This is a genomic window from Nocardiopsis salina YIM 90010, from assembly GCF_000341025.1.
GTDB lineage: Bacteria > Actinomycetota > Actinomycetes > Streptosporangiales > Streptosporangiaceae > Nocardiopsis > Nocardiopsis salina.
This window is the reverse complement of record NZ_ANBF01000146.1, coordinates 1-50,589: the sequence shown is the minus strand read 5'-3', so window position 1 is coordinate 50,589 and position 50,589 is coordinate 1. Positions and strand designations below refer to the sequence as shown.

Annotated in this window: 38 protein-coding genes, 1 tRNA gene and 4 pseudogenes; 21 read left to right on the top strand and 22 right to left on the bottom strand. The window is 70.7% G+C overall.

Annotated features, from left to right (window positions below; all coding sequences use genetic code 11):
* Both D474_RS0116265 and D474_RS0116260 read right to left on the bottom strand, forming a co-directional pair.
* Nucleotides 1-356, bottom strand: a 356-nt coding sequence (locus D474_RS0116265) for a DUF5691 domain-containing protein (RefSeq protein ID WP_026118544.1), incomplete at its 3' end; no start/stop codon positions are given.
* Entirely contained in the window at nt 353-1,660 is a 1,308-nt protein-coding gene (locus D474_RS0116260) for an SWIM zinc finger family protein (RefSeq protein ID WP_017614606.1), read from the bottom strand. The genes D474_RS0116265 and D474_RS0116260, both read right to left, overlap by 4 nt.
* A gap of 367 nt (nt 1,661-2,027) precedes the next feature.
* Here D474_RS0116260 and D474_RS0116250 point away from each other — a divergent pair, with 367 nt between their 5' ends.
* Nucleotides 2,028-3,398, top strand: a complete 1,371-nt coding sequence (locus D474_RS0116250) for a cytochrome P450 family protein (RefSeq protein WP_017614604.1) — start codon at nt 2,028-2,030, stop codon at nt 3,396-3,398.
* A gap of 14 nt (nt 3,399-3,412) precedes the next feature.
* On the opposite strand, the gene D474_RS0116245 is transcribed toward D474_RS0116250, so the two are convergent.
* Nucleotides 3,413-4,375, bottom strand: a complete 963-nt coding sequence (locus D474_RS0116245; protein ID WP_017614603.1) for a TIGR03557 family F420-dependent LLM class oxidoreductase — start codon at nt 4,373-4,375, stop codon at nt 3,413-3,415.
* A 13-nt stretch (nt 4,376-4,388) separates the two neighbouring features.
* Nucleotides 4,389-6,479 (bottom strand): catalase, encoded by a 2,091-nt coding sequence (locus D474_RS0116240; RefSeq protein WP_017614602.1) that lies wholly within the window; start codon nt 6,477-6,479, stop codon nt 4,389-4,391.
* A gap of 225 nt (nt 6,480-6,704) precedes the next feature.
* Between D474_RS0116240 and D474_RS0116235 the strand changes: the two genes are divergently transcribed.
* Nucleotides 6,705-7,538 (top strand): SDR family oxidoreductase, encoded by an 834-nt coding sequence (locus D474_RS0116235; protein WP_026118543.1) that lies wholly within the window; start codon nt 6,705-6,707, stop codon nt 7,536-7,538.
* 62 nt (nt 7,539-7,600) lie between these two features.
* On the opposite strand, the gene D474_RS0116230 is transcribed toward D474_RS0116235, so the two are convergent.
* On the bottom strand, nt 7,601-9,412 hold the full coding sequence (locus D474_RS0116230; RefSeq protein ID WP_017614600.1) for a thiamine pyrophosphate-requiring protein: 1,812 nt from the start codon (nt 9,410-9,412) through the stop codon (nt 7,601-7,603).
* Nucleotides 9,413-9,460: 48 nt separating this feature from the next.
* Nucleotides 9,461-9,883 (bottom strand): ChaB family protein, encoded by a 423-nt coding sequence (locus D474_RS0116225; RefSeq protein ID WP_017614599.1) that lies wholly within the window; start codon nt 9,881-9,883, stop codon nt 9,461-9,463.
* Between the two features lie 341 nt (nt 9,884-10,224).
* On the opposite strand from D474_RS0116225, the gene D474_RS0116220 reads away from it, so the two are divergent.
* A complete protein-coding gene (locus D474_RS0116220; protein ID WP_017614598.1) occupies nt 10,225-11,070 on the top strand; it encodes an alpha/beta hydrolase family protein in 846 nt (281 codons plus the stop codon).
* A 122-nt stretch (nt 11,071-11,192) separates the two neighbouring features.
* Entirely contained in the window at nt 11,193-11,399 is a 207-nt protein-coding gene (locus D474_RS31810) for a hypothetical protein (protein WP_152476872.1), read from the top strand.
* A 233-nt stretch (nt 11,400-11,632) separates the two neighbouring features.
* On the opposite strand, the gene D474_RS0116210 is transcribed toward D474_RS31810, so the two are convergent.
* Nucleotides 11,633-13,603, bottom strand: coding sequence for a M3 family metallopeptidase (locus tag D474_RS0116210; RefSeq protein WP_017614596.1), 1,971 nt, complete (start codon nt 13,601-13,603; stop codon nt 11,633-11,635).
* A 538-nt stretch (nt 13,604-14,141) separates the two neighbouring features.
* On the opposite strand from D474_RS0116210, the gene D474_RS0116205 reads away from it, so the two are divergent.
* Together D474_RS0116205 and D474_RS0116200 are read left to right on the top strand one after the other, a co-directional pair.
* On the top strand, nt 14,142-15,647 hold the full coding sequence (locus D474_RS0116205; RefSeq protein WP_083931848.1) for an AbgT family transporter: 1,506 nt from the start codon (nt 14,142-14,144) through the stop codon (nt 15,645-15,647).
* Nucleotides 15,648-15,749: 102 nt separating this feature from the next.
* Nucleotides 15,750-16,370: a hypothetical protein gene (locus D474_RS0116200; RefSeq protein WP_017614594.1), complete on the top strand. Its 621-nt coding sequence runs from the start codon at nt 15,750-15,752 to the stop codon at nt 16,368-16,370.
* Between the two features lie 43 nt (nt 16,371-16,413).
* On the opposite strand, the gene D474_RS0116195 is transcribed toward D474_RS0116200, so the two are convergent.
* From D474_RS0116195 to D474_RS0116180, 4 genes are all read right to left on the bottom strand, one after another.
* A complete protein-coding gene (locus tag D474_RS0116195) occupies nt 16,414-17,532 on the bottom strand; it encodes a cytochrome P450 family protein (protein ID WP_017614593.1) in 1,119 nt (372 codons plus the stop codon).
* Nucleotides 17,502-18,920 (bottom strand): cytochrome P450 family protein, encoded by a 1,419-nt coding sequence (locus tag D474_RS0116190; RefSeq protein WP_017614592.1) that lies wholly within the window; start codon nt 18,918-18,920, stop codon nt 17,502-17,504. Before D474_RS0116190 ends, D474_RS0116195 begins: the two co-directional genes overlap by 31 nt.
* Before the next feature lie 189 nt (nt 18,921-19,109).
* The gene (locus tag D474_RS0116185) at nt 19,110-20,633 is read right to left on the bottom strand and encodes an ABC transporter substrate-binding protein (protein WP_239647090.1); all 1,524 of its coding nucleotides are present in this window, start codon (nt 20,631-20,633) and stop codon (nt 19,110-19,112) included.
* A 31-nt stretch (nt 20,634-20,664) separates the two neighbouring features.
* The gene (locus D474_RS0116180) at nt 20,665-22,590 is read right to left on the bottom strand and encodes a hypothetical protein (protein WP_017614590.1); all 1,926 of its coding nucleotides are present in this window, start codon (nt 22,588-22,590) and stop codon (nt 20,665-20,667) included.
* 205 nt (nt 22,591-22,795) lie between these two features.
* On the opposite strand from D474_RS0116180, the pseudogene D474_RS31100 reads away from it, so the two are divergent.
* Nucleotides 22,796-23,035, top strand: a pseudogene (locus D474_RS31100) (ABC transporter ATP-binding protein); the annotation flags it as partial.
* A 13-nt stretch (nt 23,036-23,048) separates the two neighbouring features.
* Here D474_RS31100 and D474_RS33405 read toward each other — a convergent pair.
* A complete protein-coding gene (locus tag D474_RS33405) occupies nt 23,049-23,309 on the bottom strand; it encodes an ABC transporter permease (RefSeq protein WP_017614588.1) in 261 nt (86 codons plus the stop codon).
* A gap of 263 nt (nt 23,310-23,572) precedes the next feature.
* On the opposite strand from D474_RS33405, the gene D474_RS33400 reads away from it, so the two are divergent.
* Nucleotides 23,573-23,770 carry a hypothetical protein gene (locus D474_RS33400; protein ID WP_017614587.1) on the top strand — a complete coding sequence of 66 codons (198 nt, stop codon included), beginning with the start codon at nt 23,573-23,575 and terminating at the stop codon, nt 23,768-23,770.
* An 89-nt stretch (nt 23,771-23,859) separates the two neighbouring features.
* On the opposite strand, the gene D474_RS32325 is transcribed toward D474_RS33400, so the two are convergent.
* From D474_RS32325 to zwf, 4 genes and pseudogenes are all read right to left on the bottom strand, one after another.
* On the bottom strand, nt 23,860-24,015 hold the full coding sequence (locus D474_RS32325; protein ID WP_017614586.1) for a hypothetical protein: 156 nt from the start codon (nt 24,013-24,015) through the stop codon (nt 23,860-23,862).
* Nucleotides 24,016-24,780: 765 nt separating this feature from the next.
* A pseudogene (gene eda / locus D474_RS28955) lies at nt 24,781-25,421 on the bottom strand (bifunctional 4-hydroxy-2-oxoglutarate aldolase/2-dehydro-3-deoxy-phosphogluconate aldolase).
* A gap of 52 nt (nt 25,422-25,473) precedes the next feature.
* Nucleotides 25,474-27,288: a phosphogluconate dehydratase gene (gene edd, locus D474_RS0116150; protein ID WP_017614584.1), complete on the bottom strand. Its 1,815-nt coding sequence runs from the start codon at nt 27,286-27,288 to the stop codon at nt 25,474-25,476.
* Nucleotides 27,285-28,760, bottom strand: a complete 1,476-nt coding sequence (gene zwf / locus D474_RS0116145; protein WP_017614583.1) for a glucose-6-phosphate dehydrogenase — start codon at nt 28,758-28,760, stop codon at nt 27,285-27,287. Before zwf ends, edd begins: the two co-directional genes overlap by 4 nt.
* A gap of 193 nt (nt 28,761-28,953) precedes the next feature.
* Between zwf and D474_RS0116140 the strand changes: the two genes are divergently transcribed.
* From D474_RS0116140 to D474_RS0116130, 3 genes are all read left to right on the top strand, one after another.
* The gene (locus D474_RS0116140) at nt 28,954-30,111 is read left to right on the top strand and encodes an ROK family transcriptional regulator (protein WP_017614582.1); all 1,158 of its coding nucleotides are present in this window, start codon (nt 28,954-28,956) and stop codon (nt 30,109-30,111) included.
* A gap of 109 nt (nt 30,112-30,220) precedes the next feature.
* Complete coding sequence (locus D474_RS0116135) at nt 30,221-30,934, top strand: hypothetical protein (protein WP_017614581.1); 714 nt, start codon at nt 30,221-30,223, stop codon at nt 30,932-30,934.
* 518 nt (nt 30,935-31,452) lie between these two features.
* Nucleotides 31,453-32,856, top strand: coding sequence for an LCP family glycopolymer transferase (locus D474_RS0116130; protein WP_017614580.1), 1,404 nt, complete (start codon nt 31,453-31,455; stop codon nt 32,854-32,856).
* A gap of 199 nt (nt 32,857-33,055) precedes the next feature.
* On the opposite strand, the gene D474_RS28950 is transcribed toward D474_RS0116130, so the two are convergent.
* Nucleotides 33,056-33,928 carry a hypothetical protein gene (locus tag D474_RS28950; RefSeq protein ID WP_017614579.1) on the bottom strand — a complete coding sequence of 291 codons (873 nt, stop codon included), beginning with the start codon at nt 33,926-33,928 and terminating at the stop codon, nt 33,056-33,058.
* Nucleotides 33,929-34,142: 214 nt separating this feature from the next.
* Nucleotides 34,143-34,961, bottom strand: coding sequence for a hypothetical protein (locus D474_RS0116120; RefSeq protein WP_017614578.1), 819 nt, complete (start codon nt 34,959-34,961; stop codon nt 34,143-34,145).
* Between the two features lie 254 nt (nt 34,962-35,215).
* Between D474_RS0116120 and D474_RS0116115 the strand changes: the two genes are divergently transcribed.
* On the top strand, nt 35,216-36,979 hold the full coding sequence (locus D474_RS0116115) for a sensor histidine kinase (RefSeq protein WP_026118539.1): 1,764 nt from the start codon (nt 35,216-35,218) through the stop codon (nt 36,977-36,979).
* Between the two features lie 21 nt (nt 36,980-37,000).
* On the opposite strand, the gene D474_RS32765 is transcribed toward D474_RS0116115, so the two are convergent.
* From D474_RS32765 to D474_RS0116105, 3 genes and pseudogenes are all read right to left on the bottom strand, one after another.
* Nucleotides 37,001-37,672, bottom strand: coding sequence for a response regulator (locus tag D474_RS32765; RefSeq protein ID WP_193374019.1), 672 nt, complete (start codon nt 37,670-37,672; stop codon nt 37,001-37,003).
* Nucleotides 37,673-37,918: 246 nt separating this feature from the next.
* Nucleotides 37,919-39,349, bottom strand: a pseudogene (locus tag D474_RS32760) (amidase); the annotation flags it as partial.
* Between the two features lie 97 nt (nt 39,350-39,446).
* Entirely contained in the window at nt 39,447-40,472 is a 1,026-nt protein-coding gene (locus D474_RS0116105; protein WP_017614575.1) for a D-2-hydroxyacid dehydrogenase, read from the bottom strand.
* 402 nt (nt 40,473-40,874) lie between these two features.
* On the opposite strand from D474_RS0116105, the gene D474_RS0116100 reads away from it, so the two are divergent.
* The 6 genes from D474_RS0116100 (at nt 40,875) to D474_RS0116075 (ending at nt 46,451) form a co-directional block, all read left to right on the top strand.
* Nucleotides 40,875-41,357, top strand: a complete 483-nt coding sequence (locus D474_RS0116100; protein ID WP_017614574.1) for a DUF3830 family protein — start codon at nt 40,875-40,877, stop codon at nt 41,355-41,357.
* Nucleotides 41,358-41,438: 81 nt separating this feature from the next.
* A complete protein-coding gene (locus D474_RS0116095) occupies nt 41,439-42,236 on the top strand; it encodes a maleate cis-trans isomerase family protein (protein WP_017614573.1) in 798 nt (265 codons plus the stop codon).
* A gap of 27 nt (nt 42,237-42,263) precedes the next feature.
* Nucleotides 42,264-43,013: a maleate cis-trans isomerase family protein gene (locus D474_RS0116090; protein WP_017614572.1), complete on the top strand. Its 750-nt coding sequence runs from the start codon at nt 42,264-42,266 to the stop codon at nt 43,011-43,013.
* 163 nt (nt 43,014-43,176) lie between these two features.
* Nucleotides 43,177-43,851, top strand: a complete 675-nt coding sequence (locus tag D474_RS0116085) for a GntR family transcriptional regulator (protein ID WP_026118538.1) — start codon at nt 43,177-43,179, stop codon at nt 43,849-43,851.
* Between the two features lie 355 nt (nt 43,852-44,206).
* The gene (locus D474_RS0116080) at nt 44,207-45,112 is read left to right on the top strand and encodes a prolipoprotein diacylglyceryl transferase (RefSeq protein WP_017614570.1); all 906 of its coding nucleotides are present in this window, start codon (nt 44,207-44,209) and stop codon (nt 45,110-45,112) included.
* Nucleotides 45,113-45,425: 313 nt separating this feature from the next.
* Nucleotides 45,426-46,451, top strand: coding sequence for a hypothetical protein (locus D474_RS0116075; RefSeq protein WP_017614569.1), 1,026 nt, complete (start codon nt 45,426-45,428; stop codon nt 46,449-46,451).
* Nucleotides 46,452-46,692: 241 nt separating this feature from the next.
* On the opposite strand, the gene D474_RS0116070 is transcribed toward D474_RS0116075, so the two are convergent.
* Complete coding sequence (locus tag D474_RS0116070; RefSeq protein WP_026118537.1) at nt 46,693-48,156, bottom strand: NAD-dependent succinate-semialdehyde dehydrogenase; 1,464 nt, start codon at nt 48,154-48,156, stop codon at nt 46,693-46,695.
* Nucleotides 48,157-48,314: 158 nt separating this feature from the next.
* Between D474_RS0116070 and D474_RS28940 the strand changes: the two are divergent.
* From D474_RS28940 to D474_RS30500, 3 genes and pseudogenes are all read left to right on the top strand, one after another.
* Nucleotides 48,315-49,577, top strand: a pseudogene (locus tag D474_RS28940) (aspartate aminotransferase family protein).
* Nucleotides 49,578-49,806: 229 nt separating this feature from the next.
* A tRNA-Arg gene (locus tag D474_RS0116055) sits at nt 49,807-49,882 on the top strand.
* Nucleotides 49,883-50,111: 229 nt separating this feature from the next.
* Nucleotides 50,112-50,589, top strand: a 478-nt coding sequence (locus D474_RS30500) for a MerR family transcriptional regulator (protein WP_152476870.1), incomplete at its 3' end; no start/stop codon positions are given.

The following is a 50,589-nucleotide window of genomic DNA, read 5'->3' as shown; positions in this document are numbered from 1 at the left end:
GCCCCCAGCCACTCGGGCAGGAGTGCGGAGCGTGCGGTGAGGATCTCTGCGAGGTGCCCGGAGGCGGTGGTGGAGACCTCGGGGGCGTCCTCGTACGGGGCGGGTTCGACGGGGTCGGCGGTGTGCGGGGTAAGTCCGGCGGCCCGGCGCACGGCGGCGAGGGCGGCGCGGTCGAGCAGGGCGGTGGCGGCGTCGGGGGCGTCGGGCGCGGGAAGCCCCGGGGTGTCGGGGACCGAGCGACGAGCGGTGCCCACGAGAGCGGCGGGGAGCAGGCTCTCCCACGGGTCGGCCTCGGACGCGGTCATGATCAGGTCCTCCTCGTTGTCGTCGGCGGCGGTCCGCGGTGGCGGGGTCACAGGGCGATTGCCGGAGCTCCGTCGGCCCATACGGTCAGAGGCCTGAACCCGTCGGCCGGCGACCACTCCCCCACGACCGTGGCAGGGTGCGCGCCGGTCGCCGCCAGCAGCAGCCACGGTTCGGGGTCGGTCAGCGGCAGGGCACCTCCGTCCCGGTCGGCCAGGTACCAGCACCCCTCGCGTCGGGCGGGAGCGACCGCGGCGAGCACCACGAGGGAGGCGGCCGACCACGGGTCCTGCGCGAGCCCGGCGGCGTGGGTGTCGAGGGCACCGGCGACGGTGGAACCCACGGGCGCGGGTGCGGGTGCGGGAGGCCCGGTGTGCACCTCGGTGGCGCGGCGGTGGTCGGGGTAGAGCGCCAGCTCGGCCTCGGCCCTGGTCCCCGGTTCCGGTCCACCGTCGAGCGCTCCGGGGTCGCGGCCGTGGGCGAGGGTGAAGACTGTGCGGCCGTGCGTGCGCCCGCGAAGCCAGACACGGCGGCTCCACACACCGGACGCGGCGTCGTGGGGCCGGCTGCGGGCGAGCACGGTCCAGGTGTCGGTGACACGTTCCCCGTGGGCGAGCACCTCGTCGGCGCGGGTGGTCACACCGAGCCGGGTACGTACGGCGGTCCTCAGCGCGCCGGCCACGTGCTCGCGCGCCCGATGGGCCTCGGCGAGCAGGTGCAGGAGCGCGAACCGTTCGAGCACGCGCTCGGGCCAGTCGCGGTGGCGCGCCAGGGCGGGCAGTTCGGAGACGAGCGCTGCTGCGCCGGGGGCCTTGGCGTCGACGAGGCGCTCGGCCATGCGGTCCCAGTGCTCGTATCCTCGGGCGGGTACCTCGGAGAGGCCGGACCCGACCTGGTCACACAGCCACAGGGACAGTGCAGCGAGCCCTTCGGCGACGGCTTCCTCCCGTTCGAGGCGGGCGTTCTCGGCGCGGGCGGGATCGGGGGCGGCCGGGCGGGAGCGCCGTGCGGTGGGGCGGGAGACCCACCGACCGACCCACTCGGGGGAGGTGTCCGCTTCCGCCAGTTCACCCCGGGCCCACCGGACGAGCAGGCCGAGCGCATGCTTGCAGGGACTCTTGCGGCTGGGACAGGAACACGTGCAGGCGGGCCCCGGGACGGTGTCCACGTGCACGGCCACGCGGTAACTGCGGCTGGCGCTGCCCCGGCACTCGCCCCACACCGCGAAGGCGTCGCCGGACAGGAGACCGGCGTCATCCCAGGCGCCGGGGCGGGAGGTCGTCGTTCGGGCGGCCTTCCACGACGGGGCGTCGGGGGCCAGGGCCCCGACGTCGTCGACATTCCATCGATCGCTCACGGGAAAAGACTAGGGACGGGCACCGACAGAATCGGGGGCACTTTCGTCCCGGACGATATTTTTCCAGAATGTCGCACCCATGTGCGACACTGCGCCCCCAACCACGACACCGAGCGTCAGCGCACGTGAAACCGGACCCCGAACGAATTCGGAACACCCGTCAACAAATACAGCCGAACACGACCACCATTGATGCGACCGCATTGAAAACAGGACCATTTCCCTCTTAGAATTCCACGACCGGCATGGTACTGGCCCACACGTACCCGGCCGGCGCGGCGGTCCCCGCTCCCCCTTCCATCACCGCAGCGATGCCCATTTCCCCGAAGGGAGGGAAGCGGCCCACACCCCGGGGTTCGCACACCCGATGACGACCACCCGATCCGGCGGCGAGCACACCACCGCCCACAGCTGCCCCGCACAGTACGCCCGGCTGCACGAACCCGTCCCCGCGTCAGGGCGTGACGCACTCTGGGACCGGTTGCGTGAGGAGCACGGCCCCGTCGCCCCGGTCGAAATCGAACCGGACGTACGCGTGTGGCTGCTCCTGGGCTACCAGGAGAACCTCTCCGTCCTGCAGAACCCGCACCTGTTCACCCGCGACACCCGGCGCTGGCGCGAGGTCGTCGAGGGCCGCATGGACCTCACACGGCCCACCTTCTCCTGGCGCCCCAACGCCCTCTACGCCGACGGCGCCGAACACACCCGGCTGCGCTCGCCCATCGTCGATGCCCTCGGCAAGGTCGACATGGCCGCCACCGACCGCACGGTGCGCCGCATCGCAGAGGAGCTCGTCGACTCCTTCATCGCCGACGGCCGGGCCGACCTCGTCTCCGAGTACGCAGTGCACCTGCCGGTCCTGGTGGTCAACAGCCTCTACGGGCTCCCCGACAGCTACGGGCACATGCTCGGCGACATCACCCGCATCGTCTTCGACCAGGACGCCGAGCGTGGTGAGGAGGGGGTGGCGCGCATGCACCAGTACTTCTCCGGCCTGGTCAACCGCAAGCGCAACCGCCCGGGCCCGGACCTCGTCTCGTGGATGCTGCAGCACCCGATCGGGCTCAGCGACAACGAGGTCGCCCACCAGGCGGCGCTCATCAACAACGCGAGCCACATGCCCACCACACACCTCATCGGGAACACGGTGTGGACCCTGCTGACCGACCCGCGTATCCGCACCGCGCACACCGACTCACGGCTACCGGTGCAGTCGCTGCTCGACCACGTCATGTGGAGCAACACGCCGTTCCAGACGCTGCTGGGCCGCATCGCGCTCCAGGACATGCGGCTCGGCGGCGCGCAGATCCGGTCGGGCGACGCCGTCCTGCTCGGGTTCGCGCCCGCCCACCGTGACCCGTCGGTGCGGCGTGAGGAGGACAACGGCACCGGGATGGCCGGCGGCAGCCGCGCCCACCTCATGTTCGGGGCCGGGCCGCACGCATGCCCGGCCCGCGAGCTGGCGCGCATGATCGCTGCGACCGGGGTGACGGTGTTGCACGAGCGGCTGGCCGGCCTGCAACTGGCCGTACCGCACGAGCAGCTGCGCTGGCACCAGTCCCCGTTCGTGCGGGGCCTGCGCGAGCTGCCCGTGCGGTTCGTGCCGTCCGCGCCCAGGGGCCCGAGGGCCGCAGCCGCAGCGGAACCGCGCACTCGTGAGGTCGCGATTCCGGCCCCGGACGAGCCCGAGGACCTGCTGAGCAAGCTCATGGGCTGGTGGCGCGGGCTGCGCGGCTGATCCGCCCCCAGGCCTCAGTCCCCGAGGGCGCGCACGGGCCCGGAGAGTTCCTCCTCGTAGAAGCGGAAGAAGCCCTCCGGGTCCGGACCGGCGTTGATGAGGCACAGGTGGTCGAACCCGGCGTCGGCGAACCCGCGCACCGCCGCGAGGTGCCGTTCCGGGTCTGGCCCGTACCCGAACGCCTCGGCCATGTCGTCCTCGCGCACGGTCTCGGTGGCGGCCTCGAAGTTGATCGGGTTCGGCAGCTCGGCCTGCACCTTCCACCCGGTCACCCCGAACCGGAACATCTCCCGTGCCGAGCGAAGCGCCGAAGCGTCGTCCTCCGCCCACGCGAGAGGGACCTCGCCGTAGAGCGGTCCGCGCCCGCCCGCCTCACGGTAGGTCCCGACCAGGCCGGGATCGGGTTCGGTCGCGAACAGGCCGTCGCCCAGATCCGCTGCCAGGGACGCCGCGCGCTCTCCCCCGGCCGCCACGACGATGTCGGGTGAGCGTTCGGGCAGGTCGAAGACGCGCGCGTCCTCCAGGTCGAGGTGCTTGCCCTCGTAGGAGTGGTAACCCCCGTTCCACAGCAGCCGGATGATGTCGATGGCCTCGCGGAGCATCTCGTGGCGCACCGTGGCGTTCGGCCACCCCATGCCGACGACGTGTTCGTTGAGTCGTTCGCCCGACCCGAGGCCGAGGGTGAACCGCCCGTCGGACAGCAGCGCGGTGGTCGCCGCGGCCTGCGCGACGATCGCCGGGTGCTGCCGGATGATCGGGCAGGTCACCCCGGTGGCCAGACCGATGTCCTCGGTGCGTTCGGCCATCGCCGCGAGCATCGACCACACGTACCCGGAGTGCCCGTGGCTGAACAGCCAAGGATGGTAGTGGTCGCTGACCTCGACGAAGTCGAAGCCGGCGCGTTCGGCCCGCACGGCCTGTTCGACGATCTCGCGCGGACCGAACCCCTCGGCGAACAGCTTGAATCCGACCTTCATGTCGCTCCCTCGGTCAGGCGGGGATCCAGGTGGTCTCCCGTTCCCAGTGCCGGTGCAGACCGACCAGGCGCAGGAAGGCCATGAGACTCTCCTCGTCCAGCGCAGGCGCCACGGTCACACCCTCGGGTGTGGTGGTGCTGCCGAAGGAGGCGGGGAGCCGTTCGGCCAACGGGGTCCCGTCGACGATGCTCCGGCCGTCGGCGGCCAGGAGGATCGGCTTGTGGTGCTTGTAGGCCTCCAGAACGAAGTGCCGGGCGGTGCCGTCCTCCGCGAGCGCCTGCGCCGAGTCGGGACCGCCCACAACGGCGACGGCGTCGTACAGCACCGACGAGACGGTGGTGTAGGCGCGGTCGGCGTTGAGCACGCCCTCCTCCCGGGTGTGCAGGGCACCGTCGCGCGGTGCCAGGAACTCCACGTGCGCGCCCTGGTCGGAGAAGGCCCGGCGGACCGCGTCGGCCGCGGGCGCGTCGACGCCGTCGGCGACCAGCAGCGCGATCTGGCGGCCGGTGAGGTCGCCGAAGGCCGTGTTGGCCTGACTGAGCGCGGGTGAGGAGCGCCCGTGGTTCGGGGTCTCCTCGGTTGGCGGCGCCTCGACCCCCACTCCCTCGGCCACGCTGACGGCGAGCCCGTGGTCGACGTGGTTGAGGTTGGCGACGGCCTGCTGGCGCACCCCGAGCTCCTCGCACTTGCCGAGCTCGAACCGGAACGCCGCCACGACGTGATCGCGCTCCCAGTCGGCCAGGCTGTTCCAGAACAGGGTGGCCTGGGAGTAATGGTCCTGGAAGCTCTCGCTGCGCACCCGGATCTTGTCGCCGTCCACCCGCTCGGTGTAGTGGCGGTAGACACCTTCGTCGGCCAGCGCCGGACAACCCCCGCCCAGGGTGTTCGGGAAGTACGAAGTCTGCCCGCGGTGGACCCTGTGCTGCGCGAACCCGTCGCGCTGGTTGTTGGAGACCGGGGCCACAGGCCGGTTCACCGGGATCTGCTGGAAGTTGGACCCGCCCAGGCGCAGCAGCTGCGTGTCCAGGTACGAGAAGTTGCGGGCCTGCAGCAGCGGGTCGTTGGTGAAGTCGATGCCGGGCACCACGTTCGCCGTGTGGAAGGCGATCTGCTCGGTCTCGGCGAAGAAGTTGTCCGGGTTGCGGTCCAGGACGAGCTTGCCGATGGGCCGCACCGGGACCTGCTCCTCCGGGATGATCTTCGTGGCGTCGAGCAGGTCGAAGTCGAAGCTGTGCTCGTCCTCCTCGTCCACCAGCTGCACACCGAGCTCCCACTCGGGGAAGTCGCCGCGCTCGATCGACTCGTACAGGTCGCGGCGGTTGAAATCGGGGTCCTTGCCCTGGACACGCTGTGCCTCGTCCCAGACCAGGGAGTGCGTGCCCAGCTTCGGTGTCCAGTGGAACTTGACGAACGTGCCCTTGCCGTCGGCGTTGACGAACCGGAAGGTGTGCACCCCGAAGCCCTGCATCATGCGGTAGCTCCGCGGGATCGCGCGGTCCGACATCAGCCACATCATCATGTGCGTGGTCTCGGGCTGCTGACCCACGAAGTCCCACAGGGTGTCGTGCGCCGACTGCGCCTGCGGGATCTCGTTGTGCGGCTCGGGTTTGACCGCATGCACGAAGTCGGGGAACTTGATGCCGTCCTGGATGAAGAAGACCGGCATGTTGTTGCCGACCAGGTCGTAGTTGCCCTGCTCGGTGTAGAACTTCACCGCGAACCCGCGCACGTCGCGCGGGGTGTCTGCCGAACCCCGGGAACCCGCCACGGTCGAGAACCGCACGAAGACCGGCGTGGTGACGTCGGGGCTGCTCAGGAAATGCGCGGCGGTCAGGTCGCTCAACCCTTCGTAGGGCGTGAAGCGGCCGTACGCGCCGGCGCCTCGAGCGTGCACCACCCGCTCGGGGATGCGTTCGTGGTCGAAATGGGTGATCTTCTCCCGCGCGTGGAAGTCCTCGAGCAGCGTGGGCCCGCGGGACCCTGCGCGCAGTGAGTTGTCCGTGTCCTCGACCCGGACCCCGGTATCGGTCGTCAGGGGCTCGGTCGAGTCCGTGCGGTCGTGTTCGAGCTGCCGGTCCTTGGCGTCGTGCTCGTGATGGCCCATGGGTCTCCTCCACCGGTGGTGGTTAGTGGGGGCACACGTACCTGCTTCTCCCTGACCGCCTTGACCGCGCACACGCAGCGCCAAACACACCCGCGCTCGAGTTTGTACAGGCTTTCCCCAGCGGGGCCCATCCCGCCTTCGCCACGCTCCGACCTGTGCTTCCGTCGCGCGCGAGCTGGGTAGGGCCGACATCCCCGAGGCAGGCACACAGGATGAGGAGGACCCATGTCCGAGACACCACCTCCGCCACNGCGGGAGCCGATGGAGCCGCAGCCCCGCGACGAGATGCGCGGGTACGAGGGCCGTGGTCTGTTGGAGAACAAGCGCGCCCTCATCACCGGGGGCGACTCGGGGATCGGCCGCGCGGTCGCGGTCGCCTACGCCAAGGAGGGCGCCGACGTCGTCTTCAACTACCTGAGCGAGGACGCCGAGGCCGAACACACCGTGACCCTCGTCCAGCAGCAGGGCCGCAACGCCGTCGGTGTGCGCGGCGACCTCGCCGACGAGGACTTCTGCGGCCACCTCGTTCGCAGGGCCGTCGAAGAGCTCGGCGGCATCGACGTCCTGGTCGAGCACGCTGCGACCCAGGCGCCGGTGGAGGACTTCACCGAGCTGAGCACCGAGCAGCTGCGCCGCACGTTCGACGTCAACGTCATGGGGGTGTTCTGGACGATCAGGGAAGCGCTCGAGCACATCCCCGACGGCGGTTCGATCATCATCACCGGGTCGATCAACGGGCTGCGCGGCAACAACTCGCTGATCGACTACGCAGCCAGCAAGTCCGCGGTCATGAACCTGACGCTCTCGCTGTCGCAGGTCCTCAGGGAACGCGGCATCCGCGTGAACTGCGTGGCCCCGGGCCCGGTGTGGACCCCGCTGATCCCTTCCACGCTCGGCGAGAAGGGCGCGGAGGGCTTCGGGAAGCAGTCACCGATGGGCCGGGCCGCCGACCCTGACGAGATCGCGCCCTCGTACGTGTTCTTCGCCAGCGACCGGCTGTCGTCGTTCTACTCGGGCGAGGTACTCACACCCACGGGCGGTGAGATCCAGGGGAGCTGACACCACAGGAACGGGGCGCGGACGGGCCACCTCGTCCGCGCCCCGAGCTGTGTGGAGGGGGCTCATCCTCCCCGCTGCGGCAGGAACTCCCGAAGTTTGAGCGCCAGGCCGCGCGCGGCCACGCCCCGGGTGTCGGGGTCGCCGGACAGCAGCGACCTCGCGGTGTCCACGGCCTGGTCGAACTCGACCTGCGGCGGGATCGGCGGCACGTCGCCGTCGCAGTGCACGTCGAGCACGACCGGTCCTTCCTCGGCCAGGGCGGTTCGCCAGGCCGGGGCCACCATGTCGGGGTCGTCGACGACGATCCCCTTCATCCCGGCCGACTCGGCGAACCCGGCGTAGGACAGGTCAGGAAGATCCTGCGAGAACGTGGTCTTGGGCGAGCCGACCATGGCGCGCAGTTCCCAGGTGACCTGGTTGAGATCGTTGTTGTGCAGGACGCACACGACGAAGCGCGGATCCTCCCACAGGTCGCTGTAGCTCTGGGCGGTGAGGAGCTCGGTGAGCCCGTTCATCTGCATCGCGCCGTCGCCCACCAGCGCGATCACTGGGCGGTCGGGGTGGGCGAACTTGGCGCCGATCGCGTACGGGACCGCGCATCCCATGGTCGCGAGCGTGCCCGACAGGGAACCCCGCATGCCCGGCCGCAGGTCGACCAGACGGGCGTACCAGTCCGTGGCCGAGCCGGAATCAGCGGTGACGACGGCGTTCTGCGGCAGCAGCGGTGAGAGCTCGTGGAAGACCTTCATCGGGTTGATCGGGTCGCCGGGCACCTGCGCCTGGGCATCCTGGACCTTGCGCCAGCGTTCCACGTTGGATTCGACGGTCGCGCGCCAGTCCTGCCGGTCACCGCTCGCCCCGTCGCGGGTGAGCCGGTCGGTGAGGGCGCGCAGGGTGGCCGCGGCGTCGCCCACCAGGTTCACCTCGGTGGGGTACCGCAGGCCGATACGCCCCGGGTCGAGGTCGACCTGCACCGCCTTGCGGCCGAAGGGCGGCAGGAACTGGGTGTAGGGCATGTTCGACCCGACGATGACCAGGGTGTCGCAGTCGCGCATGAGCTCCCACGAGGGCCGTGTGCCGAGGAGCCCGATCCCGCCGGTGACGTAGGGCAGGGTGTCGTCGAGCACGTCCTTGCCCAGGAGCGCCTTGGCAACGCCGGCACCGGTGGCGTCGGCAAAAGCCCGGACCTCCTCCTCGGCCCCGCGTGCGCCCTGTCCGACGAGCAGCGCGACCTTGTCACCCGCGTCGACGACCTCGGCGGCGCGGTCGAGCTCTCCTTGGGGAGGAATGACGGTACTCGGCTCGGTCGGTCCGGCGGCCGGCTTGCTGGAGGGGACCTGCAGGAAGTCGTGCGTGGGCGGGGAGTAGTCGGCCTCCTGGACGTCGGCGGGCACGATGACGGCTGTGGGGGCACGCTCGGACAGCGCGGTGCGCACGGCGCGGTCCAGGACGTTGGGCAGCTGCTCGGGCACGGACACCGTGGCGAGATAGGAGCCGGCGACGTCCTTGAACAGGCTGTGCAGGTCGATCTCCTGCATGTAACTGCCGCCGACCGCGCTCCGGGTGGCCTGACCCAGGATCGCGACGACGGGTACGTGGTCGAGCTTGGCGTCGTAGAGCCCGTTGAGCAGGTGGATCGCGCCGGGACCCCCGGTGGCCATGCACACGCCGACACCGCCGCCGAACTTGGCCTGACCGACCGCGGCGAATGCCGACATCTCCTCGTGGCGACTCTGGACGAACCTCGGCCCACCCTTCATCCTGCCCAGTTCGGCGACGAGCCCGTTGACGCTGTCGCCCGGATAACCGTGGACCTCGGTGACGCCCCAGTCGGCCAGACGGCGCAGCAGGTGGTTGGCGACGGACTGCGACATGCCTCCTCCTAAGGCCCCGGTGCGCCGGGACCGGTTCGGGTTCGGGGCTCAGGAACGGCGCCGGCGACCGGAACCGGAGGTCTGCCGATCGCTCTCCTTGCGCAGGGCCTCGACGAGCTCGTCCTTACGCATCCTGGAGCGGCCCTCGATGCCGAGCTCGCGCGCCCGCTCGTAGAGGTGCCCCTTGGTGGCGTTGGCGTCGACGCCGCCTGCGGTCGAGTAGTCGGGACCACGGCGCTTGCCGGCACGCGGGTTCTCGGCCTGCTCGTCCGAGGGGCCCTTGCGCTGCTTGGGCACCCAGCGGTCGCCCTGTTTCTCGAACTTTCGCTTGACCGCGGCGAAGGCGACACGGTGGGCGCGTTCGCCCTCCCCGTACTCCTCGACGGCGCTGTCGTGCGCCTCGATCCAGGTGCGCTGAGCCTTGGCCGGCGAGCGTTTCAGCGTCGCGGGCAGTTCCTGTGCTCCGGGCATGGCGCTCGACCCCCGAAAGACGTGCTGTCTGTCGGTCACGGCCCTGCCCTGACGTTCGCCACAGAAAACACCGGAGCCCCACAAACCACCACAACCACGCCACGCTGGACGGGCCCCGTGATTCCCCTGTTTCCCATGGTCAGGGCTCCCCCGGGGACTGGTGGTTCAACGGATGCGCGGCTTCGGGGCCGACCCCATAGTGGGACGACATCAGCCGGGACGTGACACGCAGTCACCGCCCGGACCCCCGCTGCACAGAAGGACATACCCGTGCGAAGAACGATCCCCCGGCCCCCGTCGCCGTCCCCCGAGTCCCCGCGANACCCGCCGTCGTCGTCGGCGTGGCCGCGGCCACCTCCCTCGGTGTGCTCTCCCCCGTCCACGCCGACAACCCGCACGAGCGCGGCCCGGACCCCACCGAGGAGAGCGTGACCGCGCCGACCGGTCCCTTCGACACCGACACCGAGAACGTCTCCTCCCTCGTGAGCGGCTTCGGTGGCGGCACCATCTACTACCCCACCGACGACAGCGAGGGCACATTCGGCGGTGTGGTCATCTCACCCGGCTACACCGCCGGCGAGTCCTCGATGTCCTGGTACGGCGAGCGCCTCGCCTCCCAGGGTTTCGTCGTCATGACCATCGACACCAACACCCGATACGACCAGCCCAACAGCCGGGGACGGCAGCTCGAGGCCGCCCTGGACCACATGGTCGAGGACAGCGGTGTCACCGACGTGGTCGACGGCGACCGGCTCGCCGTCATGGGCCACTCCATGGGCGGCGGTGGAACCCTGGCCGCCGCCGACGACCGTCCCGAGCTGCGCGCGGCCATCCCGCTGACGCCGTGGCACACCAGCAACGACTGGTCGGACGTCGAGGTCCCCACCATGATCATCGGCGCGGAGAACGACACGATCGCCTCCACCCGCTCACACGCCGTTCCGCAGTACGAGAGCCTGGACGAGGACCTCGACACCACCTACCTGGAGCTGCGCGGCGCGGGCCACTTCGCGCCGAACCTGTCCAACGACGTGATCGCCAAGTACAGCATCTCGTGGCTGAAGCGGTTCGTGGACGACGACGAGCGCTACGAGCAGTTCCTCTGCCCGGCGCCGGACACCGGCATCGGCACGGACTTCTCGGACTACCGCGACTCCTGCCCCCACGGTGAGGCGCCCGCAGCCTGACCCCCACCCCACGCACGCGGCCCCGGACCACCGCCCGGGGCCGCTTTCTTGTGACCCACGGCATCGGCGCGGGCTATAGGCGCCTTCGGTTCCCCGTCTTTGTCACCCCGCACACGCCGCTGGTGGAATCCGGCCAGGCATGGTCGCTGCACCCGAGCATCGCCTACGGGATGATCGCGGTCTCGACGCTGGTCGCGGCGGCGATCCTCATCCGTTTCCTCCTGCGCCCGGCCGAACACGCCGCGACCGAGGAGTCCCACGCCGGCTGCTCTCCGCCCGCCCGGACGCCCGTCACCCCCTCTGCCCGGAACGTAGCTGGAAACCCGTGACCACGCTCCTGTTGATCGCGATCCCCATCGCAGCCTTCTTCGTCCTCCTCGCGCACGGGATCGAGATCGCGTGGGCACTCGGTGTCACCAGCGTCGTCGGTGCGCTGATCCGGGGCGCACAGGAGCGCGTCGGGCCCGCCGTTGTCGGTCAACCCGGTGGCCTCGGACATGCGCTCGCGCGCCTGGACACGGGCGAGCGCGGCCCCGAAGAGCCGCGCTGTGCCACCCGCCCCTCAGGCCTCCAGACCCTTGCGCACCAGGTAGGGCTCCAGGCGGGGTTCGCGCCCCAGGAAATCCCGCACGGCGCCCATCGGGTCGACACTTCCGCCCACGGACAGCACCTTCTCCCGGAACCGGTCGCCGTTCTCCCGCCGCAGCCCGCCGTGCTCGCGCAGCCACTCGACACTGTCGGCGTCCAGCACCTGGCTCCACACGTACGAGTAGTAACCCGCGCTGTAGTCCCCCGCGAAGATGTGCATGAAGTACGTGCTCCGGTACCGCGGCGGGACGAGCGGGTGAGCGACGCCGGCACGCTCCAGGGCACGCGCTTCGAAACCGGCCGGGTCCTCGACCTTCTCCCCCGGCACGAGCCGGTGCCACTGCCAGTCGAGAAGGGCTGCCGCGAGGTACTCGAAGGTGGAGAAGCCCTGGTTGAATCGGTTGGCGCGCTCCAACGCCGAGACCAGTTCGGCCGGCACGGGCTCGCCGGTCTCGTAGTGGCGGGCGTAGCGCTCCAGCACCGCAGGTTCGGTCGCCCACACCTCGTTGACCTGCGAGGGGTACTCGACGAAGTCGCGCGGCACACTCGTGCCCTCCACCAGGGGGAACCGCACCGCCGACAGCAGCCCGTGCAGGGCGTGGCCGAACTCGTGGAACGCGGTCTCGACCTCGTCCCAGGTCAGCAGGGTGGGCCCGGAGACCGGCCTGGCGATGTTGAGGTTGTTGACGACCACGGGCCGGTCTCCGAGCAGGAACGACTGGTCGACGAGGTTGTGCATCCAGGCACCGCCCTGCTTGGTGGGGCGGGCGTAGGGGTCGAGCAGGAAGAGGCCCAGCCCGGCCCCGTCGGTGTCGAAGACCTCCCACACACGCATGTCCGGGTGGTATCCGTGCAGGTCGGGACGTTCGGTGAAGGTGATGCCGTACAGCAGGTGGGCGGCGTGCAGGACCCCGTCCTCGATGACCCGGTCGAGCTCGAGGTAGGGGCGCAGTGCCTCCTCGTCGAAGTCGTAGCGCTCCTTGCGCACCTGCTCGGCGTAGTACGCCCAGTCCCACGGTTCGATCTCGTGCCCGGCCTGTTCGGCGAGTACGGCGGCCTCGCGTTCGACGTTGCGGCGGGCCGGTCCGACGAGCCCGTCGAGTCGCTCCTCCACTGCGTCGACGGTCTTGGCGGTCTGGTCGGCGACCTTGTAGGCGGCGTGGTCCGCGTAGCCCAGGAGCCCGGCGTGTTCGGCGCGCAGCTCGGCGATGCGGACGGCGAGCTCGAGGTTCTCGGGTGCGCGCTCGGTGCTGAGCCGGTACAGCTTCTCGCGGGTGGCGCGGTCGGTGAGCTGGGCCAGGGCCGGCTGCACGGTGGTGTTGAGCAGCGGGAGCACGAACCGGCCGTCCTGCTCCAGGGAGGCGATGCGCTCCTCCCCCAGCCCGTCGAGATCTGCGGGGTCGTGGGTGACCAGAGCGGAGTCGTTGCCCGCGCGCACCAGGCGCTGCCCGAAGGCGGACAGCAGTTCGGCGAGCTCGGCGTTGATGGCGCGCAGGCGTTCCTGCTGGGTGTCGTCGAGTTCGGCGCCGGCCTTGACGAAGTCGGTGCGGTACCGCTCCAGGAGGTGGCCCTCCTCCGGATCGTCGGTGCCCACCTGCTTGATGCGTTCCCACAGCCCACGGTCGAGGAAGACGGCGTCGTGGTGGCCGGCCGAGCGGGGCGCGAGCTCCAGATCGATCTCCTGGATCCGGTCGGTCCCGACGGATCCGGCCAGGGTGTGCAGGACGGTCTCCACCCGCTCGAGGGTCTGCCCGGAGCGCTCCAGCGCCGCGATCGTGTTGTCGAAGGTCGGGGGTTCGGGGTCGGCGACGATTGCTGCGACCTCGGCCAGGTGTTCGGCCACGCCCTCTTCGAAGGCGGGGACGAAGTGCTCGTCCCGCACGGCAGCGAAATCGGGCAGGCCGTAGGGGAGTTCGCTCGGTCGCAGCAAGGGGTTCTGGGTCACGGGGCTCCTCGTCATAGGGCGGTCGCGGCCGTTCTACCGCCCGCGCGCGCCCGTGTCACCTGCTTTACTCGTCGATCACCGTGGGTGACGAAACGGTTCGGCAGGACAGTGCGCACCGTGGCCCGAAGCATACGACCCCCTGTTCGACTCCAACGCGTTATGGGAACGTTGCCAGGTTTATCGGAACCGTTGTCGAAACCTCAGCCGAACTTCAACAACCCTCCTGAACAGGGGAAATGCGTAATACCCGCCCTGACGGCGGAGCCCGGCTGTGAGCGCGCTCACAGCAGCCCTCAGCGGCAATGACCAGGCACGGAACCCCTTTCGTGCCAAGGCTTCCGGTAGCGACCAACGGTTACGAAACACCTTTCCGGGACGAAAGTCACGCGGTTACGCGCATCACCCGGGTGACCGCAGAATGGACGCTGACCCAACAGGTTCCACACCAGTGTCGCGGTGCACCAACCCCGCACCCGCCACCAGCTTGTTAAGGAGGGCTGCCGTGGCCGAGACAACGGAGAAACCCCCCGGCCGGGCCATGTCCGTGCTGCTCGGTTCCCTGCGCGGGATCGAGCGGGTGGGCAACAAGCTCCCCCATCCCTTCTGGATCTTCGCGTTCCTCGCAGGCTTCGTCATTCTGCTCAGCGCGGTACTGAGCCGGGCAGGTGTGCACGCGATCTCCCCGATGGACGGGGAACGCATCGAGGTGCAGAGCCTCCTCTCTCCCGAGGGCTTCCAGGTCATCTTCGGCGAAGCCGTCACCAACTACGTGAACTTCCCCCCGTTGGGCCTCGTCGTGGTGATGATGCTCGGCGTCGTGGTGGCCGAGCAGACCGGGCTCATCAACGCGCTCCTGCGGGGCAGCATCGTCCGGGTTCCGGCGAAGTACATGACCTTCGTGGTCGCCCTGGTCGGGATCGTCGGCAGCGTCGCGAGCGACGCTGCATACGTCATCCTGATCCCGCTGGCCGCCGTCGTCTTCCAGGCCGTGGGCCGCAGCCCCACACTCGGCATCGTCGTGGCCTTCGCCTCGGTCTCGGCCGGTTGGAACGCCACTTTCATCGTGGCACCGACCGACGCCCTCCTCGGCGGTATCAGCACCCAGGCCGCGCAGATCGTCGACCCCGAAGCCACCGTCACCCCGCTGGCCAACTACTTCTTCAACGTGGCCAGCGCCGTCCTCCTCGCGGTGCTCATCACGCTCGTCACCGAGCTGGTGCTGCGCAGGCGCACGGAGGGCCTGGACGACGTCACCACCGGCGGCGAGGCGCTCGGCGACTTCAACCTCAAGCCGGAGGAGCGCAAGGGCCTGGTGGCAGCGGGGGTGACCCTGCTGGTCATGGCTGTCCTGTTCGTCGCCGCCCTGGTCCCGGAGAACTCCTGGTTCCGTGGCGAGGACGGCACGGTGATGGAGTCCCCGCTGATCACCGGCATCGCCGTGGTTCTGGCGACGGCGTTCCTCGCGGTCGGTGTCGCCTACGGGATCATGGTCGGCACGGTCAGGAGCGCATCGGACATCCCGAACTACATGGGCAAGGGCATCAAGGACCTCGCCCCTGCACTGGTGATGTTCTTCGCGGCCGCGCAGTTCCTGGCCTACTTCGAGTGGTCGGGCATGGCCGAGGTACTGGCGGTCCGCGGCGCGGAGTGGCTGGGCGACCAGAACGTCCCGGTGGCGTTCCTGTTCATCGGCTTCGTGCTCCTCGCAGCACTCATGAACATGTTCATCACGAGCGGTTCCGCGCAGTGGGCGCTCATCGCACCGGTGTTCGTGCCGATGCTGATGCTGCTCAACGTGAACCCCGAGACGACGCAGGCGATGTACCGCATCGCGGACGCCTCCACCAACATCGTCACGCCCATGAGCCCGTACTTCGTGCTCGTACTGGGCTTCATGCAGCGCTACCGCAAGGACGCCGGCATCGGCACCCTGGTCTCGCTCACGCTGCCCTTCACGGTGACGATCATGATCGTGTGGACACTGTTCTTCCTCGGTTGGTACGCCCTGGGGATCCCGCTCGGCCCGGGTGCCCCGGTCAACTGACCCCCGGGCACCGCATACCACAGGGCCCCGCACGGACCGCCGTGCGGGGCCCAGCTACTGTCCCGGGCGCATGCCCGTGCCGCCGCAGGGTAGGCCGCGGCCATGACCACCGATCCCCCAGACAGCGACCCCCTCACACGCATCCGCCTGTACGCCAACCGCGGCACCTGGCGAAGCGCCCTGATCACCGGCGTCTCGTACGGGGCCTACATGTCCGTGGGGATGACGCTGTTCCAGTACCTGAACCACTTCTACGGGGACCGGGATCCGGTCGCCCTACCCCAGGTGGCGGCGCTGAACTTCGTGCTCCTGGGTGCCATCTGGGGGTTGATGGACGCCAAGGGCCTGCTCGGCCGGCACGGACACCTCGACGACCTTCCGGCCGAGACGGCCCGCCCGGCCCGGGAGGCGATGCTCCTCGGCCGCCCCACCGGGGACCCCGAGATCGACCGGATCGCCCGCGAGGCCGCCGAGCACGAAGTGTCCAGACGTCCACTGCCGAGCCGGACGGCGCTGTTCCCGGCCGTGGGTGCGGCGGCCCTCGCCACGGCTGCCTTGTTCACGGAGTACGCCGCCGGCGGGATCGAGTTCCTGACACCACTGCTGTGGGTCACGGTGTACTTCCTGACCGCGGGCGTGGTCGTGCTTCTGCCCGTCGCCGCGGCCGTGCGGCGCCGTCACCTGCTCCTGGTGAACGCCCTGCACGCCCGAGGGCCGGGGTGAGCGCAGGGCGCCCCGCGTCAGCGGGACGCCCAGGACACAGTGCTCAGGAAGCGGGCTCGCCCAGACGCACGGGCAGCGCCATCGGGGAGTTGATGAAGACCGACGGGAGCTCGGCCGGCTCGCCTCCCTCCACCGCGGCCTCCGGGAACCGGGTGAAGAACCCGCGCAGCGCCGTCTCCAGCTCCATCCTGGCCAGAGCCGAGCCCAGGCAGGTGTGCGGCCCGTGCCCCAGCCCCAGGTGGCGGGGGCGGTCCTCGGTCAGGTCGAACCGCCCGGCGCTGTCACCGTAACGCTCCTCGTCGAGGTTGGCGGCGAGGTAGCCAAGCAGGAGCGGTTCGCCCTTCTCCACGGTCACCCCTCCGATCTCGATGTCCTCGCCGGCGAAGAGGAACGGCAGCGTCGCCACGCTCGTGGAGTGGCGCAGCACCTCCTCGACCGCCGCAGACCACTCGGCCTCGCCCTTGTGCAGCAACGCCAGCTGCTCGGGGTGGGACAGCAGCACCTGCACACCGTTGGCCAGTGCCGAAGCAGTGGTCTCGAACCCCGCACTGACCATCAGCCACAGGGTGTCGCGCAGCTCCACGTCGCTGAGCCGCTCGCCGTCCTCGTTCGCGGCCACCAGCGCGGAGGTCATGTCGTCTCCGGGATCGGCGCGCTTCGCGGCCACGAGCTCGTCGAGGAACGCATCGACGTCGGCCCGCATCTGCGCGACCTCCTCCGGGCTTCCACCGGCGAAGGCCGTGGCGACCATCGCGCGCATGCGGTCGTGGTGGGCGGGCCCGAAACCGAACAGCGCCGCGAAGACCGCGATGGACAGCGGGTAGGCCAGTTCCTCCTTGACGTCCACCGGCCCGCCCCCGGCACGCTCGGCCAGGCCCTCGATCAACCCGCGCGCGGTCTCCTCCACGGTCGGACGCAGCGACTCGATCCGACGCGGGGTGAAGGCGCGCGAGATCAGGCCGCGTAGACGCCGGTGCTCGGCGCCGTCCGAGGTCAGCATGTTGTCCAGGTGCACCATCGCACTGACCGGGTGGTTCTCGGGCACCTCACCCTCGTTCAGTGCCCGCCACGACCGCCAGTTGCGACGGAACCGCGGGTCGTTGAGAGCCGAACGCAGAGCGTCGTCGCCGGTCAGGGCCCAGACCTCGAGATCCGCGACCACAACGCGCGCAACGGGGCCCGCTTCCCGGAGCGTCCGGGCGAGCCCCCGGTGGTCTCCCGGCTCGAGGACGACGGGTCGGGGTCGTGCGGACATGACTGGCCTCCAGAGGTCGGGGTCTGCGGGTTCCGGGGGGCGGCGGTCTGCACAGGGGCGAATGTCACGGGAAGGGCGTCCAGGCCGTGCGCGAACGGGGACCTGCGCCAGGACAACTCGTCGGCGGGCACGGTCAGCGCCATGTCCGGCAGCATCCGGAAGACCGTGGCGACCGCATCGACGCCGATCTGCCGGGCCAGGTTGCGGGCGGGGCACTGGTGGGGGCCGGTCCCGAACGCCAGGTGCGCGCGGGTACCCGACGGCGAGGTGAGGTCGAGGTGCTCGATGACCCGAGGGTCGGCGTGCGCGGGGCCGTATCCCATGATCAGGCAGTCACCTTCGCCGACGGTCCAGCCCTCCAGCTCCATGCTCCGAGCGGGGTAGCGTCCCGGCATGAGGAAGATCGGGGGCGCCTTCCACAGGACGATGTCGACGAGTTCCTCCACCCGCGCGTTGCCGCTCATGACGTCGGCGCGGGAACCGCGGTCGGTGAGCAGCGCGTGGAGGGTGTTGGCGATGAGGTTCATCAGCGGGTCGTGCGCGGCCGAGATGATGAGGATGAGCTGGTGGGCGACCTCCTCGTCGTCGAGGCCGTTGCCGTGCAGGATCATCCGGGACACCACGTCGTCACCGGGTTCCTCGCGCCGCTGCAGGGTGACCGACTGGGCGTAGCCGAAGAGACCGCCCATCGCGGCCTCGGCCTCGGCTCCGCCGTCCCACACCTGGCGCATGAGGCCGACGAGCTGCTCGCCCTGGGTGTCGTCGAGGCCGAAGGCGCGGTTGAGCAGGACCAGCGGCAGCCGGAACGCGAGGTCGTCGACCAGGTCGGAGCGCCCGCGAGCCGCCGGCTCGGCCATGAGTTCGCGGACGTACTCGTCGACGACGGTGTGGGTACGGGCGGCCGTGAGGATGCTCAGGGCGTCCTCGATTACCTCCCGGTAGCGGCTGTGGTCCGGTTCGTCGCTGGACAGGGCGTTACGGAAGTACCAGAAGGGGCCGGGTACCCGGTCGGGGGTCGCGCGCCCCTCCTTCGCCTCGGCCCAGCGGCGGGGGTCGCGGGGGAAGTCGTGGGGGTCCTGCAGAACACTGCGGTTGAGTTCGTAGCTCAGGAGCACCCAGGCGAGCACACCCGGGGCTACCTCGACGGGGGCGAGGGAGCCGAAACGGCGTCGCAGGTCCTCCATGACTTCGGGGGCGGGTTCCTCTGTCTGCCCGTGGAGGGGGACGGCGGCTTCACGCGCCGCGGCCATCGGGCACCGTGAGGCGGTCGTGTCGGCGGGCCTGTCGGGGCTCAAACGTTCGGGTCTCCTTCCTCGCCCGTGTTCCGGGGGGCGGGACGCGCGGGCGTTCGGGTCGGGGCCGACGCGGGGGCGCGACACGCCTTCGCGTCGCGGACGCGCCCCCAAGTAAAGCAGGGGTCAAGTGCCCGATCCCCACCAGAACGCCGCAGGAGGCCACATTGGGGTATCGATTCCCCGGACCGTTCAGTCCCCGGTGACGTAGGGGTCCTCGAGAGGCTGTCCGCCCTCCAGGGGAAGCTCCACGACAGGCACGTAACGGCCGGCCGCCTCGCCCTCCATGTGGTCTTCGTAGCTGAGCGTGCCGCCCCCGGCTTCCACTTCTTGGGCGCTGTTGAGCAGCATCAACTGCGAGGACACCTCCTCCGCGGTCGGCAACTCCTCGCCCTCGCGGAGGTTGGAGAGACGCACCGCCCGTGCCGCGACCCCCACGGCGTCGTGGTTGACCAGCGCGTATCCGTTGTCGAAGGCACCCGCGTCGTCGCCGACGTGCTCGCGGTAGGCGTCGAGGAAATCGCCGTAGTGCTCGGGTGCGCCCTCCCCCGGTGTGGCGTTCTCCCACCTCGGGTCGGTCGCCGAGGCGTAGACCAGGCTGATGTCGCCGTCCTCGAGGTAACCCATGACCTCGTCGTCCTGCACCACGCTGAGCCCGGTCACCGCGAAGACGACCCGCATGGGGATGTGGTCGCAGCTGCGGATCGAGAGGGCGTACAGGAAGTCGTCGAGGTCGGGGGCGCGGCCCGCGAAGAACACCGTGTCCGTCGCGGCCGTGCACAGGTTCATGGTGATCGCGGTGTACAGGCCGGGGGTCGACGACTCCCCGACCGTGGTGCCCCGGTACTCCTGGGCGGAGCCCTCGGTGAAGTCGGCGAGGTGCTCCTCGTAGGCCCGGCGCAGGGTCGTGACAAAGAGATCGGGATCGTTCTCGTCGTAGACCAGGGCCGCGGACGTGTCCTCGTCGAGCCCGTCCATGTACTCGCGCAGGGCCCGCACGTACTCGGTGTTGCTGGGGGCGGCACGCAGCAGGCCGGGGATCTCACCGTGTTCCAGGCCGTCCGCGGTGACCGCCGAGGAGACCATCGGGATGTTCTCGCCGCTCAACCGTTCGGCGATGTCACGGGTGGAGTCGATACTCACGCCCATGCCGGTGACGGCGACGAGGGGGGTGTCGTCCTCGGCCATCGGGACGAGCTGGTCCACGACCGGTTCCCACTGCGCCTGCTGGCTGCCGACGTTGGCGAGCTCCAGCTGGATCTCCGGGGTCCGGTCGCCGAAGCGCGGCGAGTGGTTGGCGGCCATCTGCGCGGCGTGTGCACCCTCGAGGGCACGCAGCATGCGCCCGGGGTCCATCGGGCCGACCTCGCCGAAACTGAACGTGCCCAGGTGGGCGATCTTGACGGCCTCGCTGTCATCCGCCTCCACCGCCTCGGAGATCCGGTCGTTCTCCTCGGCGATCTTGCTCTGGATCTCCTCGAAGTCGTCGTGGAAGACGTGGGCATCGTCGGTGATGCCCACGCACTGACCGCCGATGAGGCGAACCCCGTTCCCGGGACCCCCGCAGGGGAACTCGTCCCAGTACCGCAGTCCCACTCCCACGAGGACGAGGGCGAGCGCGGCCGCGGCCAGGGACTTCCAGTGGCGCCTCCACCACGGTCTTCGCGGGACCTCGAAGCCCTGGATCATTCTGCCGCTGTTGGTGGCCTCCGGCATCGTCACTTCTCGCTTTCCGCGGGCTCGCCGCTCACTTGAACCGGTCCCACAACGACAGGTGCTGCGCCGCCTCGGCCAACAGCCGGCTGGAGCCCTCCCCTGCGAATTCGGCCGCCAGCTCGGAGAGGGTCTGGTGGGCGGAGGCGTGCAGTTCGGCCGTCCGGAACATGTCGGGGTCGCTCAGCAGGTGGCGGGCGACCAGGAGTTTGAGCGTGTTTCGCACCAGGGGCGAGGGTTCGGCGGTCCGGGTCTGCTCGCCGAGGACCGTCAGCAGTACGTCGAAGTAGGGGCGTTCGAACGTGCTGCGGGTGGGTGCGTCGGTGATGTCCTGGAGCGTCCACACCCATTCGTCGCCGTCGATCTCGGGGTCGGTGAGCCGTTCGGACAGGAACTCCGCGACCAGCAGGAACTCGCCCGCGCACAGCAGGTGGTAGGCCTTGCGCACCGGGTCGGGACGCACGGTGCGGTAGTGGTGCACGAGGCTGCGGTGCACCGTCCCCCAGTCGGGGTAGGTGCCGACCGGTTCGCGCCGGGCCAGGACCCGCTGCAGCAGGCGGCGCAGCACCGTGGGGCGGCCCTCCTCCCACAGTGGGTGCTCGAGCAGGACCGGTTCGCCGACCTCGTGGGTGGGGTCCTTCTGTTCCCGGTAGAGCCAGAGGCCGGACTCGACGTCGCGGGCGGCCGAGCACGTGGTCAGGGCCGCGAGCAGGTCGGTGTTGAAGTTGTTGGGGGGCTCGCCGAGCACGCTGGTGAGCATGGTGTTCTCGGTGGTCGGCAGGGCCTCGATACCGGGTGAGGGCGGACGGTCGAGGAGCGCCTCGGACACCCCGGCCCCTTCGCATCGCACCCACGCCTCCACCAGCGCGGCGCTGGCTCCGGGGTGGCCGCCGGTGAACCCCCACAGGTGGTCCACGACGTCATCGGAGTGCCAACCCTGGCCGCTGGTCTCGGTGAGCAGCTCGCTGACCTCGGCGGTGGTGAAGGGCGGCAGCCGGTAGGGCGCCCACAGGGTTTCCTCGGTGGAGTCGGGCAGCACGTTGACCACTCCGGTGCGCCCGCCCGAGGTGGCAACGACGACGCTCAGGTGGTCACCACCGTCCTTGGCAGACCGTACGAGCGCGGACACCAGCTCGGGGCCCGGGCTGCGGTCGACGTTGTCCAGCATGATGGCGGGTGTGGGCAGCCGACGCTGGGCACGGTTGACCTCGCGCAGGTCGGCGCGCAGGGCCTTGCACAGTGACTGTGCGGCGAGCTCGCGGTTGTTGCGGCCCAGAACGGCGTTGTACTGGTCGGGTTCGTGGACCTGGTGGCGCAGCGCGATGAGCTCGTCGACGGGCTCGTTGACGCCGGTGCGGAACCAGCTCACGACCTCGTCGACGGTGTTGACCGCGAGCCCGGACAGGCCCAGTCCGGCGCGGATGAGTTCGACGGCGCCGAACCCGGTGAGCAGCTCCTCAGGGGAGATGACGCGGCCGGCGCGTTCGAGCTGGTCGCCCAGTTTGCGCAGGGCGCCGCGGCCCCGGGTGCGTACTTTTCCGAGCACCCATTCCAGGCGTTCGCGTTCGCCCTCGGGCAGGGGGTGGTCACCGAGGGGATCGGATCCCAGGTCGGCGCGGATCGCCAGGAGCGCCATCCACAGGCGGGGGAACTCCAGGCGACCGAACTCCTCCCGGGTGTGACCGAGGGCGCTGGCGTTGACCGAGGCGACGAAGCTGAGCACACTCGTGACGTCGGTGAAGCGGTCCTCGGCCAGGTCGACGTAGGCGTAGGGCACACCCGCGTCGTACAGGGAAGAGGCGGCCCAGCTCAGAAAGTGGGTCTTGCCGGCCCCGTGGCCGCCCTCCACGACCATGACCGGGCGCTTTCCCGAGTCGTCGCCGCTTGGCGAGGCCAGTGCCATGAAGCGTCTGGCTCCCTCCCTGCGTCCGATCGGACTCTCCACGTGTGACTCGGCCACACGGCCCTCCCCTGTGGTCTTTATGTGCCGCCCATCGATCAATAATGCGCGACTGCGGTGACAATAAGAGGAAGCTCACATTTCGTTAGGCATGCGTTATGCACACCCGATGATTTCTGGGTCCTATTTGCCCGATTGCACTTTTTGTTGCTGGTGTTACTTAGGGGATCTCAAACCCTGCTGAAGGACGCACCAGAGTTGTCCAGCGACGTCGTCCCTCGACCCGTCCGCGGCCCGCCGCACCGAGCGCGCGCTCGCGGGCGCCCTCACCGGACGCACCGTCGTTGCGATCGCACACCGGTTGCACACCGCGCACTACGCCGACCGGGTCGCGGTCGTCGAGGACGGGCGCGTCACCGAGCTCGGCACCCACCCGGACCTCGTTGCCGGAGGCGGGCCCTACGCCGCCCTGTGGCGCTCCTGGCACGGCCCGGGCGACGCCTGAAGCGCCACCGGGCTCAGTCCAGTCCCCCGCGGCCTTTCCTTGCACGCGCCAGGACCCGCCGGAAGGCCAGGGTGGCCACGACGAACCACACCGCCCCCACCGCGAGCATGAGCCCGGAGGCCGCCGCGACGGCCCCCAGGTCCCCCTCCTGGAGCGACCGCACCGCGTCCAACCCGTGTGTGACAGGCAGAGCCTGCGCGATCCACTGCAGGACCGGCGGCCAGAAGTCCAGCGGCACCATCGCACCGGAGAACGCCGTGGTGTACAGGACCATCACCGTGCTGGCGATGTTGCGGACCTCGGTGAAGGACAGCGCGAGCGCGCCCCACGACCAGGGCCAGGCAGTACGTCGCCAGTGCAGTCAGCGCCGCGACGGCGACCACGAACGGGACCTTCCACAGAGCCCACGGATCACCGAAGAACGGGGGCACGGCGAGCAGCGCCACCGACGTCGTCACGGCTGCGGAGGCCGGCCAGAACACACTCCTCCCGAAGAACAGCAGCACCGGTTCGACCGGTGAGGCGGCGATGAGGGGCATGCGCCCCTGCATCCGTTCCCAGCAGGTGGAGGCCGAGGTCAGCATCGTCTCGGTGACACAGACCATCATGGCCGCGCCGACGATGATGTACGCCGTGTACTCCGGATCTCCCACGAGCACACCCACGAGGGCGAAGAAGACCACCTGGCACAGCAGGCGCACGAGCCACGCGAAGGACCACGAGCGCCAGGTGTAGAGCGTCCAGAAGTCGGCATGTGCCACCATCGCGGCCCCGCGCACGGTCCGAGCCGCGCGCACGGGTGAGAACGTCATGGCGGTCCCCTCTCAGACCTGGGAGAGCGTGCCCTCGGAGCGGGCACGGCGCAGGAAACGGACGATGGTGGCCCCGCCGATGAGCAGGCCGAGGGCGCCCAGGGCGAGCACCGTGAGCAGGCGCGGGACCGCATGTTCCACCGGGTCGGGGGCGAGGGCGTCGCGCATCAGGTCCGCGCCCCAGGACAGGTACAGCAGTCGACCGATCGCCTCGAGCCGGCCCCGGTCGTTGTTAGTGCTGTCATGAGCACCTGAAAACGTTCTCAGTGCTGTTATGAGCACTAACGACGACCCCTGTCCTCAATGCTCTGCCGGGAGTGCGCGGGGCCGCTGTTGCTTGTGCTGTCGCAGGAGCGAGCCACCGCGCACACGCCGCAAGCGTGGGTCGCAATGGGGCCACCCCAGGGGGTCACCGCGCCGAAGGCGCCAGCCCGTGCCTACCGTTCCTTTGGGCTGCCAGGGGGCCTCGGGGGAGAGGGTGTTTCGTCGATGTGGGTCGGGTCAGCCCGGCGAACAGGGCCGGAACGCACAGCCTGAGGCGCCGCGAACAACCCACCACCGACCTGCCACCATCACCCAACGCCCCGAAGAACTGGCGGGGCGCCGCAGAGGGTTGCGCGACGGCCCGGCCGGGCTACGATCCCGACCCCGACGAACCACCACCCCGAGGCAACACCACAGAACACCCAACACCTGCGGCGCCGAGGGCACCTTCAATGCCCTCGGTGGTTCTTCACAACTGAAAAACACGGTGACCCCTCAACGGTTAAAAGCTGCCCAGGGCCCCGGCCGACCCGACCGACACCTTCCACGTCCCGGCCCCGCGCCTGCCCGCACGCATGAACAGCGGCCTTCCGCACCTGCCCTTCCGGCAACGCCAACAAGCACGACACTGTGGTCCGCACCCGCACGCAGGCTGTCGTCAGAGGGCCGTCAGAGCTGCGCGGCCTCCCGGGCCAGCTCCGTCACGCGGTCCCAGTCCCCCGCCTCGATGAGCGAGGACGGCGTGAGCCAGCTGCCGCCCACGCAACCCACGTTGGGCAGCGCGAGGTAGGAGGGCGCCGATTCGACGGTGACCCCGCCGGTCGGGCAGAAGCGCGCCTGCGGCAGCGGGGAGGACAGCGACTTCAGGAACGCCGCCCCGCCCGACGCCTCGGCCGGGAAGAACTTCATCTCGTTCACACCCCGCTCCAGAAGTTCCAGAGCCTCCGAGACCGTGGAGACACCCGGCAGGAACGGCAGACCGGTGTCGGCCATCGCCGCGCTCAGACGCGGGGTGCAGCCCGGGCTGACCAGGAACGACGCCCCGGCGCGGGCCGACGCCGACGCCTGCTCCGGTGTCGTCACCGTGCCCGCGCCCACCACGGCCTCGGGCACCTCGGCGGCGACCCGCTCGATCGCCTCGAGGGCGTCCGGGGTGCGCAGGGTGATCTCGACGCCGGGCAGCCCGCCGGCCCGCCGGCCACGAGCGCGCGGGCCAGCGGCACGGCCGTGGCGGGGTCGTCGACCACGACCACCGGCATGACCGGCGCCAGGTCCAGCAGATCGGCCCCGGAGGCGGGCTTCGTCGTCATCGGTGTGCTCTCCCGTGGAAACGAGGTGGATGGAGTGGGGTGCGGCCCCGGGTCACAGGACCCCGGCGCCGGTCTCGGCCGGGCCGACCGCACCGCGCAGGGCGGCGAACAGTTCCCGTCCGGTGCCGGCGGAGGAGTCCACGCTCGGGCGGGCCGCCTCCCGTCCGGAGAGGTCGGCGAGCACGTCCAGTGTGCCCTCCGAGGCATCCAGACGGACCTGGTCGCCGTCGCGCACGTAAGCGAGGGGACCGTCGTGGCCGGCCTCCGGCGAGACGTGGATGGCGGCGGGCACCTTGCCCGAGGCACCCGACATCCTACCGTCGGTGACCAGGGCGACCTTCTGGCCGCGGTCCTGCAGCACCCCGAGCGAGGGGGTCAGCTTGTGCAGTTCCGGCATGCCGTTGGCGCTGGGGCCTTGGAACCGGACCACGGCCACGAGGTCGCCGGTCAGCTCACCCGCGGCGAAGGCCTCCTGCAGCTGCGCCTGGTCGTCGAAGACCCGCGCGGGCGCCTCGACGACGTGGCGCTCGGAGGCGACCGCGGAGACCTTGATGACCGCGCGCCCGAGGTTGCCCTCGAGCATGCGCAGGCCGCCGTCGGGGGCGAAGGGGTCCTCGGCGCCGCGCAGCACGTCCTTGTCGCCGCTCTCGACCGGGCCGTCCACCCAGGTCAGGGATCCGTCCTCGGTCAGCTGCGGGACCCGGCGGTACTGGGACAGCCCGCGGCCCATGACGGTGTCGACGTCCTCGTGCAGCAGCCCGGCGTCGAGCAGGGAACCGATGAGGTACGCCATGCCGCCGACCTGGTGGAACTGGTTCACGTCAGCGGCACCGTTGGGGTACATGCGCGTGAGCAGCGGCACGACGTCCGACAGCGCGGCGAAGTCGTCCCAGGTGAGCTCGATGCCGGCGGCGCGCGCCATCGCGACCAGGTGCAGCGTGTGGTTACTGGACCCGCCGGTGGCAAGGAGCGCCACGACGGCGTTGACGACCGCTCGCTCGTCGATCTGCTCACCGACCGGCACGTGGTGCCCGCTCACAGCTGTGTGGCCGAGCACGCGGCGCCCGGCCTCGCCGGTCAGGGCCTCGCGCAGCGGGGTGCCCGGGGGCTCGAAGCTGGCACCGGCCAAGTGCAGGCCCATGACCTCCATGAGCATCTGGTTGGAGTTCGCGGTTCCGTAGAAGGTACAGGTCCCGGGCGCGTGGTAGGCGGCGGACTCGGCCTGCAGCAGCTCGCGGCGGCCCACCTGGCCCTCGGCGTGCTGCTGGCGCACCTTGGCCTTGTCGCGGTTGGGCAGGCCGGAGGGCATCGGGCCGGCCGGGACGAAGGCCACGGGCAGGTGACCGAAGGACAGCGCGCCGATGAGCAGACCCGGGACGATCTTGTCGCACACACCGAGCATGAGGGCGCCGTCGAACATGTCGTGGGACAGCGCCACGGCCGAGGACATCGCGATGACGTCGCGGCTGAACAGCGACAGCTCCATGCCGGCGCGGCCCTGCGTGATGCCGTCGCACATGGCGGGGACCCCGCCGGCGAACTGGGCGACGCCGCCGGCCTCGGAGACCGCGGACTTGATGAGGTCCGGGTAGTCCTTGAGCGGCTGGTGCGCGGAGAGCATGTCGTTGTAGGCCGAGACGATCGCCAGGTTCGGGGTCACCTCGCCCGAGAGCTTGAGCTTGTCCGAGACCCCGCACGCGGCGAACCCGTGCGCGAGGTTGGCGCACCCCAGGGAACTGCGGGCCGGACCCTCGCTCGCGGCGGCGCGGATGCGCTCCAGGTAGGCGGCGCGGCCGTCGGCGCTGCGTTCGGCGAGGCGGCGGGTCACCTCGGCGACGACGGGATGGACTTCGACGTGCGCGGTCATCGTGTCTGCTCCTGTTCGTACCAGGTCCGGCCCTTGCGGCCGATGAGCCGGTGGGCGCCTGCGGGGCCGGCGCTCCCGGCCGGGTAGATCTCGGGGGAGGTGTGGTGTTCGGTCCACGCGGCGATCACGGGGTCCACCCAGCGCCAGGCCGCCTCGACCTCGTCGCGGCGCACGAACAGGGTGGGATCGCCGGCGAGGACGTCGGCCAGCAGCCGCTCGTAGGCCTCGGGCGAGCGGGTGTCGAAGGTGTCGGCGAAGCTGAGCTTCAGCGGCACGGGGCGCAGTCGCGGGGTACCAGGGCCGGGTTCCTTGGCCGTCATGGTCAGGTGGATACCCTCGTCGGGCTGGAGCCGGATGACGAGGTGTCCGGGCCCCGGGATGCCGTCGGCTCCAGGGAAGATGGTGTGGGGCACTTCCCGGAACCGCACGACGATCTCCGAGCGCGCCTGCTCCATGCGCTTGCCGGTGCGCAGGTAGAAGGGCACACCGGCCCAGCGCCAGTTGGCGACCTCGGCGCGCAGGGCCACGAAGGTCTCGGTGTCGCCGGTGGTGGGCCCGCCGGCCTCGTCCAGGTAGCCGACGACCTCCTCGCCGCCGACATTGCCGGGGCCGTACTGTCCGCGCACGGTCTCCTCGTGCACACGGTCGCCGGTGAGCGGGGTGAGCGCCTGCAGGACCTTGAGCTTCTCGTCGCGCACGGCGTCGCGGTCGTAGCTCGAGGGCGGCTCCATCGCGGTCAGGCAAAGCAGCTGGAGCAGGTGGTTCTGCACCATGTCGCGCATGGCGCCGGAGGCATCGTAATAACCGCGTCGGCCGCCCACGCCGACGGACTCGGCCGCGGTGATCTGCACGTGGTCGATCCAGCGCGAGTTCCACAGGGGTTCGAGGAAGACGTTGGCGAACCGCAGCACGAGCAGGTTCTGCACCGTCTCCTTCCCGAGGTAGTGGTCGATCCGGTAGGTGTCCGCCTCCGGGAAGACCTCGGCGACCTCGGCGTTGACCTCGCGTGCGGATGCCAGATCTCGGCCCAGGGGCTTCTCGAGCACGACACGGGAGCCGGGCACGGCCAGCCCGGCGTCGCGCAGGCCGCGGCAGATGGCGCCGGAGAGCATGGGCGGGACGGCGAGATGGAAGACACGGTCGCGGCCGGGCGTGAGCGCAGCGGCGAGGTCGTCCCAATCGCGGACGTCGCCGCCGACGTCGACGGTCACGTGGGCGAGGCGGTCAAGGAATCGGCGCAGGTCGTCGGGTTCGGTGACCTCGTGGTGACCGCGGATCGCGGCGGCGGCCTTGTCGCGCAGGTCGGCGTCGGTGAGTCCGTCGCGGGACACGGCGACGATCCGGGTTCCGGGGTCGAGGCGGCCGTCGCGGTCGAGCAGGTGCAGTGACGGCAGGAGCTTGCGCATGGCCAGGTCGCCGGTGCCGCCGAAGACCACGAGATCGGTGGGTCCGGACGCGGGTGGCTGAGGCATGTCGGTTCTTCCGTCGGGGAGAGGCGCGGCGGGAGGTGCGCGGGAAGGGGGTCGCTCCTGGTCGAGTGACCCTGTTCCGACCATAGGCCGGGGTATGAACAAAAACCAAGCACACTTCTGAACAATTATTTACATAACTGCGCATCGTTTCTCGCGCCTGGGTGTGCCAAGGCCACGGATGGTTCAATGTGGCATGCCCAGAACCCCGGGACGCCTGTCATCGACCGCCACGAGCGGCCACATCCTGGAGCTCATCCGCACCGGCACGGCGACCAACCGCTCGGAGATCGCCCGCACCACCGGCCTCTCGCGCCCCTCGGTGGCACTGCGCGTGGCCGAACTCGTCGGCGGCGGACTCGTCGTCGAACGCAACGGTGCCCCCTCCGGCGGCGGCCGCCCGCCCACGCTCCTGGAGTTCGACGCCTCCTCGGGGTTGATCCTCACCAGCGCCCTCGGCATGGCCCGCAGCCAGGCCGCCGTGTGCGACCTCAACGGCGAGGTGCTCGTGCGCACCCCCGGTTCCCCCGACCTCGAGGGCGGACCGGAGACCACCGTGCCGTGGCTGCTGGAGACCTGGCACGGACAACTCGCCTCCCTGGGCCGCGACACCGGCTCCGTCCGCGGGGTCGGCATCGGCCTTCCGGGGACCGTCGAGTACCACACCGGCCGCGCCGCCGACCGCCCCTTCCTCGGCACGTGGGCAGGGGTCGCACTCGGCCCGCTCATCGCCGAGTACCTGCCCGCGCCCGTCCCCGTGAGCGTCGACAACGACGTCAACGTGATGGCGGTCGGCGAGCACCTGTGCGGGGGCCACGGCCGCCCCGACGACATGGTCTTCGTCAAGGCCTCCACCGGCATAGGCGCCGGCCTGGTCTCCGGTGGCCGACTGCTGCGCGGGTCGCTGGGCGNGGGCGGCCTGCCGTGCCGCTGCGGCAACACAGACTGCCTGGAGGCGGTCGCGGGCGGGCGCGCGCTGCTCGACGCCGCGGCGGAACAGGGCAGGGACGTGGACGGGCTCAAGGAACTGGTGTCCCTGGCGCTGGACGGCGACCCGGTCGCGGTCACCCTCGTGCGCGGAGCCGGACGGCGTCTGGGCGAGGCCCTGGCCGGCGCGGTCAACCTGCTCAACCCCGACACCATCGTGCTGGGGGGCGACCTGTCGGAGGCCTACGACCATCTCGTGGCCGGCGTGCGCGAGGTGATCTTCTCTCAGTGCACCGCGCTGGCGACCCGGCAGCTGAGGGTGGTGTCGAGCTCGCTGTGGGACGAGGCGGGCGTGCGCGGATGCGCGGCGATGGTGGCCGAGGAGATCCTCTCACCGGAAGCGGTCAACGCGTTCCTCGCCGGGTAGGAATACTTGACAACCCTCCCCGAAGTGGCGAATAGTCACCGATCACCGCGCGGCCCCTCGATGTCCCCCATCCCTGTTCCGCGCGGCCCCCGCCCGGAAAGGTCCCCTCGTGCTCGACACCGAAGTTCTGATCGCCCTGCTCGTGGGTGCCGGGATCGCCCTGGTCACCAGCGTGGCCGTCACCGCGTTCCAGGCACGCCTGACCCGGCGCACCGACACCAGATCCGCCTCGCGCACGTCGGCACGCAGCCTGATGAGCACCTTCATCTCCGAGCGCGACTCCGACAGCCCTGGTGACAACTTCCTCGGCGAGGCGGAGATGACGGTCATGGCCATGACCGACCGCAGGACCCGCGACCGGCTCCGCGACCTCATCCGGCTCCTGCGCGAGCGTTCGCTGCCGGAGTTGGAGGAGCTCAGCGGGGTCGACGCAGAACGCGCCCGCCGCCTGCTTTGTGACCACGCATTGGAGGTGCTCGGCGCGCACCTGCGTGCGGAGCGCCTGCCGGAAGTGCCCTCCACCGTCCGCACGATGCTCTCCGTCGAGGAGGAGGCGCTGCGCATGCGGTCGGGTGAGGCGCCCGCCCCGAGCGAGCCCATCACCAAGAGCGCCGTCGCCGAGCGTCCCCGTCACACCGGCGGCAAGGGCGGCTCGGGCGGTGGCGGCGGCGGCCAGACTCGCCGCAGGACCTCCGCCAAGACGGCCTCGAAGCCCGCTGCGAAAGGTTCGGCCAAGACCGCGACCAAGACCGCCGAGACCGAGGCAGACAAGGCGCAGAAGAAGGAGAAGGAGAACAGCGCCTTCTGGGACGACGACGAATAGGCCCACCCGGCTGGGCAGAGCCGTTCTGTCCGGAGGTGCCGCCGGTGTGCCCACCCTGGCGTTTTCGGCGGGTCACACCGGCCATCGTCCGCACAAGGATGAGAAAGTCGGACACTGGAGCGCCAGAAGGCGCCCGACCTGCGAAGGAATTGTGCGGCGCAATTGCGGTCAGTACTCCCGCTCACGGACAACCCGAGCACGCCATCGGAGACGACTTCACCTAGGATCGCCACGCGTGGGTGTCGGCATCCCCGTCCTGGACCCGTGTCCCCACCTTCTGCACCGGACCAGGTCACCCTCCCCGCCCGCCCCCCGCTTCGCTCCGCACACGGACCACTGACCCCTGCCGGGCGCCGACGCGGTCCTCGGCCCGCCCCGTCGCCCGGGACCACCGAGATTGCACGATGGCCGCTGACGACGACAAAGACGGACCCGGTCCGGACGACAAGCGCTCCCCCTCCTCCCCTGCCGAACACGGAGGCGTACCCACACCTGCTTCGGATACGGAGGGAAGTGACGTGACCACTGAGGGCACTGGTGCGGGCGGGAACGGTGAAGAGCTGGAGGAGACCGGGCTCGAGAACACCGGCACGGAAGGGACCGGCACCGTCGGTTCCGGAACCGACGCCGAACAGGCCGACATCGAACAGGTGGAGGCCGACCTCGCGTTCGACGAGGCGGAGACCGAGGAGCCCGTCCCCGACGGCGGCTCCGGGCGCAAGGCCACGAAGGCCGCCCCGGCGACCGTGAAACCACCCCGCCGACGACGGTGGCGCAAGGCCCTCCTGTGGTCCGCCGCCTCACTCGCCCTGGTGATGATCGCCCTGGTCGGCGGTGCCTACTCCTACTACCACTCGCTCCGGTCCGACATGGACCAGCACGACATCGAGTCCGTGCTCGTCGAGGAGGAGCGCCCGGACCCCATCGACGACGCGGTCAACGTGCTCTTCATCGGCTCCGACGGGTACGAGGAGGACAGCCCCGCGTACACAGAGGAGTTCGAGGGGGAGCGCTCCGACTCCCTGATGCTCGCGCACATCTCCCCCGACGGCCGCGCGTCCGTGGTGAGCTTCCCGCGCGACTCCCTGGTCGCGATGCCGGCCTGCGAACCCTACGGCGAGTCCGACGGCACCCACCCCCACCACGGCATGATCAACACTGCCCTCTACCACGGCGGCCCTCCGTGTGTGGTGCGCACGATCGAGTCGCTGACCGACATCCGCATCGACCACTTCGTGAACCTGAGCTTCACGAGCTTCCGCGACGTCGTCGACGCCATCGGCGGTGTGGAGATGTGCATCCCCGAACCGATGGAGGACGACCGAGCCGATCTGGAGCTCGAGGCAGGCGACCAGGTGCTGGACGGGGAGACAGCGCTGTCCTTCGTACGTGCGCGCTACGAGATCGGCGACGGCGGTGACATCGGCCGGATCGACCGGCAACAGATGTTCATGGCAGCCCTCACCGACCAGGTGATGAGCAGCGAGGTCCTCACGAGCCCCGGAAAGATGAACGGCATCGCGGAGGCCGTCGCCCGACACAGCGCCACCGACCAGGACCTCAGCCTGGACCGCATGGTCTCGCTCGCGTTCACCCTCGCCGACGCCGACCTGTCCGACGTCGAGTTCCACACCGTGCCATGGTTCCAGGCACCCCACGACCCCGACCGGATCCTGTGGAACGAGGAGGAGGCGGAGAAGCTCTTCGACGCGGTCCGCGAGGGTGAGCCGCTGCCGGAGTTCATGGCCGCCGACGACAACCGCGTCCCGAGCGAGCCCCCGGGCGCCGAACCCACGGAGGCCGACGCTCCGGGGCCGTCGGACCAGCCCGCGGAATCTCCGTCCGCGCGCCCTGGCGAAGGCCGCGACGCCACCTCCGACCCGTGTGAGGACGGCCTGGGCCTCGGCACAGAGAACGGCTGAGGGACGGACGCGGCAACGGGGGCGGGCCCGCACCGGGTCCGCCCCCGCGTGACGTCCGGGCGGCGGGGACCGTCCTGTCCGCCGTCGTCCGCACCGGGAACCCCCACAGTTCGACCGGTGCCACCTCGACGGTGGGTCCCGCGCGCCGCCCGGACGCTGTGCGCCCGCCACGACCTGCGGACGCACGTTCCGGGAAAGATCAGACCAGATCGCCCGGGAGCAGGTCGGTGACCGGGTCGGTGTCGACCTCGGCGCCGGTCACGTCGTCCAGGCCGGACATGGGCAGCGACTCCGTCTCCAGCTCGGGCTCGCCCAGCTCGGGCAGCCCCTCGAGCCCGACGAGGTCCTCGTTGGTCTGGACCTCGTCGGACATCGGCAGGGTGTCCTCGACCCCGACGAGGTCGGCGACCCCGCCGGTCAGGTCGGTGTTCCCACCGGTGTCGAGGCTGACAGGGCTCCCGCCGTCGCTCATCGGCACGCTCTCGCCGAAGTCACGGGCCGGGTCGTCGAGGTCGACGAGGTGGGGCTGCACCTCGTGCACACCGACCATGTCGCCCATCTCGGCGGCGGTGTCGGAGGCCACGTCGGTGACCTGCCCGACCGTCCCGCTGTCGTCCCCGTCGGCCAGCGGGACGGTGTCCTCAGCGCCCGGCAGCACGTCGCCGACGCCCTGGGTGACATCGCGCTCCTCGACCAGCGGGGCCGTCTCCTCGGCACTCGCCGGGATCACCCGGTTGAGCCCCTGGTCGGGGTCGAAGGTGCCGGACAGCGGCAGGGTCTCCTCGTCGAGGTCGAGCGGCCCGAGGGCGGTGGTGTTCTCGGTCCCGGCGTCCACCGGGGCGTCGGCGTTGACGTTCTCGAGCACGGGCCCGGTGCCGGCGCCACCGGACTGCGGCTGCACCTCGGGGTCGGCGGAGAGCTCGCCGGGCTGGACGTCGACCACGCTGTCGAGAGGCATTTCCTCCAGGGGCAGGCCGTCGAGGGTGTCGGCGCCGGCGACGCCCGCCCCGAGGGCGACGAAGCCCGCGGTACCGGCCGTGAGCAGCAGGGTTCGAGCGGTGTGGAACATCATGGATCCTTTTCGAAAGGGTGCTTGCCGTGCTTCTGTGCCTTCGGTCCTGGTCGGGTGCACCCGGACCGACGTGAACCCCGTCGGCGGCGTATCGGCGGAGCTCACGACGGTCCCCAGAGGCGTGCGGGCGCGACGGCCCGGGGCTGGGAAACGGTGCCGGAGAAGGACTGCGCGGCGCGCCGGGGGCGCGGCTGGGCGCAGGTGGGAAGGCGCCCTAGTCGGGCGAGAAGGTGGCCTCGTCCGCGGGTGCGGCGGGCACGGAGCGCAGCACGTGCCGGGCGGCCTGGAGCTCGCCCGGGGCGGGCGCGGGGGCGCCGAGCGCGGAGAGGTACCCGGCGACGGCGGCGTGCACGGGTGCGGCGGAGGCCGAGGTGGAGGGCAGGGCGCTGCCGCCGCTGCCGGAGGCGTGGGCAGGCGCTGCGTCGCCGGTCTCGTTGCCCTCGTCGACGGGTGCGGCGACGGCGTCGGCCGGGGCGGAGGGACCGGCGGTGACGGTCTCCTCGACCGGGGAGGCCTGTTCGACCGGCGCGGTCTCGCGGGGCCGGTCGCGCTCATCGTCGTCGTGTCCGGAACCCTGCTCGGCGGGGCCGTCCTCGACAGCGGACGCGGGCTCGGGTTCGGGTTCGGGCTCGGGTTCGATCGCGGTGTGGACGTCCTCCTGCACACGCTGGGTGACCTCGCCGAGGTCGGGGACCTCCGGCTCGGCCACGTCCGCGGGCAGGTGTCCGGACGTCTCCTCCACGACCTCGGCAGCGCGGCCCCCGGCGTCGGTGACGGCCCCGGTGAGGGGCTCGTGCAGGCCGTTCGTGCCGAGGGTGTCCTCCTGCCCGTGTTCGAGTCCTTCGCCGACGGTGGACAGAACACCGGTGGCGGGTGTGGTGCGATCCTCGGCCTGGGCGGGTGCGGCGGCCAGCCAGACGGCGGCCAGGGCCCCCAGGAACAGACCGACGAGCACCAGCGACCGCCGTGCCGGTTCGGGCAGCACGGCCGCACAGGCGCGGGGTGCGCCGTGGCTGCCGTGGTGTCCGATCACCGGGGAACGCCCTTCACATACAGCGAGAAGAAAGTGACTCTCTGAGTTCGGTTCACGGTGACGCTAACACGGGGGTTGAACGGGCTGGTGCGGATTCCGAGAATTCGGCCCACCGGCATCTGCCCCGACGGACCCGCCGTAACCATCACCGACGCAGCTCCGTACCCGTCGATGCGGGGGCACGCCTCCGGCGCTCGGCGTAGACTCGTCCTCCGACGCCTCGGCCACCGGCTCTGCGGAGGTTGACCGACCACATGACCGAACTCCCCGGGAGCCAGCCCTTCCCCACGGGCTCCCGCCCCTCCACCGACCTGGGCGACCTGCTGACCGGGGTCCGCTCGCACCTGAACACCGACACCACCCCCGAGGGGCGCGTCCACTCCCTGCTCCAGGCCGTTCTGACCATCGGCGCCGACCTCGACCTCGCCACCGTCCTGCGCCGCCTCACCGAGGCCGCGGCCGGGCTCACCGGCGCACGTTACGCAGGCCTGGGCGTGCTCGACGAGGACGGCGGGTTCAGCGAGTTCATCCCCGTGGGGGTGACCGAGGAGCAGGCCGAGCTCATCAACCGGTTCCCGCACGGCAACGGGATCCTCGGAAGGCCCCTGCACGACCGGGCTCCGCTGCGCCTGTCCGACCTGCGCGAGCACCCCGACTTCGGAGGGTTCCCGGCCGGGCACCCGCAGATGGTCAGCTTCCTCGGTGTGCCCATCCAGGTGCGCGACGAGGTCTTCGGCAACCTCTACCTCTGCGACAAGTTCGACGGCGAGGAGTTCTGCGCCGAGGACGAGTCGATGGTGACCGCACTGGCCACCGCCGCGGGTGTGGCGATCGAGAACGCCCGCCTGTACGAGGAGACCCGGCTACGCGAACGCTGGCTGGGCGCCTCCACCGAGATCACCACCCGGCTGCTGTCGGGCGCCGACACCAACGAGGTGCTCGGTTACATGGCGGCGCAGAGCCGGGAGATCGGCGGCGCGGACACGGCCGTCGTCCTGCTCCCGGACCGGCACGCGCGCGGCCACCTGTTCGCGGAGATCGCCGACGGCCCCGTCGCCCAGGAGATCCTCGGTACGCCCGTGGAGATCGCGCGCACGCACTGCGGGTGGGTGTTCGAGAACGGCGAGCCCCGCATCGTGCCCGACCTGCGCGAGGCCGAGTGCCCGATGCTCACCCATCGGGGTTACGGCCCCGGGCTGCTGGTCCCCCTCGGAACCCCCGGCAACACCCGCGGTGTGCTGCTGCTCGGCAAGATCACCGAACGTGCATCCTTCACCTCCACGACCCGGCGGATGCTGCACTCCTTCTCCGTGCAGGCCGGCGTGGCTCTGGAGCTGGCGGAGGCACGGCGCGACACCGAGCGCCTCGTGGTGTTGGAGGAACGCGACCGGATCGCCAAGGACCTGCACGACGTGGTGATCCAGCGGCTGTTCGCCTCGGCGATGACCCTCATGAGCACGTTGCGGCTCATCACCTCGCCCGAGGCGGAAGAGCGGGTGCAGCGCACCATAGACGATCTGGACGGCACCATCCGCGAGATCCGGTCGACGATCTTCGCGCTCCAGAACCCGCCGCACCGCAAGGACACCTCGCTGCGCGGGCGCATCCTCGAGCTGTCGGAGAACTCAGCGCACGGCCTGGGGTGCCACCCGGGGGTGAGCCTGGACGGTCCGATCGACGCCTCGGTGCCCGACGAGGTCGGCGAGCAGTTGCTCGCGGTGCTGGGCGAGAGCCTCACCAATGTGGCCCGGCACGCACGCGCCACCGAGGTGCACGTGTCGGTGAACGCGGAAGGGCCGAGCGAGCCCGGACACCGCACCGCGCTGACACTCAGCGTCACCGACGACGGAATCGGGTTGAGCGAGGGCGGGCGCCGCAGCGGGCTGCGCAACCTCGAGGAGCGTGCACGCTCCTTGGGCGGCGACTTCACCGCCGAGCGCGGGGATCAGGGCGGCACGGTCCTGGTGTGGCGCGTGCCCATCCCCGACGACGCGAGCGATCACACCGAGGGCTTCTGATCCCGGGCGGGCACAGCGGGCTCAGTAGCGGCGGCCGCGCAGTTCGGCGACGAGCACGGCGGCCTGGGTGCGGCGCTTGAGGTCGAGTTTGGAGAGCAACGCCGAAACGTAGTTCTTCACGGTCTTCTCCGCCAGGTACAGGCGCTCGCCGATCTGGCGGTTGGTCATGCCCTCACCGATGAGGTCGAGGATCTGGCGCTCCTGCGGGGTGAGCTCGGCCAGCGGGTCGGGCTCGGACTGCCCACCGCGCAGGCGCTCCATCATCGCCCCGGTGCTGCCGGAGTCCAGGAGCGAACCCCCGGCGGCGACGGTACGCACGGCCCCGACCAGGTCGGCCCCGTGGATCTGCTTGAGTACGTAACCCGCCGCACCGGCCATGACGGCGTCGTAAAGGGCGTCCTCGTCGGCGAACGAGGTGAGCATGAGACAGGCGATCTCGGGCTGGCCGGACCGGATGTCGCGGCACACCTGCACACCGGAGCCTCCGGGCAGACGCACGTCGAGCACGGCGACGTCGGGGACCACGACCGGTATGCGCGACAACGCCTGCTCGGCGGTCCCGGCCTCACCGACGACCGTCATGTCGTCCTCGGTGTCCAGCAGGGCCGCCACACCCCGGCGCACGACCTCGTGGTCGTCCACGAGGAAGACCCTGATCTGCTTCCCAGCGCTGTCGGTCACACCGCCCGTCATCGGTCCATCCTTACCCCGGGGTCTGCGCGGGGCGCACACTGCGCCCAGAAGAACGGTAATACGTGCCGCGGGCGGCGCGCGGGCCCGAAGGGTCCGGGGGCCTCGGCCGAAAGTCCCGGATACGTGCATTTCACGTGTGCAACTGCGGGAATGCCCCGCTTCCGGCCCACCGAGAACGTGATCAGGCCGTGACCGGGAACGGCCACGGCCCGATCGTCGGAGGGGCGGGGGGCGGGGCCGCCGGTCGGCCCACGGGCGGGCCAGCTCGAAGGCGCGGCAGGCCGCCAGAACCCGGGCGTCGGCGTGCCGGGGCCCCACGACCTGCAGTCCGATGGGCAGCCCGTCCCCGCTGAAGCCGCACGGCACACTCGCCGCCGGCTGCTGGGTCATGTTGAACGGGTAACTGAAACCGGCCCAGGAGGTCCACCGCTGACCGGACAGCTGCGGCGGGGACTCCTGCCCGGCCTCGAAGGCGGTCATCGGCATCGACGGGGTGAGCAGCAGGTCGTAGGTCGTGTGGAACAGGCCCATGCGCTTGCCCATGTCCATGCGCGTGGCCATGGCTGTGAGGTAGTCCTGCGCGGAGAAGGTCAGGCCGTCCTCGATGACCTCGCGCAGCCCCGGGTCGAGCAGCTCCCGCTGCCGGTCGTCGAGGTGCTCGGTGGCCTTGGCCGCACCGCTGTTCCACAAGACCTCGAAGTCGCGGCGGCACTCGGGCAGGCCCGGGTCCGCCTCCTCCACGTGCGCACCCAGCGCCTCGAGAACCGTGGCGGCGTCGGCCACCACCCGCGCCACCTCCGGGTCGACCTCCTGGCCGCCGAGTGTGGGGCTGTAGGCGATGCGCAACCCCCGCACCAGGGCTTCGGGGTCGTGGTGCAGCCGCACGTCGCCCAGGCCGGGGGCCGGGGTCGGCATGGCCATCCAGTCGCGCGGGTCGAACCCGGAGACCACCTCGAGCATGAGCGCGAGGTCACCGACGGTACGGGTCATGGGACCGGTGTGCGCGAGCGAACCGAACGGGCTGGCCGGGTAGTGCGGCACCAGACCCCACGTGGGCTTGATCCCGCAGACACCGGTGAAGCTCGCGGGGATCCGGATCGACCCGCCGCCGTCGGTGCCGGTGGCCAGGGGCGCCATCCCCGCGGCGACCGCGGCCGACGCTCCCCCGCTGGAGCCACCGGGGGTGGTCGACAGGTCCCACGGGTTGCGGGTGACGCCGTACAGGGGGCTGTCGGTGACGCCCTTCCAGGCGAGCTCGGGGGTGGTGGTCTTGCCGACCAGGACCGCCCCGTGCTCGCGCAGGCGCGCGGTGACCGGGGAGTCCTCCTCCCACGGCCCGTCCTGCGGTGTGTTGAGCGACCCCTTCAGGGTGGGCCAGCCCTTGGTCAGGTGGATGTCCTTGATCGAGGCGGGGACGCCGTCGAGCAGCCCCTCAGGGGCACCGCGCCTCCAGCGTTCGGCGGAGGCGCGGGCCGCCTCGAGGGCCTCCTCGGGGCGCACGAGGCAGAAGGCGTTGAGGGCCGGGTTGTCCTGCTCGATGCGTTCGAGCACGGACTCCACGGCCTCCACCGGGGAGAGCTCCCCGGTGGCGTAGCCGTGCAGGAGCTGTTCGGCGGACAGGTCGGCCGGCGCACCCCCGTATCCATCGCGTGCCCGGGGAACACCCGTCCGGCCCACGGCGCCGTCGGCCGTGCCGACGCCCGCACTCTCGGTCCCGGCCCGGTCGGAACGGATCGTCACTTCAGCCTCCCAGTGTCACACCGCGGTTCGCAGATCAGCCGGGGACGTATCCCCGGCCCTTGTCGACGACGTGGAGCAGCTCGCGCCCGTCCAGGTAACGGGCGAGGTTGTCCAGGAAGAGGTCGACCAGTTCGTCGCGCCAGCCGACCACGTCACCGGACATGTGCGGCGAGACGATGGAGCCCGGCAGTCCCCACAGCGGGTGGATCGCCTTGAGGGGCTCGCGTTCGAACACGTCCAGGGCGGAGCCGGCGATGGCGCCGTGCTCGAGTGCGGCCACGAGGTCGCTCTGGACGACGATGGGGCCGCGCGCCACATTGATCAGGCGCGCGGTGGGTTTCATGAGTTCGAGGAAGCGCCGGTCGACGAGGCCGCGGGTGGACTCGGTGAGCGGAGCGGCGATGACGACGTGGTCGGCCTCGGGGAGTTCGCGGTAGAGGGTCGCCCCGCCGTCGCGACCGCGCTCGTCGAGGCTGGACTCGACGACGGTGCCGAAGTCGGGGTCGCCCTCGCGTGCGTGGCTGCCGGATGCGTGCACGTCCATGCCCACGGCCGCGAGCTTGCGTCCGATGTGGCGGCCGATGGGCCCGGTGCCCACGACGAGGGCGCGCTTTCCGCTCACGCGTTCGGTCTCGCGGTGCTTCCACTGGCGCTCGTTCTGGAGCTCCCAGGTGCGGTGGAACCCCTTGGCGAAGGCAATGACCTGCCCGAGCACGTACTCGGCGATGGGCTCGTCGAAGATGCCCCGGGAATTGGTCACCACCACGTCGCTGTCCACGAGCGCGGGGAACATGAGGTTGTCGACGCCGGTGGTGGCGGCGTGTACCCACTGCAGGCTGTCGGCCTTGGCGAAGGAGGAGGCCAGCGCCTCGGAGAACAGGTCCCAGACCAACAGCGCGTGCGCCCCGGGGAGCTCGGCGTCGAGGCCGTCGGCGGTCGTGTAGACGACCTCCCCCAGGCGCGGGTCGTCGTCGATGCGTTCGTGCCCGGGCGGGCGTTCGCCACCGGTGAGGACGAGCAGGCGGGGACGGTCGGGGGCGGTCGGGGCGGAACTGTTCACGGGCGTGCACTCCGATTGCGACTGATACGGCCTGCGGGTGGGGCCGGGGTTCGCCCTGCACGATGAACGCTAGGGAGCCGCACATGGATTGTCAACAATCCACAAAGCGGCTTTTCCAGGGAAAACCGGGCTCCCAGGGCCTGCTCGGCGGACACCGATCACCTGCTGCGCGGCGCCCCAGCACTGGATACGCCGCTCGCAACGGAAGGCGCTCACCGAACAGGCCCTCCACCCACTCTCACCGAAGGCCCTACCCGTGGCCGTGAGCTTCTATTGCCGCACCCCGGACGCTAATCGTAAGATTGTTGACAATCCGACTCCGGATATGCATCGGCACCCGTCCCCACCAGCGCGAACACCGCAACAGCACGAACCGAAGGGACGCGCACCTTGCCCCGATACATGAGGATCACCCTCACCGAGCGCGGCGTCTCCTGCGTCGCCGAGCTGCTCGACAAGGACGCCCCCCGCACCTGTGAAGCCGTGTGGAACGCCCTGCCCCAGGGCGACGCCGTGCAGCACGCCAAGTACGCGCGCAACGAGGTCTACACGATGGTCCCGCGCTTCGCGGAGACCGAACCGGGACAGGAGAACCCGACCGTCACCCCCATCCCCGGGGACATCGTCTACTTCTCCTTCGACGGAGGCATGCTCGACCGCACGTTCAAGGAGGACAAGAACATCGACCATCTGCCGGGCGTCATCGACCTGGCCCTGTTCTACGGGCGCAACAACCTGCTCCTGAACGGCGATGTGGGCTGGGTGCCCGGCAACGTCTTCGCGACCGTGGTCGAGAACCTGCCCGCCATGGCCGAGGCCTGCAACGACGTCTGGCGTTCCGGGAGCGTCGGCGAGCGCCTGCTGTACGAGCGACTCGACCGGTGATCCGAGGGCCACGGCCGCCGCACGAGCCTCACCGGACCAAGAGCACAACACACACGACACGTTCCGGGAGGTGAGTGACCGATGCGGACCGACATGACCGAGACCGGCACCGACGCCGAGCCGCAGGTCGTCGAACTGGCCGCGAGCCGGGTGACGCCCTGGCAGGCAGGGGTGGGTGTCATCGCCCCCTACGACTTCGCGCTGGACCGCGAGCTGTGGCGGTGGACGCCCGACGACGTCTCGCTGCACATCACACGGCTGCCCTACGTCCATGTCCCGGTGACGGTCGACCAGGCCGCGGCCCTGAGCCGGGCCGAGCAGGTGGACCCTGCGGTCCGCGCACTGCTCGCACCGGAACCGCGCGCCATCGGGTACGCCTGCGCCTCCGGGAGCTTCGTGCACGGGGCCGAGGGCGAAGGCCTCCTGCACGGCACGATGCTCGAGGCCGGCGCACCCCGGGCGGTCACGACATCCGGTGCACTGATCAGGGCCCTGGGCGCCCTCGACCTGAGACGCATCGCGGTGGTGACGCCCTATGTCGACAGCGTCACCGAGCGGTTGCTGTCCTACCTCGGCGAACACGGCGTCGAAGTGACCTCGAGCGTGGGGCTGGGGCTGCTCAGCCACATCTGGCAGGTCACCTACGCCGCGGTGTCCGACGCCGTGCACTCCGTGGACCACCCCGACGCCGAGGCGGTCTACATCAGCTGCACCAACGTGCTCACCTACGACATCATCGCGCCGCTCGAACGCGAGCTCGGCAAACCCGTCCTGGCCGCGAACCAGGTGACCATGTGGGCCCTGCTGGCCGACGCCGACCGGCACGCCGTCGCACACGGGCAGGGCCTCCTGAACGCCACCGCCCCGAGCAGGGTGTGACCGCCCTCCGACACGAATGGAGAACCAGTGACCCGCGTCGGATTCCTCTATCCGGGCCACAGCGCCCAGGACGACTACAAGACCTTCGCCACGATGATCGGCGGGGATGTCGAGCTCCCGGTGGTGCACACCCTCATGCGCGAGGACGCGCACCGGGTGGACGCCCTGCTCGACGTCGGCGGCCCCGACGTGCTCGCCGAGGGCGCCGAACAACTCGCCGGGATGGATGTGGACGCGGCCGTGTGGGCGTGCACGAGCGGCAGTTTCGTCTTCGGTTGGGACGGCGCCCGTGACCAGGTCGCGGGGGTGCGTTCACATGCCGGAGCACCGGCCTCCAGCACGTCGTTCGCGTTCGTGCACGCCCTGCAACAGTTGCGGGTGCACGACGTGGCGATCGCCGCGACCTACCCCGACGACGTCTCCGCGAAGTTCGTGGAGTTCCTGAGTGCCGCCGGGGTGAACGTGGCATCGCTCGCGAGCCACGGGGTGCCCACCGCCGCGGAGGTCGGAACGCTCGAGCCGGACGAGGTCGTCGACTTCGTCGTGAGCAACGACCACTCTGCTGCCCGCGCTGTGCTGGTACCGGACACCGCGTTGCACAGCGCCGCCCTGGTCGAACCGCTGGAGGCGCTCCTGGGCAAACCCGTGCTCACCGCCAACCAGGTGAGCGTCTGGGAGGGCCTGCGATTGGCCGGGGCCGCGCGTGTGGAGAAGGGGCCCGGATCGCTGTTCCGTTCCGGGACCGATCTGGTCGACAGCGCCCTCCACGCGCACTGACACACGTGCACCGACGCCGGGTGCGGGCGGGACGGGGTCGTGCCCGCACCCGGTCACCGGCGGGGGACGGTCCGTCCCGACTGCGAACGAATGGCAGCACACCATGCCTTAATCTCGGCCCCACTCCGAGTCCGACCGCCGTCTGCAGGAAGGAAAACGGCCCATGTCCTCTTCAGGACACCTCAGACCCGTGCCCCGACGCTCCACCGCCGAGCTCATCGCCGACCAGCTCAGGTCGGCGATCATGGTCGGCTCCCTCGCCCCCGGTGACCAGCTGGGCGAGGCGGACCTGGCCGGACGGCTGGGGGTGAGCCGCGGACCGCTGCGCGAAGCGATGCAGCGGCTCGTACAGGAGGGGCTTCTGCGCAGCGAGCGCCACCGGGGCCTGTTCGTCCGCGAGCTGACCTCCGAGGACGTGCGCGACATCTACATCGCCCGCCTCGCCGTGGAACGCACCGCGTGCGAGGTCATCATGCGGGGCAACAGGGGCGAAGCCGTGGCACGGCTGACGCCTGCGCTCGAGCGCCTGGAAGAGGCCGCGCACAGCGACGACCGCGACCTGATGAGCGACGCCGACCAGGCCTTCCACCAGACGCTGGTGAGCTGCTCGGGCAACAGTCGGCTGGAGCGCATGGCCCAGACGCTGCTGGTCGAGACCCGCATGTGCCTGACGGTGATGCAGGAGACCTATCCGGAGGCCGAAGAGCTCCTGCAGGAGCACCGCCGCATCCTCGATGCGATCGTCGACGGCGCCGAGAACCGACTCCTGGCCCTCATCGAGGAACACATGACCGACACCGTGGAACGCATCAACGCAGGTCGGACCGCCGGGGACTAGGTGTGTTCGGGTACCCGCCCACACCGCCGCCCGCCACCGACCCTGGAGCGACACCTCCGGCGCAGGTGCCGAAGGTACGGACGGCGCCCACCGAACGGGCCGGGGGCCGAGAAGGGCGGACGGGCCGGAAGGTCCACACCCGCACGTCCCGGCGTGTGTGAGCCCGTCACACACTGCGAGGAATTCGGCCGGATGTGTTGCGTGCGCACGGGTATGTCGTGTTAGCTTCGGTTTCGGACAAGGCAGGGATCTCTTTTCGGCCCTGACGTAACCGGGCGCAGCCCCCTTCTGTGCCCGGGTCCACCATCCCCTTCCGGCACATCGCCCCCGCTTCCCCGGTGGAAGGACCCCTTTCGTGTTCACAGCCTGCGGTCACGACGGCGCCCTCGGCGCGCGTGCGGCCGTGCTGTCGGACGGGGTTCCCGCCACCCTGCGGCGCACCCTGGTCCTGCTCGGTCTGCTGGCCGGCGCCCTGACCACCTCGTGGGTCTTCGGCACCACCTCCGCACAGGCCGAGGAGCTCGACCTCACCGGCGGTGTCGAGGAGGTCCAGGAGCAGGTGGACGGCGTCGTCGAGGGTGAGATGCCGGACGCCCCCGAGGGCACCGAGGCTGCCGAGAGCCCTGAGATTTCCGAGGCCCCGGAGACGCCCGAGGCCCCGGACGAGCCCGTGGACGAACTCGGCGACACGGTCAACGACACCGCCCGGGAGGCCACCGGAACGGCCGACGAGGTCACCGGTGCCCTGGACGAGACCGTCCCCGAGACCCCCGGCGTCGACGTGGTGGGCCACGTGCACGAGACCGTCGACGGCGTCACCGACGAGGTCGACCAGCAGGTCGAGAGCACCGTTCCCGACACGGAGCCGGCCCCCGAGGCCGGAACCGGCACCCCGGCGCCCGCGCCCGAACGCGAGAACACCGGCACCGAGACCGGAGCCGCGTCCGAGGAAACGGCGGACTCCGCCGCAGAGCAGGCCCCGACCCCGGCACAGGTCCTGACCGAGCGCGACGACCGCTCGCAGGCCACCGGCGACGAGGGCGCCGAGCGGAGCCCGGTCTCCCCCGACTCCGGTCCCCAGAACCCCGCTGCCACCGGCACAGTCTCCGCGAACAGCGGTGCCCCCGTCGGCGCGGTCGCCGGTTTCCTCCCCACCACGGGCGGACCGGCCCCCGCCCCCGGGTCCGAACAGGCCGCCCTGGACGTCCTGCGCGCGGTTCCCGCCGCCGACGCCGGCGAGCCCACCGTCGCCCCCGACTGACGGTTCTCCTCACCGAGCGCTCCCGAACAGCGCTCCTCCCCGCGCAGTAGCGCGCTCTCGCCCACAGCGGCCCCTTCCCAGCCCCGGATCGCTTCGCCACGATGCGTGAACGACCGGACGCTCTGGGGGTTGACGTGAGCCCCGCACCGAGGAGAACCCCCTTCCCCGTCGGCGGAGTTCAGGTCAGTCACGAAGGCCGAGAGGTCGAGGACTGAAACCCCGGTCGGCGTGCCCGTGCCGCTCGTATCCGTCCACGTGCACGGTCACGCTGCCCGGCCCCGAAGAAGAGCCATCGGTATCCGGAAGGATCCACATGTTCAACAACGCCCGTACCTCCGCCCGCACCCTGCTGCTCGCCGCCGGCACCGCCGGGTTCGTCGCCCTCGGCAGCGGGTTCGCGACGGCGGAGCCCCTCCCCGACGCCACGGGCGCGATCGACGGCACCGCCGGCCAGGTTCCCGGCGCCGAAACCCTCCCGGCCACCGAGCTGCCCGGCACCGAGGACGCCACCGCGCCGGGTGTGCCCTCCGTCGAGCGCACCGTGACCTCCGAGCTGGACGGCCTGCTCACCGAGGCCGACGTCGCCGAGATCCCCGAGCTGGCCTCCCTCGCCGAGATCGCCGAGCTGGAAGGCGTCGAGGGTGTGGCCCTCGGCAACATCGACGACCTGGGCAACGCCGCCCCGCAGGCCCCCGCTCTCGACGGGGCGGTTCCGCAGGTCGACGTCGGCTCCTACACCTCCGCCGTCGAGGGCGCGACGCTCCCGGCCCGCTTCTACGCCGACGAGAACGTCGACCCCGACGAGATCGTGGAGACGGTCGAGCACACCACGATCCCGGTGCTGTTCGTGGCCGCCGACGCCCAGAGCGACGTGGACGCCCTCGCCGACGAGGTGGGCGCGGTCGCCGACGGTGCTCTCTCCGACGCCGGCGCCGACGTGGCCGGTATCGAGCACCTCGCCCTGGGCTCCGCCGACGACCTGGCCGGCGGCGTGCCCACGGACCTCGAGGTCCTGGAGGTCGCCGACCTGCCCGTCGACACCGACCTGCCGGTCGACGGTGTGGAGACCGGCGACGTCGTCGACGAGGGCGCCACCGAGAACGTTCCCGCCACCGGTGAGGTGACCGAGCAGCTGCCGCAGACCGACGAGGTCGGCACCGACGCGCTGCCCGAGGTCCCGGCCGTGGACGGCGTCGAGGACACCGTCGACGAGGTCACCGACCTGGAGGGCCTGCCCACCGACGCCGTCGACACCGAGCTCGACGACGTCACCGGCGACCTGACCGGCGCGGTCGACACCGACGCCGTGGACACCGAGCTGGTCGACGACCTGCTCTGATCCACCGCTCCTCCCATGGACGTGCGCCCCGGTCCGGAGGTGGCCGGGGCGCACCACGGGGTCGGCCGCGGTCGGCACCCCCGGCCGATCATGCGCCGAGGGCAGTGGGGACTCCACGGCGCACTCGGGTGGAACCGGTTCGGCCGGGGCCGCGGCGACCCCCTACGGCCCCGGAGGGCACCCGTCGCAGAACGCGGCGCGGGCAGCCCTCCGGGGCCGTTTCCTGTGACTGGGGCGGGGATCAGATCCCGCCGATCCCCACGTACTTGTACTCGAGGAACTCGTCGATGCCGACGTCACCGCCCTCACGGCCCAGGCCGGACTGCTTGATGCCGCCGAACGGGGCCGCCGGGTTGGAGACCACACCCTGGTTGAGGCCGACCATCCCGGCCTCCAGCGCCTCGCTCACGCGGAAGGCGCGGTTGAGGTCGGTGGTGTAGACGTAGCTGACCAGCCCGTACTCGGTGTTGTTGGCGACACGGATCGCTTCCTCCTCGGTCTCGAAGGAGGACACCGGGGCGACCGGGCCGAAGATCTCGGTGTCGGCCATCTCGGCGTCGTGGGGCACACCGGAGAGCACCGTCGGGTTGTAGAAGTGCCCGGAACCCTCACCGCGGCTGCCGCCGACGAGCACCTGCGCGCCCCGGCCCACGGCGTCGTCGACCAGGTGCTGGACCTTGTCACGGGCCTTCTCGTCGATGAGCGGTCCGACGTCGACACCGTCCTCCAGGCCGCGGCCGACCCGGAGCTCGCCCATCCGGCGGCTGAGGCGCTCTGCGAACTCCTCGGCCACCCCGGACTGGGCGTAGATACGGTTCGCTGCGGTGCAGGCCTCTCCGATGTTGCGCATCTTGGCCTGCATCGCCCCGTCGACTGCTGCGTCGAGGTCGGCGTCGTCGAAGACCAGGAACGGTGCGTTTCCACCCAGTTCCAGCGACGTGCGCAGGACCTTCTCCGCGCTCTGCTCGATGAGCTTGCGCCCCACTCCGGTCGAGCCGGTGAAGGACACCTTGCGGATGCGCCCGTCACGCAGCAGCGGCTCGGTGAGCCCGCCCGCATTGCTCGTGGGCAACACGCTCAGCACACCCTCGGGGAGGCCGGCATCCTTGAGGACACCGGCGAGAGCGAGGGCGCAGAGGGGCGTCTGCTGGGCGGGCTTGAGGATCATCGTGCATCCGGCCGCGATCGCGGGGCCGATCTTGCGGGTCCCCATGGCCATGGGGAAGTTCCACGGGGTGATGAGCATCGAGGGGCCCACCGGCTGGCGCATGATGAGGAACCGCGCCTGGCCGTTGGGGGCGGTGGCGAACCCGCCCTCGATACGGACCGCCTCCTCCGAGAACCATCGGAAGAAATCCGCGGCGTAGGCGATCTCGCCCTTGGCCTCGGCCAGGGGCTTGCCCATCTCCAGGGTCATGAGGGTCGCCAGTTCCTCCTGGCGCTCCATGAGCAGCTCGTACCCCTTGCGCAGGATCTCGCCGCGCTCACGGGGGGCCGTGTGTGCCCAGGAGCCCTGGGCGTTGTGTGCGGCCGCGAGCGCGGCGAGCCCGTCGATGTCGGTCGCGTCGGAGACCTCGCAGAGCGCGGAACGCGTCGAAGGGTCCTCGACCTCGAAGGTTCCGCCCGCGGCCGCTTCCTGCCACTTGCCACCGATGAAGAGCTTCTTCTCCACCTGTGCGACGACTCGTTCTTCCAGATCAGACATGTTCCTACTTCCGGTCGAGGGGGCCGGCCGGCGAGCCGGCCTGTGGTCAGAACTGCCCGACGTGAGCCCACTGGACACCGCCGCGGCTGGGATGCTTCCATAGCAGCGTCGATTGTCAACAATCCTACGGAAACCCGAACACGGAATCGAGGCCACCGATGGCGGAGCTCTCCCCGGTTCTCAAGCAGGCGACCCCCGTACTCGCCGAGCGAGGCGAGGGTGTGCACANGGGGCCGCCCGCCGCTTTCTCGACTTCACGGCGGGAATCGGCGTCACCAGCACCGGCCACTGCCACCCCAAGGTCGTTGCGGCCGCCCAGGAACAGGTCGGAACTCTCATCCACGGCCAGTACACCACCGTGATGCACCGACCGCTCCTCCGGCTCACCGAACGGCTCGGCGAGGTCCTGCCCGAGGGTCTGGACCGGCTGTTCTACGTCAACTCCGGCAGCGAGGCCGTCGAGGCCGCACTGCGGCTGGCCCGCCAGGCCACCGGACGCCAGAACGCGATCGTGTTCACCGGGTCCTTCCACGGGCGCACCATGGGCGCCGCCTCCCTCACCACGTCCGGGACCAAGATCCGCGCCGGCATCGGCCCCCTGATGCCCGGCGTCGTCGTCTCCCCCTTCCCCAGCGCCTACCGGCTCGGCATGACCGAGGCCGACGCGGTCGCGCACGCGCTGCGCGAGCTCGACCACCAGCTCGCAACCACGACCTCCCCTCAGGACACCGCCGCGATCTTCGTCGAGCCGGTGCTGGGCGAGGGCGGGTACGTCCCTGCCCCGGAGGCGTTCCTGCAGGGGCTGCGCGAGCGTGCCGACCAGCACGGGTTCCTGCTGGTCGCGGACGAGGTGCAGACCGGCTTCGGGCGCACGGGGACCTTCTGGGGCCACGAGCGCTCCGGCATCACCCCCGACANGCATCCCCCCCGACATCGTCATCCCCGCCAAGGGCCTGGCCAGCGGCTTCCCCATCTCCGCGATCGCAGCACCCGCGTCGGTCATGGACAAGGCCTGGCCCGGGTCGCAGGGCGGCACCTACGGTGGCAACGTGGTCGCGTGCGCCGCGGCGCTGGCCACCCTCGACGTGATCCAGGAGGAGGGCCTGGTCGCCAACTCCGCCGCGCAGGGCGAGCGGCTGCGCCAGGGCCTGGAGAAGGTCGGCTCCGCGCACCCGGAGATCGGCGACGTGCGCGGCCGCGGCCTCATGCAGGCCAGCGAGTTCGTGACCGCCGACGGGTCCCCCGACGGCGCGACCGCCGCGCGCGCGCAGCAGGTCGCTGCGAAGAACGGGCTCCTGCTGCTCACCTGTGGTCCGCACGGCAATGTGGTGCGCATGATCCCGCCGCTGGTCGTCAACGGCGAGCAGGTCGACAGCGCCCTGGAGCTGTGGGCCGCCTCCGTCGAGGAAGCGACCTCCTGAACCCGGCGCCCGGGGCGGGGTGCTCCGCCCCGGGTCTGGCGCGTGGCCCGGGCACCTCCGGAGATGCGGTACCGTCGAGGCAGACGGCGTTCCGCGCACGTCATGGCCTTCGTGCACATGGCCCGGTTCACACCGGAAAGCGGCACGAAAGCACTCCGAGACTCTGATAGAGTCGAAGACGTCGCCGGGGAGAGCGAGAGCCCGACCCGGAGACAACACAACAGAATCTGCACTCGTAGCTCAATGGATAGAGCATCTGACTACGGATCAGAAGGTTGGGGGTTCGAGTCCTCCCGAGTGCGCCACCTTGAGACAGTGAAGAAAGAGCCGGTCCCGGACACCACACGGGCCCGGCTTTTTCTTTTGAGCTGTGCACACCCTTTTCCCGGGGAACGGCACAACCGGTTCCCCACCCCCTCGCTGCACCCCCGCGCACGAAGAGGCCATGGCACTCCCAGCAGGGAATCGGCGGGCTTGCGGTTGACGTTGCGTCAAGCCCTACCTTCGTCGGTGCAGGTGGAAGGGGTGCGCACCATGGACCGGCCGATCCAGGCGGTGGTGGCCGCCACGGGCACGACCAGCCGCGCACTGCGGCACTACGACCGCATTGGGCTGCTGAGGCCCTCGCGGGTGGGGCCGGGCGGTGTACGGCACTACGACCGCGACTACCTCGTGCGGCTCCAACGCATCCTCCTGCTGCGCGAGCTCGGACTCGGACTCGCACGGCAGGACCTCACCGAACGCTCGGCCGAGGCCGACGGTGCCCTGCGCCGCACGACGGAGGCGGGGCTGGACCCGAGTTCGGGCGGGTTCCAGCGGGCAGTGGCGGCGCACCACGCGTGGCTGCGGTCGTTCCCCGGGCCGGACTGGAACCGCGAGAGCCACCCCGCGCTCGGTGAGATGTACGTGTCCGACGAGCGCTTCGCCGCGAACTACGGGGGCGTCGAGGGCGCCCACCGGGTACGCCAGGGCTGTTTCAAAGTCGGGGGAGGTCGGTATCGGCGCTGGTCAC

Bases quoted from the DNA above. Each gene is read 5' to 3' on its own strand.
- D474_RS0116075 (WP_017614569.1), top strand. From the start codon at position 45,426: ATGTTCAACAACGCCCGTACCTCCGCCCGCACCCTGCTGCTCGCCGCC.
- D474_RS0116230 (WP_017614600.1), bottom strand. From the start codon at position 9,412: ATGTCGCAGTCCGTCGCCAACCACCTGCTGCGCCGTCTGGCCGACTGG.
- D474_RS0116095 (WP_017614573.1), top strand. From the start codon at position 41,439: ATGCGGACCGACATGACCGAGACCGGCACCGACGCCGAGCCGCAGGTC.
- D474_RS0116115 (WP_026118539.1), top strand. From the start codon at position 35,216: ATGACCGAACTCCCCGGGAGCCAGCCCTTCCCCACGGGCTCCCGCCCC.
- D474_RS0116185 (WP_239647090.1), bottom strand. From the start codon at position 20,633: ATGCCGGAGGCCACCAACAGCGGCAGAATGATCCAGGGCTTCGAGGTC.
- D474_RS0116085 (WP_026118538.1), top strand. From the start codon at position 43,177: ATGTCCTCTTCAGGACACCTCAGACCCGTGCCCCGACGCTCCACCGCC.
- D474_RS0116240 (WP_017614602.1), bottom strand. From the start codon at position 6,479: ATGGGCCATCACGAGCACGACGCCAAGGACCGGCAGCTCGAACACGAC.
- D474_RS0116070 (WP_026118537.1), bottom strand. From the start codon at position 48,156: ATGTCTGATCTGGAAGAACGAGTCGTCGCACAGGTGGAGAAGAAGCTC.
- edd (WP_017614584.1), bottom strand. From the start codon at position 27,288: ATGACCGCGCACGTCGAAGTCCATCCCGTCGTCGCCGAGGTGACCCGC.
- zwf (WP_017614583.1), bottom strand. From the start codon at position 28,760: ATGCCTCAGCCACCCGCGTCCGGACCCACCGATCTCGTGGTCTTCGGC.
- D474_RS0116225 (WP_017614599.1), bottom strand. From the start codon at position 9,883: ATGCCCGGAGCACAGGAACTGCCCGCGACGCTGAAACGCTCGCCGGCC.
- D474_RS33400 (WP_017614587.1), top strand. From the start codon at position 23,573: ATGCGCCCCTGCATCCGTTCCCAGCAGGTGGAGGCCGAGGTCAGCATC.
- D474_RS28950 (WP_017614579.1), bottom strand. From the start codon at position 33,928: ATGATGTTCCACACCGCTCGAACCCTGCTGCTCACGGCCGGTACCGCG.
- D474_RS0116245 (WP_017614603.1), bottom strand. From the start codon at position 4,375: ATGAAGGTCGGATTCAAGCTGTTCGCCGAGGGGTTCGGTCCGCGCGAG.
- D474_RS32765 (WP_193374019.1), bottom strand. From the start codon at position 37,672: ATGACGGGCGGTGTGACCGACAGCGCTGGGAAGCAGATCAGGGTCTTC.
- D474_RS0116200 (WP_017614594.1), top strand. From the start codon at position 15,750: ATGACCACCGATCCCCCAGACAGCGACCCCCTCACACGCATCCGCCTG.
- D474_RS0116205 (WP_083931848.1), top strand. From the start codon at position 14,142: ATGTCCGTGCTGCTCGGTTCCCTGCGCGGGATCGAGCGGGTGGGCAAC.
- D474_RS33405 (WP_017614588.1), bottom strand. From the start codon at position 23,309: ATGGTCCTGTACACCACGGCGTTCTCCGGTGCGATGGTGCCGCTGGAC.
- D474_RS32325 (WP_017614586.1), bottom strand. From the start codon at position 24,015: ATGCGCGACGCCCTCGCCCCCGACCCGGTGGAACATGCGGTCCCGCGC.
- D474_RS0116100 (WP_017614574.1), top strand. From the start codon at position 40,875: ATGAGGATCACCCTCACCGAGCGCGGCGTCTCCTGCGTCGCCGAGCTG.
- D474_RS0116250 (WP_017614604.1), top strand. From the start codon at position 2,028: ATGACGACCACCCGATCCGGCGGCGAGCACACCACCGCCCACAGCTGC.